At 74.0% G+C, this 57671-nt stretch carries 48 protein-coding genes and 1 riboswitch (1 of these 49 running past the window's edge); of the genes, 24 read left to right on the plus strand and 24 right to left on the minus strand.

Translation table 11 applies throughout. The annotated features are described in order from the left end of the window. The 3 genes from IG74_RS0113935 to IG74_RS0113945 all read left to right on the plus strand — a co-directional run. A partial coding sequence (locus IG74_RS0113935) for an ABC transporter ATP-binding protein (RefSeq protein ID WP_420709889.1) occupies positions 1-691 on the plus strand: 691 nt, incomplete at its 5' end. Continuing rightward, positions 688-1488: a hypothetical protein gene (locus IG74_RS0113940; RefSeq protein WP_030675294.1), complete on the plus strand. Its 801-nt coding sequence runs from the start codon at positions 688-690 to the stop codon at positions 1486-1488. The genes IG74_RS0113935 and IG74_RS0113940, both read left to right, overlap by 4 nt. Beyond that, the gene (locus IG74_RS0113945; protein WP_051854874.1) at positions 1485-1937 is read left to right on the plus strand and encodes an SRPBCC family protein; all 453 of its coding nucleotides are present in this window, start codon (positions 1485-1487) and stop codon (positions 1935-1937) included. Before IG74_RS0113940 ends, IG74_RS0113945 begins: the two co-directional genes overlap by 4 nt. Here IG74_RS0113945 and IG74_RS0113950 read toward each other — a convergent pair. Together IG74_RS0113950 and IG74_RS0113955 are read right to left on the minus strand one after the other, a co-directional pair. Then, the gene (locus IG74_RS0113950; protein ID WP_107058937.1) at positions 1934-2428 is read right to left on the minus strand and encodes a hypothetical protein; all 495 of its coding nucleotides are present in this window, start codon (positions 2426-2428) and stop codon (positions 1934-1936) included. The genes IG74_RS0113945 and IG74_RS0113950 overlap by 4 nt on opposite strands. A gap of 5 nt (positions 2429-2433) precedes the next feature. Continuing rightward, positions 2434-3201, minus strand: coding sequence for a sulfite exporter TauE/SafE family protein (locus IG74_RS0113955; protein ID WP_030675304.1), 768 nt, complete (start codon positions 3199-3201; stop codon positions 2434-2436). A gap of 84 nt (positions 3202-3285) precedes the next feature. Here IG74_RS0113955 and IG74_RS0113960 point away from each other — a divergent pair, with 84 nt between their 5' ends. From IG74_RS0113960 to IG74_RS0113985, 6 genes are all read left to right on the plus strand, one after another. Beyond that, positions 3286-4191, plus strand: coding sequence for a LysR family transcriptional regulator (locus IG74_RS0113960; protein WP_030675306.1), 906 nt, complete (start codon positions 3286-3288; stop codon positions 4189-4191). Positions 4192-4777: 586 nt separating this feature from the next. Then, entirely contained in the window at positions 4778-8638 is a 3861-nt protein-coding gene (locus tag IG74_RS0113965) for a non-ribosomal peptide synthetase (protein ID WP_051854903.1), read from the plus strand. Then, positions 8635-17778 carry a non-ribosomal peptide synthetase gene (locus IG74_RS0113970; protein WP_030675311.1) on the plus strand — a complete coding sequence of 3048 codons (9144 nt, stop codon included), beginning with the start codon at positions 8635-8637 and terminating at the stop codon, positions 17776-17778. Before IG74_RS0113965 ends, IG74_RS0113970 begins: the two co-directional genes overlap by 4 nt. Positions 17779-17808: 30 nt before the next feature. Beyond that, on the plus strand, positions 17809-18864 hold the full coding sequence (locus IG74_RS0113975; protein WP_030675315.1) for a GSCFA domain-containing protein: 1056 nt from the start codon (positions 17809-17811) through the stop codon (positions 18862-18864). After that, the gene (locus IG74_RS0113980; RefSeq protein ID WP_030675318.1) at positions 18830-19534 is read left to right on the plus strand and encodes a hypothetical protein; all 705 of its coding nucleotides are present in this window, start codon (positions 18830-18832) and stop codon (positions 19532-19534) included. The genes IG74_RS0113975 and IG74_RS0113980 overlap by 35 nt, the downstream gene beginning before the upstream one ends. Before the next feature lie 92 nt (positions 19535-19626). Continuing rightward, on the plus strand, positions 19627-20499 hold the full coding sequence (locus IG74_RS0113985) for a TauD/TfdA dioxygenase family protein (RefSeq protein WP_030675322.1): 873 nt from the start codon (positions 19627-19629) through the stop codon (positions 20497-20499). A 77-nt stretch (positions 20500-20576) separates the two neighbouring features. Here IG74_RS0113985 and IG74_RS0113990 read toward each other — a convergent pair whose 3' ends face one another. The 4 genes from IG74_RS0113990 to IG74_RS0114005 all read right to left on the minus strand — a co-directional run bounded on the left by IG74_RS0113990 (position 20577) and on the right by IG74_RS0114005 (position 24603). Beyond that, positions 20577-21395, minus strand: a complete 819-nt coding sequence (locus IG74_RS0113990; RefSeq protein ID WP_051854875.1) for a hypothetical protein — start codon at positions 21393-21395, stop codon at positions 20577-20579. A gap of 117 nt (positions 21396-21512) precedes the next feature. Beyond that, entirely contained in the window at positions 21513-22442 is a 930-nt protein-coding gene (locus tag IG74_RS0113995) for a phosphotransferase (RefSeq protein ID WP_234334333.1), read from the minus strand. 72 nt (positions 22443-22514) lie between these two features. After that, positions 22515-23813, minus strand: coding sequence for an MFS transporter (locus IG74_RS0114000; RefSeq protein ID WP_051854876.1), 1299 nt, complete (start codon positions 23811-23813; stop codon positions 22515-22517). Then, a complete protein-coding gene (locus IG74_RS0114005; protein ID WP_030675334.1) occupies positions 23806-24603 on the minus strand; it encodes an inositol monophosphatase family protein in 798 nt (265 codons plus the stop codon). The genes IG74_RS0114000 and IG74_RS0114005 overlap by 8 nt, the downstream gene beginning before the upstream one ends. Positions 24604-24978: 375 nt before the next feature. Between IG74_RS0114005 and IG74_RS0114010 the strand changes: the two genes are divergently transcribed. From IG74_RS0114010 to IG74_RS47920, 8 genes are all read left to right on the plus strand, one after another. Continuing rightward, on the plus strand, positions 24979-26103 hold the full coding sequence (locus IG74_RS0114010; RefSeq protein ID WP_063761248.1) for a Gfo/Idh/MocA family protein: 1125 nt from the start codon (positions 24979-24981) through the stop codon (positions 26101-26103). Between the two features lie 104 nt (positions 26104-26207). Further along, a complete protein-coding gene (locus tag IG74_RS0114015; RefSeq protein ID WP_051854878.1) occupies positions 26208-27536 on the plus strand; it encodes an aspartate aminotransferase family protein in 1329 nt (442 codons plus the stop codon). Between the two features lie 62 nt (positions 27537-27598). Continuing rightward, complete coding sequence (locus IG74_RS47915; RefSeq protein WP_051854879.1) at positions 27599-28405, plus strand: sugar phosphate isomerase/epimerase family protein; 807 nt, start codon at positions 27599-27601, stop codon at positions 28403-28405. Positions 28406-28415: 10 nt separating this feature from the next. Beyond that, positions 28416-29606 carry an ABC transporter substrate-binding protein gene (locus IG74_RS0114025; protein WP_051854880.1) on the plus strand — a complete coding sequence of 397 codons (1191 nt, stop codon included), beginning with the start codon at positions 28416-28418 and terminating at the stop codon, positions 29604-29606. 65 nt (positions 29607-29671) lie between these two features. Then, the gene (locus IG74_RS0114030; protein WP_030675345.1) at positions 29672-30991 is read left to right on the plus strand and encodes a DegT/DnrJ/EryC1/StrS family aminotransferase; all 1320 of its coding nucleotides are present in this window, start codon (positions 29672-29674) and stop codon (positions 30989-30991) included. After that, complete coding sequence (locus IG74_RS0114035) at positions 30988-31896, plus strand: radical SAM protein (RefSeq protein ID WP_030675348.1); 909 nt, start codon at positions 30988-30990, stop codon at positions 31894-31896. Before IG74_RS0114030 ends, IG74_RS0114035 begins: the two co-directional genes overlap by 4 nt. A 1-nt stretch (position 31897) precedes the next feature. Further along, positions 31898-32725 (plus strand): glycosyltransferase family 2 protein, encoded by an 828-nt coding sequence (locus IG74_RS0114040; protein WP_051854881.1) that lies wholly within the window; start codon positions 31898-31900, stop codon positions 32723-32725. 56 nt (positions 32726-32781) lie between these two features. Next, positions 32782-33585 carry a DNA-methyltransferase gene (locus IG74_RS47920; RefSeq protein ID WP_158857615.1) on the plus strand — a complete coding sequence of 268 codons (804 nt, stop codon included), beginning with the start codon at positions 32782-32784 and terminating at the stop codon, positions 33583-33585. 67 nt (positions 33586-33652) lie between these two features. Here the strand turns inward: IG74_RS47920 and IG74_RS0114050 are convergent, their stop codons facing one another. After that, a complete protein-coding gene (locus IG74_RS0114050) occupies positions 33653-34693 on the minus strand; it encodes a Gfo/Idh/MocA family protein (RefSeq protein WP_030675353.1) in 1041 nt (346 codons plus the stop codon). 221 nt (positions 34694-34914) lie between these two features. Here IG74_RS0114050 and IG74_RS0114055 point away from each other — a divergent pair, with 221 nt between their 5' ends. Further along, entirely contained in the window at positions 34915-35844 is a 930-nt protein-coding gene (locus IG74_RS0114055; protein ID WP_051854883.1) for an NAD-dependent epimerase/dehydratase family protein, read from the plus strand. 29 nt (positions 35845-35873) lie between these two features. On the opposite strand, the gene rfbB is transcribed toward IG74_RS0114055, so the two are convergent. Further along, a complete protein-coding gene (gene rfbB, locus IG74_RS0114060) occupies positions 35874-36866 on the minus strand; it encodes a dTDP-glucose 4,6-dehydratase (protein ID WP_030675357.1) in 993 nt (330 codons plus the stop codon). Positions 36867-36981: 115 nt separating this feature from the next. On the opposite strand from rfbB, the gene rfbA reads away from it, so the two are divergent. Further along, positions 36982-37857: a glucose-1-phosphate thymidylyltransferase RfbA gene (rfbA, locus tag IG74_RS0114065; protein ID WP_030675359.1), complete on the plus strand. Its 876-nt coding sequence runs from the start codon at positions 36982-36984 to the stop codon at positions 37855-37857. Positions 37858-37953: 96 nt separating this feature from the next. Here rfbA and IG74_RS0114070 read toward each other — a convergent pair whose 3' ends face one another. From IG74_RS0114070 to IG74_RS0114100, 6 genes are read right to left on the minus strand one after another with little or no spacing between them, the layout of a single operon-like run. Then, positions 37954-38460 (minus strand): DUF4430 domain-containing protein, encoded by a 507-nt coding sequence (locus tag IG74_RS0114070; protein ID WP_030675361.1) that lies wholly within the window; start codon positions 38458-38460, stop codon positions 37954-37956. A 48-nt stretch (positions 38461-38508) separates the two neighbouring features. Further along, positions 38509-39990, minus strand: coding sequence for a prenyltransferase/squalene oxidase repeat-containing protein (locus IG74_RS47925; RefSeq protein WP_158857617.1), 1482 nt, complete (start codon positions 39988-39990; stop codon positions 38509-38511). Next, positions 39902-40930 carry an ECF transporter S component gene (locus IG74_RS0114085; protein ID WP_420709891.1) on the minus strand — a complete coding sequence of 343 codons (1029 nt, stop codon included), beginning with the start codon at positions 40928-40930 and terminating at the stop codon, positions 39902-39904. The genes IG74_RS47925 and IG74_RS0114085 overlap by 89 nt, the downstream gene beginning before the upstream one ends. Then, positions 40927-42531 (minus strand): ABC transporter ATP-binding protein, encoded by a 1605-nt coding sequence (locus IG74_RS0114090; protein ID WP_030675369.1) that lies wholly within the window; start codon positions 42529-42531, stop codon positions 40927-40929. Before IG74_RS0114090 ends, IG74_RS0114085 begins: the two co-directional genes overlap by 4 nt. After that, positions 42528-43640, minus strand: a complete 1113-nt coding sequence (locus tag IG74_RS0114095) for a CbiQ family ECF transporter T component (RefSeq protein ID WP_030675372.1) — start codon at positions 43638-43640, stop codon at positions 42528-42530. The genes IG74_RS0114090 and IG74_RS0114095 overlap by 4 nt, the downstream gene beginning before the upstream one ends. Further along, on the minus strand, positions 43637-44695 hold the full coding sequence (locus IG74_RS0114100; RefSeq protein ID WP_030675375.1) for a hypothetical protein: 1059 nt from the start codon (positions 44693-44695) through the stop codon (positions 43637-43639). The genes IG74_RS0114095 and IG74_RS0114100 overlap by 4 nt, the downstream gene beginning before the upstream one ends. Before the next feature lie 163 nt (positions 44696-44858). After that, a riboswitch (cobalamin riboswitch) is annotated at positions 44859-45005 on the minus strand. Positions 45006-45296: 291 nt separating this feature from the next. Here IG74_RS0114100 and IG74_RS0114105 point away from each other — a divergent pair. Then, positions 45297-45569 (plus strand): DUF6355 family natural product biosynthesis protein, encoded by a 273-nt coding sequence (locus IG74_RS0114105; protein WP_199818834.1) that lies wholly within the window; start codon positions 45297-45299, stop codon positions 45567-45569. Between the two features lie 58 nt (positions 45570-45627). Here the strand turns inward: IG74_RS0114105 and crcB are convergent, their stop codons facing one another. From crcB to IG74_RS0114120, 3 genes are all read right to left on the minus strand, one after another. Beyond that, positions 45628-46002 (minus strand): fluoride efflux transporter CrcB, encoded by a 375-nt coding sequence (crcB, locus tag IG74_RS0114110; protein WP_030675384.1) that lies wholly within the window; start codon positions 46000-46002, stop codon positions 45628-45630. Continuing rightward, positions 45999-46496, minus strand: coding sequence for a fluoride efflux transporter FluC (locus IG74_RS0114115; RefSeq protein WP_030675387.1), 498 nt, complete (start codon positions 46494-46496; stop codon positions 45999-46001). Before IG74_RS0114115 ends, crcB begins: the two co-directional genes overlap by 4 nt. 221 nt (positions 46497-46717) lie before the next feature. Beyond that, on the minus strand, positions 46718-46981 hold the full coding sequence (locus IG74_RS0114120) for a GlsB/YeaQ/YmgE family stress response membrane protein (protein ID WP_030675390.1): 264 nt from the start codon (positions 46979-46981) through the stop codon (positions 46718-46720). A 367-nt stretch (positions 46982-47348) separates the two neighbouring features. On the opposite strand from IG74_RS0114120, the gene IG74_RS0114125 reads away from it, so the two are divergent. The 4 genes from IG74_RS0114125 (at position 47349) to IG74_RS0114140 (ending at position 49965) form a co-directional block, all read left to right on the plus strand. Continuing rightward, positions 47349-47723 (plus strand): VOC family protein, encoded by a 375-nt coding sequence (locus tag IG74_RS0114125; protein ID WP_030675393.1) that lies wholly within the window; start codon positions 47349-47351, stop codon positions 47721-47723. A 42-nt stretch (positions 47724-47765) separates the two neighbouring features. Next, entirely contained in the window at positions 47766-48161 is a 396-nt protein-coding gene (locus IG74_RS0114130; protein WP_030675395.1) for a DUF6479 family protein, read from the plus strand. A 105-nt stretch (positions 48162-48266) separates the two neighbouring features. Beyond that, positions 48267-48623 carry a DUF779 domain-containing protein gene (locus tag IG74_RS0114135; RefSeq protein ID WP_030675398.1) on the plus strand — a complete coding sequence of 119 codons (357 nt, stop codon included), beginning with the start codon at positions 48267-48269 and terminating at the stop codon, positions 48621-48623. Between the two features lie 82 nt (positions 48624-48705). Continuing rightward, positions 48706-49965 carry a phosphodiester glycosidase family protein gene (locus IG74_RS0114140; protein WP_030675401.1) on the plus strand — a complete coding sequence of 420 codons (1260 nt, stop codon included), beginning with the start codon at positions 48706-48708 and terminating at the stop codon, positions 49963-49965. 33 nt (positions 49966-49998) lie between these two features. Here IG74_RS0114140 and IG74_RS0114145 read toward each other — a convergent pair whose 3' ends face one another. The 7 genes from IG74_RS0114145 to IG74_RS0114175 all read right to left on the minus strand — a co-directional run. Then, positions 49999-51603, minus strand: coding sequence for a hypothetical protein (locus tag IG74_RS0114145; protein ID WP_051854886.1), 1605 nt, complete (start codon positions 51601-51603; stop codon positions 49999-50001). Between the two features lie 95 nt (positions 51604-51698). Then, a complete protein-coding gene (locus IG74_RS0114150; RefSeq protein WP_030675408.1) occupies positions 51699-51893 on the minus strand; it encodes a hypothetical protein in 195 nt (64 codons plus the stop codon). A gap of 131 nt (positions 51894-52024) precedes the next feature. Then, positions 52025-52915: a phosphatidylinositol-specific phospholipase C/glycerophosphodiester phosphodiesterase family protein gene (locus tag IG74_RS0114155; RefSeq protein ID WP_030675410.1), complete on the minus strand. Its 891-nt coding sequence runs from the start codon at positions 52913-52915 to the stop codon at positions 52025-52027. 128 nt (positions 52916-53043) lie between these two features. Continuing rightward, positions 53044-54078: a 2-hydroxyacid dehydrogenase gene (locus tag IG74_RS0114160; RefSeq protein ID WP_030675424.1), complete on the minus strand. Its 1035-nt coding sequence runs from the start codon at positions 54076-54078 to the stop codon at positions 53044-53046. Positions 54079-54115: 37 nt separating this feature from the next. Continuing rightward, positions 54116-54736, minus strand: a complete 621-nt coding sequence (locus tag IG74_RS0114165; RefSeq protein WP_030675427.1) for a histidine phosphatase family protein — start codon at positions 54734-54736, stop codon at positions 54116-54118. Then, positions 54733-56265, minus strand: coding sequence for an FGGY-family carbohydrate kinase (locus tag IG74_RS0114170; protein ID WP_030675429.1), 1533 nt, complete (start codon positions 56263-56265; stop codon positions 54733-54735). Before IG74_RS0114170 ends, IG74_RS0114165 begins: the two co-directional genes overlap by 4 nt. Next, on the minus strand, positions 56258-57671 hold the 3' portion of the coding sequence (locus IG74_RS0114175; protein ID WP_030675431.1) for an FGGY-family carbohydrate kinase. It continues 89 nt past the right edge of the window; 1414 of the gene's 1503 nt are visible here — the last part of the coding sequence; the start codon falls outside the window, past its right edge; its stop codon occupies positions 56258-56260. The genes IG74_RS0114170 and IG74_RS0114175 overlap by 8 nt, the downstream gene beginning before the upstream one ends.

Here is a 57671-nt window from a genome sequence, read left to right on the forward strand (position 1 = left end):
CCGCGCGCCCCCGCCACCCCCGCAGGAGGAGATCGCCGTGCCGACCGCCCCGTACGCCCTGCGCGTGCGCGACGTGCACAAGGCCTACCGCAAGCGCCGCGTCCTGAGAGGGGTCTCGTTCGGCCTCGAACCGGGCACCCTGGCGGGCGTCGTGGGCGAGAACGGCTCGGGCAAGAGCACGCTCCTGCGCATCCTGTGCGGGCAGCTCGCCGCCGACGCGGGCCAGGTGGAGCGCCGCGGCCCGCTCGGGTACTGCCCGCAGGAGGCGGTGCTCAACGAGGCGCTCACCGTCGACCAGCACCTGCGCTGGTTCCGTACGGCCTACCGCATCGACGGGCCGGGCCGCGCCGACGAACTCCTGGACGAGCTGCACTTCGCCGAGTACCGGCACACCCGCGTGGGCCTGCTCAGCGGAGGCACCCGGCAGAAGCTGAACCTGACCCTCGCGCTCCTGCACGACCCGCGGGTGCTGCTGCTCGACGAGCCGTACCAGGGCTTCGACTGGGAGACGTACCTGCGGTTCTGGGACGTGGCGACCCGGCTGCGCGACCGGGGCCGCTGCGTCCTCGTCGTGTCGCACCTGGCCTGGGACGCCGGGCGCCTCGACGTCGTGCACCGGCTGCGCGACGGCGTGGCGACGCCGTGGTCCGGCGAGGGCCGCCCTGCCGACGCCCGCGGGGCGGCGCGGTGAGCCGGGCCTGGGAGGCCTTCCGCACGGGCGCCGGGTTCGCGCTGCTCGAACACGCCCGCAACCGGCTCGCCCTCGTGCTCGTCGTCGGCTACATCCCGCTCTGGCTGACCCTTGAGCACTGGTTCGTCACCCCCGACCGGCTGCGCTTCCTGCTGCGCGCCGCCGGGCGGACCGTGACCGTCGACGGCAACCACCTGACGATGGTGTCGGGAGCCGTCAACACGGTCACGCTCATCGTCGGCTTCATGATGTTCATGACGACCTTCAAGGCGCTCGCCTTCGACCGCAGGCTCGCGCTCGCCGGCTACCCCCGCTCCTGTCTGCTGCTGGGCAAGGTCGTCGCGATGGCGGTCGCCTCCGCGCTCATCGCGGCGTACGCCACCGCGGTGGTGTGCTGGTACTGGGACCCGGTCCGGCCCGCGCTCCTCGCGCTCGGCCTGTTCACGGCCGCCGTGAGCTACGGCGGCATCGGCATCCTGCTCGGCGCCTTCCTGCGCAACGAACTCGCCGGTCTCTTCGTCATCATCATGGCCAGCCTGCTCGACACCATGCTCCAGAACCCCATGAGCAACGCGGGAGCCGACAAGGACGGGCTCCAGCTCCTGCCCGGGTACGGCCCCACCCAGGTCGCGGTCGCCGCGGGCTTCACGCCCGCCGTCACTCCGTACGGTCATCTGCTGCTCGGCCCCGCCTGGTTCCTCGCCATGTGGCTGCTCGGCACGGCCGCGTTCTTCGCCAGGACCCGCGACCACCTGCCCCCGCCCGCCGCCCCGCTGCCGCAAGGGAGTACCACGTGAACCGCCACGACATCCGCCTCACCGGCACCTGGCGCGCGCCGCTCGCGCCGGACGCCGTGTACGCGAGGCTCGCCGACGTGGGGGACTACCCCACGTGGTGGCCCGCCTTCCGCTCCGTGCGGCGGACCGGTGAGCGGGAGTGCGAGATCGTGATCAGGTCGGCGCTCCCCTACGCGCTGCGGGCCACGCTGACGGCGGTGGTGGAGGACCCGGTCGAGCACGTCCTGGAGGCCGCGCTCGACGGCGACATCTCCGGCAGCGTCCGCTGGGTCGTGGCCCCCGACGGGCCGCACGGCTGCGTCGCCACGCTCACCCAGGACGTCACCGTCCGCAAGGCCTCGCTCCGGCGCTGGATGCCGATGGCGCGCCCGGTCTTCCGCGCCAACCACGCGCTGGCCCTGCGGGGCGGTCAGCGGGGCCTCACCGCTCCGGCGCGGCGGTCCGGCTAGGGCAGGCCGCCGGACACCGGCGCGGCGCCCGGGTCCGCTTCGCCGTCGGCGCGGCGCAGCACCCAGTCGTCGAGGTCGTGCGCGGCCTCCCGCGGCACCCGCAGCACATGGGCGCGCCACCAGGGGTCGTCCGCCTCGGGCGCCCCCGCGCGGAACCGCGCCTCGGCCCGCGCGAACCGCTCGCTCGCGGTGTCCGCCGGTACGTCGAGCACGTCGCCGACGAGCTGCCAGGAGGCGCCGCCGACGCGTTCGTACACGACGGCCGCCGCGAGCAACCTCCGTGCGGCCGCGAGCACTTGGGCGGCGTCGGCCAGGGCCGTGCCCGGCGAGCGGGGCGTGCCGTCGCGGCGCAGCTCGTGCCGTCCGACCGGCACGGCGGAGCGGGCGAGTTCGGAGAGTCCGTACGCCTCGTACGCGAGGAGCAGCCGGGCGCGGGCCGCCCGCGGGTACGGTGCGGCGGCTCCAGGGCCGCCGCCGGTCGCCTCGGGCACCGTGATCAGCCCCAGCTGCGGACGAAGTACAGCACGGTCATGGTGACGGCGGTGGTGAGGATGACGCCCCGCAGCACCCGTGCGGACAGGCGGCGGGCGAAGTGGGCGCCCGTGAAGCCGCCCGTCACGGCGCCGGTGAGCATGGCGACGAGGAGCCAGGGGGTGTTCAGGGCGTCCGAGGCGACCAGGAACAGCACGGCCGCGGTGAGGTAGATGGCCGCGATCTGGACGGTCCGCATGGGGTTGCTGACCGCCGTGTCGAGGCCGAGGCCGACGCTCCACAGGGCCATCATCATGATGCCTACGGCTCCGCCGAAGTATCCGCCGTACAGGGCGAGCAGGAACTGCCCTCCGAGCACGGCCGCGGGGCCGATGCCGAACGGGCGCCCCGTGGCGTCGCTCACGGCCCGCGCGAGGCGGCGGCCGAAGGCGAGGACCACCGTGGCGAAGGCGAGCAGCCACGGCACTGCCGCGTCGAAGGAGGCCGCGGGCAGCGCCAGGAGCAGGCCCGCGCCGAGGCCGCCGCCGACCGCGCTGACCGAGGTCAGCGCGGTCGTGGAGGTCTCCCCCACCGGCGTGACGTCGCGGCGGTACACCCAGGCGCTCGCCATGGTGCCGGGGAGGAGGGCGACGGTCGACGAGGCGTTCGCCGTCACGGGCGGCACGCCGACCGCGACGAGCGCGGGCAGCGCCACGAACGTGCCGCCGCCCCCGAGGGCGTTCAGCGTGCCGGCGACGACACCGGCGATGAGGGCCAACAGGATCTCGGACACCTGCCGAGCATCACGCGGCCAGGGGCGGCCCCACAATGCGTAATCGACACACTGTGCCTCAGCCTGTGCCATAGGCTCACGGGGGTGCGTTACGACTTGGACGACCTCCGGCTCTTTCTGCACATCGTGGCGGAGGGGTCCATCACGGCGGGTGCGCGCCGGATGCATCTGAGCCTGCCGTCGGCCAGCGCCCGGGTGCGCTCCCTGGAGCGGCACGCGGGCGTCGCGCTGCTGATCCGGGGGCGGCGCGGGGTGCGGCCGACCCCCGCGGGCACGGCCCTCGCCCGACATGCCCGGGACGTCCTGACGCACACGGCGCGCCTGGAGAGCGCCGTCGCCAGCTACACCCGCTCCCCCGCCGCGCCCCTGACGCTGCTGAGCGGCGGCTCCGCGATGCACGGGCTCGTGCCGCGGGCGCTGGTGTCGTTCCTGCGCGAACACCCGGACACCGACGTCACGGCGTCCGAGAGCCGGACCCCGCGGACGGTGCGGATGCTCGCCGACGGCGAGGCGGACCTCGGAGTCGTCGTCGACGACGAGGCCCACGACAGCGGGCTCGTCCTGGAACCCCTCGGCGACGACTCCCTCGTGGTGATCGGCCAGGAGGGCGGCATCCTCGCCGGGCGCGCGGCCCTCACCTACAGCGAGGTCGCCGAGCATCCGCTCGTGGGCCTCGACGCCGAGTCCTCGCTGCGCCGCTGGATCGAGCAGCACCTCGGCCCGCACGCCCCGGTGGTGCGCTACCGCACGAGCGTCGCCGGGCTGAGCACCCTCGTCTCCCTGGTGGCCGCCGGGGTGGGGCTTGCCGTCGTGCCGCGCCGCGCCCTGGACCCGCACCGGCGGCTCGACGTGTGCGCGCTGCAGGACGCCTGGTCGCGGCGGCGGCTCCTGCTGGCGTGGGGCGTCGGGGACCGGGCCGTCGCGCCCGCGACCGCGGCCCTCGCCGCGCACCTGCGACGGGCGGCGTCAGCCGAGGCACCGCCCGCCTGACCGAAGAGCGGGTTCCGTCAGGGCGGTTGGCGCCCGCCGGTCCGCGGCTGCGGCGGCCGATGGCTGCCCCTAGCACGGACGGGTCGGCCCAATCTGCCCGGAACCGGCCCCTCCAGGCAATACCCGAGCCTACGTCTATGACCTTTCCCATACCGCTCGTTTGCGGCCGGGCAGGACAGGCGCAGCCATATTGACAGACCCTCAAGGGCTGATCGATCATCCCGTTGACGGCTCCCCACCTGTCCGGAGGTATGCAGGCCGCACAGCAGGTCAGACGGCACGTCGGGCCCGCGCGGCAACGAATTCGCTTACGATCAGCGCGCCTTGGATCCAAAGGCCCGACGCATTATGGATCCGATTGCAAATTCGGAACTTCCGAGATACTCGGCCGACCCCGCTGAGTAATAGCTCCGCGCCTTTCCGTCACCACTCCCCTCACCACCGTGAATAACCCACCCGCAGAGTGGAAGAGTCAGCTTTGTCCGCGAACCGCGACATCCCCCTTTCCGTCACCCTCCCGACCGCGGACCGCGCCGCCCCCCTCGTGGCGTCCTCCGCACAGCAACGGCTGTGGTTCCTGTCGCAAATGCCGGGCGCGAGCGAGGCGTACCACCTGCCCACGGCGGTGGAGCTGCGGGGCGCCCTGGACCGGACGGCGCTGAGCCGGGCCCTGGACGCGCTCGTCGCCCGCCACGAGGTGCTGCGCACCCGTCTCGAGGCCGTCGCGGGCGCGGCCGTCCAGCGGATCGACCCGCCCGGCGCCGGCCTGCCCCTCGCGACCGACGACCTGACCGGCCTGCCCGACGCCGAGGCCGAGGCCGAACTCGCGCGCGTGCGGCGGGAGGAGGCCGCGGCCCCGTTCGACCCGGCGCGCGGGCCCCTGCTCCGCGGCCGCCTGGTGGTCCTCGGCGCCGACCGGCACGTCCTGCTGCTCACGGTGCACCACCTCGTGTCCGACGACTGGTCCATGGACGTCCTGACCCGGGAGGTCGGCGCCCTGTACGCGGCCTTCCGCGAGGGCGCGCCCGACCCGCTGCCGCCGCTGCCCGCGCAGTACGCCGACTACGCCGCCTGGCAGCGGCAGTGGCTGGCCGACCCCTCGCCCGACGGGGCCGCGGCCCGGCAGAGCGCCTACTGGCGGCAGGCCCTCGCGGACGCCCCCGCGGTGCTCCAGCTGCCCACCGACCGGCCGCGCCCGGCCGAGCAGGACTACCGCGGCGGGCGCGTCGAGCTCGCCTTCGACGAGGAGCTGACGGCCGCGCTCAAGGACCTCGGCGGGCGCGACGGCGCGTCCTTGTCCACGACGGTCCTCGCCGCGTGGGCCCTGGTGGTCGCGCGCGCCGCGGGCCAGTCCGACGTGGTGATCGGCACGCCCACCGCCAACCGCCGCGGCGCCGAACTGGAAGGGCTCATCGGCTGCTTCGCCAACACCTTGGCGCTGCGGATCGACGTGTCCGACGACCTGACGGTGGCCGGGCTGCTCGACCGCGCCCGCACGGCAACGTTGTCAGCACTGCGTCACCAGGACCTGCCGTTCGAGCAGGTCGTCGACCTCGTCAAGCCGGTCCGCAGCCTCGCGCACACGCCGCTGTTCCAGGTGATGTTCGACTGGAACGGCACCGAGCGGGCCGCGTGGGCGCTGCCGGGCCTGGAGGCGACCCCGCTCGCCCCGCCCCGCCAGGTCGCCGAGTTCGACCTGACCCTGTCCCTGGCGGAGGAGGGCGGCCGGCTCACGGGCGCGCTCGGCTACGCCACCGCCCTGTTCGACGCCGCGACGGCCGAGCGGTACGGCCGCCAGCTGCGGCACGTCCTGGAGCAGCTGGCCGCGGGTCCCGACACGCCGGTCGCCGAGGTGACCCTGCTCGACGACCGCGCCCGCCGTCAGGTGCTCGTGGACTTCAACGACACCGCCCGCGCGGGCTCGCCCGCCGGTCTGGTGGAGCGCTTCGAGGCCCAGGTGCGGGAGCGGCCCGGCCAGACCGCCGTGGTCCACGGGGGCGACGCGCTCGACTACGCCACGCTCGAACGGCGTGCCAACCGGCTCGCCCACGCGCTCATCGCCCGCGGCATCGGGACCGACCGCGTCGTCGGCCTGCACACGCACCTGTCGGTGGACCTGCTCGTGGGCATCCTGGGCGTCCTGAAGGCGGGCGGCGCGTATCTGCCGCTCGACCCCGCGCTGCCCGCGGAGCGCCTTGCGGGCATGGTGGCGGACGCCGACGCCCTGCTGGTCCTGAGCAACGACGCCGCGCCGCCGGACGACGCCTGGCTGCCGCTCACCGCCGTGGAGGCCGAGGGGGCGCGGGACGACGCGCCCGGCCGCGGCTTCCGCCCGGACGACCTGGCGTACGTGATCTACACCTCCGGTTCCACCGGCCGCCCCAAGGGCGTGGCCGCGACGCACCGGGGCATCCTCAACCTCCTGGACTACTGGCTGGGGCAGTTCGACGCGACGCCGGGCCAGGCATCGGCGATGTGGCCGAGCTTCGCCTTCGACGCCTCGGTGCAGGAGCTGCTGCTCCCGCTCACTTCGGGCGGGGTCCTCCAGCTGGTGCCCAAGGAGGTGCGGGACGACCCCGAGGCCCTCCTGGACTGGATGCGCGAGCACCGCATCGTGGAGGCGCTGCTTCCGCCCGCCTACGTGAAGTGGATCTGCGAGGCTCCCGAGGAGCGTCTCGCGGGCCTGTCCCTGCGCTACATCCACACCGGTCTGGAGCCGCTGCCCGAGGACAGCCTGCACCGCATGACCCAGGTCCTGCCGGGGCTGCACATCCTCAACGGCTACGGCCCCACCGAGACCGCCCTGTACTGCACCGCGTACCTCACGCCCCAGCCGCTGGAGCGCCAGGCCCCGATCGGCCCGCCGGTGGCCAACACCCGTACGTACGTGCTCGACGAGCGCCTCAGGCCGGTGCCGGTCGGCGTGGTGGGCGAGCTGTACATCGCCGGGGCCGGTATGGCGCGCGGCTATCTGGGCCGCCCGGATCTGACCGCCGAGCGGTTCGTGGCCGACCCCTTCGTGCCCGGCGCGCGCATGTACCGCAGCGGCGACCTGGTCCGCTGGCTGCCGGACGGCAACCTCCTGTACGCCGGGCGCCGCGACCACCAGGTCAAGGTGCGCGGCTTCCGCATCGAGCTGGGCGAGATCGAGGCGACGCTGCTCGACCAGCCCGGCGTGTCCGAGGCCGCGGTCATCGCCGACCGCGACGGCGCGGGCGAGCCGCAGCTGGTGGCCGCCGTGGGCGTGGGCGACGCGGCGCCGCGCCCGGCTGCCGAGTGGCGCGCGGCCCTGGCCCAGCGCCTCCCGGCCCATATGATCCCGGGCATCTTCGTCGAGGTGCCGCGCCTTCCGCAGACCCAGAACGGCAAGCTCGACCGGGCGGCGCTCCTGGAGCGGGCCCGCGCCGACCGGCCCGCCCAGGTCAACCTGGCGAGCCCGCGCGACCACATCGAGCTGACGCTCTATCAGATATGGCGGAGCCTGCTGCTCCAGCCGGACATCGGCATCCGCGACAGCTTCTTCGACATCGGCGGCACCTCGATCTCCGCCATCAAGCTGGTGCACGCCATCCGCGAGGCCTTCGGCGAGACCCTCCTGGTCCGCGAGGTCATGCTGCACCCGACCATCGAGGAGCTGGGCGGGCGGCTGCGCCGCGGCGCCTCCGGAGCGCCGCCCAGCAACCTCCTGCAGTTCCGCCCGGGCGACGGCGACGCGCACGTCGTCTGCGTCCACCCGGCGGGCGGCACCGCATTCTGCTACCTCTCGCTCGCCAAGGCGCTGCCGGAGAACGTCGGCGTCCACGGCATCCAGTCCCCCGGCGTGAACCCCGGAGAGACCTTCCTGCCCACGGTCGAGGCCATGGCCGAGGCCTATCTGAAGCTCATCGAGCCGCTCTCCGGCGGGCCGCTGATCCTCACCGGACTCTCCTACGGCGGTCTCGTCGTCCACGAGATGGGCCGGCTGCTGGCCGCAGCGGGCCACCGGGACGTCAGCGTGGTCCTGCTCGACGCCCAGGGCGCCGGCAACGCGGAGCAGCGCGCCAACATCACCACCGTCGACATGGCCGAGTTCCGCGACAAGCTGGTGAAGTTCAACGGCATGTACCCGGGCATCGACGACCGGCAGATCGAACAGTACTTCCACATCTACAACCACAACCGCACCACCGCGGTCGCCTACGACCCGCGGCCGACCGCGGCCCGCACCGTCTTCCTCCAGGCGGTCGAGGGCGCGACGGACCAATTCCTCGCGGACGTACGGGACTTCTGGCGGGACCGCGCCGACGGCGACTTCGAGGTGGAGTCGATCGCCTGCGACCACTGGGGCATGCTGGAGTCCGCCGAGATCCTCCGGGTGGCCGCGCGGATCGAGTCGGAACTGGCCCGGTTCGCCGGGTCCGCCAAGCCGCGGCTCGCCGAGTCCGCCCCCGCACGGGAGGCGGAATGACCATCGCCGCACCGGTGCCGTCCTCGGCCCCCACGCTCGCCCGGGCGGTGCTCGACCGGGCCCGCCGCCACCCCGACGCCGTCGCGGTCGTCGAAGGGGAGCGGTCGCGCACCTACGGAGAGCTCGACACCGCGAGCGCCGCCGTCGCCGCCGCCCTGCGCCACCACGGCGTACGCCCGGGCCAGGCGGTCGCGGTCGGTCTGCCGCGCTCCTGGGAGCTGGTCTGCGCCATGCTCGGCGCCCTGCGCGCGGGCGCGGTGGTCGTGCCGCTCGACGCCCAGAGCCCGGCCGACCGGCGCGCCCACATCCTGACCGACTCGGCGAGCGTGGCGGTGATCCACGGTGCCGCGGCGCCCGACGCGCTACCCGACGGCGTGCGGCCGCTGCCGGTGGCCGCGCTGCTCGACGGCGGCCACGGCGCGTCGCACGAGCTCGCGCCCGCCGCGCCGGTCTCGTTCGTCTTCTACACCTCCGGCACCACCGGGCAGCCCAAGGGCGTCGAGGTGCGGGACGCGGGCGTCCTGCGCCTGGCCCGGCCCGGCTACGTCGAGACGCACGAGGGCGCCGGCTTCGCCTGCATGTCCAACCCCGCCTTCGACGCGATCAGCTTCGAGGTGTGGGTGCCGCTGCTCACCGGCGGCCGCTGCGTGCTCCTCGACGACGGGACGGTCCAGGACCCCGAGGTCCTCGCGGCCGCCCTGGAGCGGCTGCGCGTCGACATCGTGTTCATCACGGTGGCGCTGTTCAACGCCGTCGTGGACAAGGTGCCGCACTGCTTCTCCTCCGTCGGCCAGGTCCTCACCGGCGGTGAGCAGCTCAACGCCCGCCTCATCCGCCGCTGGTACCGCGACAACGCCGACAGCGGCACGCGGCTGCACAACGTGTACGGCCCCACCGAGGCCACCACGTTCGCGCTGTGCCACCCCATTCCGCGCGACTTCGACGGCGACGTGGTGCCGATCGGGCGCGCCCTCCCGGGCACCGAGACGCTCCTGGTGGCGGCCGACGGCAGCCGGGCGGCCGCGCCCGGCGAGGTGGCCGAGCTGTATCTGGCGGGCGAGGCGCTCGCCGCGGGCTACCGCAACCTCCCCGAGGAGACCGAGCGCCGCTTCGTCACGCTGCCCTGGCACGAGGACGGCTCCCGGCGCCACTACCGCACCGGCGACCTGGTGCGCCTGGACGCCGCGGGCGACGTGGCGTACGTGGAGCGCGCCGACCGCCAGGTCAAGGTCCGCGGCTTCCGCGTCGAACCGGGCGAGCTGGAGCGGCAGATCGTGGCGCACCCGGCGGTGCGCCAGGCCTACGTGTGCACCCGCCGCGACGCGAGCGGCGTCAACGAACTGCTCGCCTATCTCGTCCTCGGCGCCGACCTCGCGTACGACGACTTCGACGCGCACCTGGCGGCGAGCCTGCCCGCGTACATGCGGCCGCACCGCGCCTATCTCATCGACGCGCTGCCGCTCAACGCGAACGGCAAGGTGGACAGGGCCGCGCTGCTGCGGCGCCCCGACGCGCCCTGGCGACGGGCCGACGAACCCGGTGCGGCCGAGGCCGTCACCGACCGGCAGCGCGAGGTGCTCGATCTGGCGGGCGAGGTGCTCGGCCTCACCGGGCTCCGCCTCGCCGATCGCTGGATCGCCTGCGGCGGCGACTCCCTGAAGGCACTGCGCCTGCGCTTCGAGGCGCGCCGCCGCTGGGGCTGCGAACTGCCCCAGGCCCTGGTCCTGCACGGGGACTTCGCCCAGCTGGCCGCCGCCGTCGAGGCGGGCCGCGACGCGGACGGCACCGGCGGCTCGCCCTACCCGGCGGCGCCCGCCCCGGCCGGTGCGCGCTCCGCCCCCGCGACCTCCGAGCAGCAGCGGCTCTGGCTCCTGCACCAGCGCGACCCCGCGTCACGGGCGTACCACGTGCCGATGGTCTTCCGCGTGGACGGGGACGTGGACACCGGCGCGCTGCGGCGCGCCCTGTCCCGCCTCGTCGAGCGGCACCCGGCGCTGCGCACCGCCTTCGAGGCCACGCCCGAGGGGGTGCGGCAGGTGGTGGCCGAGCCGTACGACCCGTGGACGGAGCCGGACGCGCAGGCGCTGCGCGACGAGGACGGCCGCCGCGCCTTCACCGCGCGGTTCCTCGCCGCCCCCTTCGACCTGGCGCGGCCCCGGCTGTTCCGCGCCTGCTGGCTGCCCAGGACCGGCGGCGGCGAACTGCTGCTGCTCCTGCACCACATCGCGGTCGACGGCTGGTCCCTCAACGTGCTCTTCCGCGAGCTTTCGGCCGACTACGCACACGACGGCGAAGCACCGGAGCAGCAGACGCGGCCCGCGCCGACCCCGCTCGACTACGCCACCTGGCAGAGCGAGTGGTTCTCCCGCGAGGCCTACCGGACGCAGCGCGCCGAACTGCGCGCGCACTACGCCGAGTCGGCCGACGCCGCCCCGGACAGCGCGCCGCTGGAGCCGGTCCGTCCCGACGAACGCGCGGGGCTGCTGCACACCACGCTCGACGCGGACCGCCGCGCCGCGCTCGACCGGCTCTGCGCCGAGCTCGGCCTCACCCGCTTCCAGCTCCTCCTCGGGGTGTACGCCTGGAGCCTGTACGGGGTGACGGGCCGCGCCCGGCCCCGGATCGCGGGCCCCGTCGCCAACCGGCCGGTGCAGGACTTCGAGGCCAGCGTCGGCATGTTCGCCAACACCGTCCTGCTGCCCCTCGACCTGGCGCCGGGCGAGCGGCTCCGCACCCAGCTGCGGCAGCACGGCGCCGCGGCGCGCGCCGTCCTCGACCGGCAGGACGTGGCCCTCGCCGACGCCCTGGCGGACCGGGGAGCGGGCGCGGGCGGCGCCCCGTTCGACTTCCTGTTCGTCCTGGAGAACACCGACTTCGACGCGTTCGCCCTGCCCGGCTGCGCGACCCGCCCCGAGTGGCCGGTCCCGGACCGGGCGAAGTGCCCGCTGACGCTGTCGGTGATCGAGCGCGGCACCGGCTTCGACTGCCTGTGGGAGTACGACGCCGCGCACTTCGACACCGCGCAGCTGGCGGCCCTCGACGCGCTGTTCCGACAGGCCCTGGACCAGCTGGCCGACGGCTCCGACACCACCCTGGCCGAGCTGGTCGCGCCCTACCGGCGCGCCCTGCCCGAGCTCGGCCGCTCCACCGCGGAGCCGCTGCCGTTCACCACCGTCGCCGAGGGCTTCGCCCGGCAGGCGCGGCGCACCCCCGACGCACCGGCGCTCGCCGCCGGGGACCGCACCGTCACGTACGCCGAACTCGACGCGCACGCCGCCGCCCTCGCGGCCGAGCTGAGCGAGCGGCACCCGGTGGTGCCGGGCAGCCCGTGCCACGTCGCGCTGTACTTCCAGCCGTCCGTCGAGCACGTGGTGGCGCTCCTCGCGCTCGCCCGGCTCAACCTGACCGCGGTGCCGCTCGACCCGACGTACCCGCCCGGGCTGCTGCGGCAGATCCTGGAGCAGGTGGAGCCGCTGTGCGTGCTCGTCACGCCCGGCGACGAGGCGGCCCTGGCCGCCCTCGCTCCGGAGGACCTGCCGCGCCACGTGGTCACGGCGGCCGCGGCCGCCGTGGAACCGGTGGAGCAGCTCCCGCCGCACGCCGGGGCGCGGCCGCTCTACACGCTGTTCACCTCGGGCTCCACCGGCACGCCCAAGGGCGTCCAGGTGCCCGACCTGACGATGTGCAACCTGCTCCAGTGGCAGCGCACGTCCGGCGGCCTCACGGCACCCGCCGCCACCCAGCAGTTCTCCATGCTGTCGTTCGACGTCTCCTTCCAGGAGATCTACAGCACGCTGTGCGGCGGCGGCACGCTGCACCTCGTCCGGCCCGGTTGGCGCCAGGACGCGCCCGCGCTCCTCGACCAGCTCGATTCCGCGGGGATCGAACGGCTCTTCCTGCCGTACGTGGCGCTCCAGGTCCTCGCCGAGCACGCGGTGCGGCTCGGCCGCTACCCCGCGCGGCTGCGCGAGGTGATCACGGCGGGCGAGCAGCTGCTGTGCACCGACGCGATCCGCACCTGGTTCGCGGGGCTGCGCGGGGCACGGCTGTTCAACCACTACGGGCCGAGCGAGACGCACGTCGTGAGCGCCCTGTGCCTGGAGGGCGACCCGGCGGGCTGGCCGGAGCGCCCCGCCATCGGCACCGCCGTGACGGGCGCCTGGCTGCGGGTGGTCGACGAGGCCGGCCAGACCGTGCCGCCGGGCTGCCCCGGCCGACTGCTCGTCGGCGGTCCGATGGTGGTGCCCTGCTACCTCAACGCCCCGGCCCTCAACGCGGAGCGCTTCGTCGAGCTGCCGGGGCTCGGCACCTTCTACCGCAGCGGCGACGTGGCCCGCTTCGACCACGACGGCCTCCTGCACTACCTGGGCCGAGACGACCAGCAGATCAAGCTGAGCGGCCACCGGCTCGAACTGGGCCAGGTCGAGGCGGCGCTCCTGCGCCACCCGGACGTCGCCAACGCGGTGGTGGCCCGGGACGAGGACGCCCGGCTCGTGGCGTGCCTGGAGTGCCCCGGCCACGTCCCGTCCCCGGAGGACCTGGCCCGCCATCTGGCGCCGCTCCTTCCCGCGTACGTACGGATCGACCGGTTCCGGCGGCTGGCGCGGCTTCCGCTCACGCCGAGCGGCAAGCTGGACCGCCGCGCGGTGCTGACCGCGCCCGGCGACGAGCTGCGGCCGCGGGGCGGGGCCGCGCCGGCCCTGTCGGCGCGCGAGGCCCGGCTCACCGAGCTGTTCGAAGCCGTGCTCGGCCGTCCCGTCGGGCCCGAGCAGCGCTTCTTCGACGCCGGTGCGACGAGTCTCGACCTGATGCGCTTCCATCTGCGCTGCGGCGCCGAGCCGGGTCTCGACTTCACCATTCCCGACCTGTTCGAGCACGTCACGATCCGCAGTCTGGCCCGCTTCCTGGACCAGGGCTCCGCCGCCGCGGCGACGAGCGCGCCCGGGTCCGCGGCGCCCGGGCCCGAGGGCCTGGCCGACGAGCCGATCGCCGTGATCGGCATGGCCGTGCGGCTGCCCGGCGCCGACGACCTGGCCGCGTTCTGGGACCTGGTGCGGTCCGGGGGCCGCGGCATGGAGCACTTCGACGCCGCCGACGGGCTGGTCGGCGCCCGCAGCCAGATGTCCGGGCTGCTCGGCTTCGACCCGGAGCACTTCGGCATCAGCCGCCAGGAGGCGCGGCTGATGGACCCGCAGCAGCGCCACCTCCTGATGAGTTCCGTCCAGGCCCTGGCGCACGCCGGGATCGCGGACCCCGCGGGGCGGCGCGTCGGCATCGTCGCCGGGTGCGGCGAGAACACGTACCACCAGTCCCTGGTGCGCGAGGCCGACCCCGAGCGGCTGCCCGACAGCTTCCAGATGGCCCTCCACCACGACAAGGACTTCCTCACCACCAAGGTCGCCTACCACCTCGACCTGACGGGCCCCGCCTTCACCGTCCAGGCGGCGTGCGCGAGTTCGCTCGTGGCCGTGCACGTGGCGGCCGGGCTGCTGCGCCAGGGCGACGCCGACGTGATGCTGGCGGGCGGCGTGCTCGTCGACACGCTCCTGACGGACGGCTACCGCTACCGCCCGCAGCACATCTTCTCCAAGGACGGCCACTGCCGGCCGTTCAGCGACGACGCCAGCGGCACCATCGGCGCCAGCGGCGTCGGCGTGGTCGTGCTCAAGCCGCTGCGGCTCGCGCGGCGCGACGGCGACACCGTGTACGCGGTGATCACCGGTTCGGCGCTCAACAACGACGGCTCGGGCAAGCTCAGTTACAGCGCCCCGTCGCTGCCGGGCCAGCGCGAGGTGATCCGCACCGCGCTGCGCCGCAGCGGCCGCACCAGTGCCGACCTCGGCTACGTCGAGGCCCACGGCACCGGCACCCAGCTCGGCGACCCGGTCGAGGTGGGCGCGCTGCGCCAGGCCTTCGACCTGGCCGGGGCCGACCGGTGCGCGCTGACGTCGGTGAAGAGCCAGATCGGCCACCTGGGCGCCGCCGCGGGCGTGGTCGGCCTGGTGCGGGCCGCGCTCGCGGTGCACCACGGGGTGATCCCGCCCAACGTCGACTTCCACCAGCTCAATCCGAAGCTCGGCCCCGACATCGCGCCGTTCTACGTGCCGACGCGGACGCTCCCCTGGCCCGACGCGCGGCCCCGGGTCGCCGCGGTCAGCAGCTTCGGCATCGGCGGCACGAACGCGCACCTGGTGCTCGAAGCCGCCGACGCGCCGGACACGGCCGCCGAACACACCGCCGTGCCCTGCCTGTTGCTCTCCAGCAGCAGCGCGGAGGGCCTGCGGGCCGACGCCGACCGCCTCGCCTCCTACCTGGAGGCGCGGCCCGAGGCGTACGGCGAGGTGCTGCGCCACCTCCAGGCGGGCCGCACGCCGCGCCGCTGGCGGGCCGCGGCCGTGCACGCCGACGTGACCGCGGCGGTCGCGTGGCTGCGCACGGCGTCCGGCGTCGAGGTGACCCCGGACGACGAGCCCTGCCCCGCCGCCGGCCGCACGGCCGCCGAACTCGCCGACGCCTGGCTGTCCGGCAGGACCGTGCACTGGCCCGAGGGCCCCGCCCAGGCGCCGTGGGACTTCCCGCCGCCGGTCTTCCGCCTCGCCACGTACGACTTCGAGCGCGCCGCGGAACCCCGGGCGGCCGCCGCGGGGCCGCAGCGGCTGCCCGAGGCCGACTGGCTGCACCAGCCGCAGTGGACGCGCCTCACCCGCGCCGCCCGTACGGCCGCGAGCGGTACGCTCCGCCTCCTCGTGGTCATGACCGCCGAGCCGCTGCCGCCCGAGGCGATGCGCGTCTTCGGCGCGGCGTACGAGCGGGTGGTGCGGGTCGAAGCGGCCGGTGCCTTCGCCCGCCTCGCCGACGACGTGTACGCGGTGGACCCCGCCGACGCCGACTCGCTGCGGGAGCTGTTCGACGCCCTGGGCGACGCGGCCGGGGCCGGGATCGACTGGCTGCACGCGCTGCCGCTCACCGTTGCGGGACCGGTCGGCGAGACGAGCCTGGAGCGCGCCCGGTGGGCCTGTCTGGACACTCCGGCCGCGCTCGTCCAGGCGGCCGGGTCGCTGAGCCTTCGGCCCTGGTGGCTGTCGTACGGAGCGCAGCCCGTTAACGGGGACGTGCGCCGGCCCGAGCTGGGGCTCCTCGCGGGCGCCGGTGAGGTCGTGCCGCAGGAGTCCGGCGTCGACGGCCGCTGGCTCGACCTGCCCGGTGCCGCGCCCGCCGACTGGGCTGTCGCCGTCGTGGGCCTGCTCCGCGGGGCGGACGCCGCGACGGACCTGCCGCGGCGGCTCGCCCTTCGGCAGGGCTACTGGTGGCGGCAGGCGCTGCTCCCGGTGCCCGCGCCCGCGCTGGCCGCGCCCGCCGCGCTGTCCGTGGCGCCGGGCGGCACCTACGTGATCCTGGGCGGCACGGGCGGCATCGGCTGCGCCCTCGCGGCCTGGCTCCTCACGCACGCCGACTGCCGCGTGGTCCTGCTGTCCCGCAGCGGACGCCTGCCGTCCGACCTGGCGCAGTGGGCGGACCGCGTGGACTTGGTCGAGGCGGACCTGGCCACGGCCGCGGCCGACGACGTCCTGGCCCTGATCGAGCGGCACACCGGCCGGGTCGACGGCGTGGTGCACGCCGCCGGCGCGGCGGGCGGCGGTCTGATCGCCCGGCGCGACGGCGACGCGATGCGCTGGGTGACGGCGGCCAAGCTGGGCGGCGCGCTGCTCGTGGAGCGTCTGATCGAGCGCCACCGGCCCGAGTTCGCCGTGTACTGCTCGTCCATGGCGGCGCTGTTCGGCGGCATCGGCCAGTTCGACTACGCCGCCTCCGGCGGCCTCCTCGACGGCTTCGCCCGGTACCGGTCGGACGCGGACGAGGCCACGCTGCGGATCGGCATCGACTGGGACATCTGGAGCGAGGTCGGCATGGCGCGCGACGCGCTGCGCTCGGACGCCCGGCACCAGGCCCACCTCGCGTTCGGCCTCGCGGTGAAGGAGGGCCAGCGGCTCTTCGAGCGGGCGCTGCACCTCCAGCTGCCGCAGCTCCTCGTCTCCACGACGGACATCGAGCGAGTGCGCGACTTCTACGCGCCCCCGGCCGACCCGGCTGCGGCTCCCGCCGTGGGGCAACCCACGACGGCGGACGCCGGGCCCGCCGCAGCCGACACCGGTGCGCTCGCCGGGTGGCTCCGGGACGCGCTCGGCCTGGACGACCTCGACCCGGACGCCTCGCTGTACGACCACGGTGCCGACTCGCTGACGCTGATCGACCTGATCGCCGAGGTGGACGAGCGCTTCGGCGTCGACATCGAGCTGTCCCGGCTCAGCCACCGGGTGAGCCTCAACGAGGTGCTCACGCACCTCGGCGAGGTCGCGCCCGCCACCACCGCCGAGCCGGTCACCCTGGAGGTCTGGCAGGAGGGCACCGGGCACGAGGTGGTGTGCCTGGTGCACCCGGTCGGGGGTGACATCCAGGCGTACCGCGCGCTGGTGTCGGCCCTCGACGACCGCCTCACCGTCTGTCTGATCGCCGACCCCGCGCTGCGTGCGGCCGAGCCGCCCGTCTGGTCCCTGGCCGAGCGGGCCCGCCGGTACCACGCCGCGCTCCAGGCGCGCTTCCCGCACGGCACGTGGCGGTGGCGGCTCGCGGGCTGGTCGTTCGGCGCCTGGGTGGCGCAGGCCATGGCGGCCGACGCGGAGGCGGCCGGGCGCCCGGCCGCCGGGCTCTATCTGCTCGACCCGCCGCCGCCGGACGCCGGGGCGCACTTCCGGGCGTACGACGACACCCGCCTTGAGGCGGTCTTCGCCCACGAGCTGAACCAGGGCGGCGGCGCGGCGCGGGCGAGCGCGGGGGCGACGGCCTACGCGGAGCGCCTCGCGCGCTGCTGCCGGGCCAACATCGCGGGCATGGCGGAGCACGAGCCGCCCGCGCTCGCGGCCACGCCCACCTGGCTGTGGCTCGCGACGCGGCCGGTGGCCGGGCTGCCCGCGCTCGGCGCGCCCGACCGCCAACAGCGGCTGTGGCAGGAGCGGTTGCCCGCCCTCCAGGAGTGCCACCCGCTCGACACCACGCACTACGACATCGTCCGGGCGCCTCGGGTGCTGACGGTGGCCGACACCGTCAACGCCACGTCGGCGCCGGTCCCCGAGGACCGCTGACACCGCCCGACGCACGATCGAAGGACCCTCATGAACCCCTATCAAGCACTGCCGCCGCGCTCCTTCTGGCGCACCGCCGTGGCCGAGCCCGACCCGCGCGACATCACCGGCCTGTGGACACCCGCGTTCGCCCTCGGGCAGGACGACGTGGTCCTCACCGCGGGGTCGTGCTTCGCCCGGCACATCGGCCGCGCCCTCCTGGAGCGCGGCATGAACTGGCGCGACGCCGAACCGGCCCCGCCGGGGCTGACCCCGGCCGAGCGGGAGGCCCGCCAGTACGGGGCGTTCTCGTTCCGCACCGGCAACATCTACACCGCCGCCACGCTGCGGCAGTGGCTGTCGTGGGCGTTCGGCGAGAGCGCCCCGCCGCAGGAGGTGTGGCAGGACGGGGACCGCTTCTTCGACCCGTACCGCCCGTCCGTCGAGCCCGAGGGGTTCGCCTCGCCGGACGAGGTGGCGAGGGCGCGGGAGCACACCCTGGCGGCGATCCGGGGCGCGGTCACCGAGGCGGACTGCCTCATCTTCACGCTCGGCCTGACGGAGGCGTGGCTGGACCGCGTCGACGGCACGGTCCTCCCGGTCTGCCCGGGCACCGTGCGCGGCACCTACGACGCCGAGCGGCACGCGTTCCACAACTTCACCTTCGCCGAGGTGCACCGGGACCTGGCCGGCGCCGTCGAGCTCGCCCGCGCGGTCAATCCGGGCCTGCGGGTGCTCCTGACCGTGTCGCCGGTCCCGCTGACGGCGACCGCGACGGGCGGCCACGCGCTCACCGCCACCACGTACTCCAAGTCCGTGCTGCGCGCGGTGGCCGGACAGCTGGCGCAGGAGCTCGACCACGTCGACTACTTCCCGTCGTACGAGATCGTCACCGGCGCCCCCTTCAAGGCCGGGTTCTTCGAGCCGAACCTGCGCACGGTCACGCCGGAGGGCGTCGACTTCGTCATGGGCCGGTTCTTCGAGGCGCTCTCCCAGGCCCCGAGCGCGGCGGAGCAGCGGCCGCCCGCCGCCCGGCCCACCACCCCGACCAGCGGAGAGGACTTCTGGTGCGATGACGCCGTACTCGACTACTACAACTCCCACTGACGCCGCCGCGGCCCGGTTCCTGCTCCTCGGCGACTCGCACGCGGGGGTGATCGGCCGCGCGGCCAAGGCGGCCGGGATCCCCTTCAGCGGCGGACCGGTGGGCTCCGGGCGCGACTTCAACGCGGAGTTCTTCGACCGGCGCGGCGACGACGTCGTCTTCCGCAAGGCCGACACCGACGCGCTCTACCGGGGCTTCCTGAAGGAGCTCGGCATCGGCGGGCTCGACGAGCTCACCGTGCCGCTGGTGTGCACGTTCGGCTTCAGCGCGCACTTCGTCGCGACGACGGCGAACTGGGACGTCTACCGCGTCGGCGGCGGCTTCGTGCCGGGCTTCCTGGAGAGCCGCCTCTTCGACGACCTCGTCCGCGCCACGGTCCGCGACGCCCTCGCGTTCTACGGCCACGCCCGTGACCTGGGGCTCCGCGTGGTCTCCGCGATGCCGCCGCAGCGGGTGCCCGGCATGTCCGACCCGGTGGTCTTCATGGCCGCCCAGGACGTCATGCGCCGCGCGCTCCTGGAACTCGGCGTCGAGGTGGTGGACCTGCGCGCCCGCGTCACGGACGCGGCGGGCGTCCAGCGCCCGGAGTTCAGCGAGGCCACCGACGCGATCCACGGCAGTCTCGGCTTCGGCCGGCTGATCCTGGCCGAGCTGCTCGCCCTGGGCCTCTGACCGGCCGTACCCCGAGGCCGCAGACCGGCCGCACCGCGCGGGCCGCCACCACCGGCCCCACCCACTCATCCGATCCGCAGGAGGACACGACCATGGAGCAGTTCGCACTCGACGCCATCGAGGCCATCACCACCCGGCCGCCCGAGGTCTACGACCACATCACGGTCGACGCGCTGACCCCGGTGATCGGCGCCGAGGTGTCCGGACTCGACCTGTCCAAGGAGCTCACGGACGAGCAGGCCGCGGAGGTCAAGCGGGCCTTCCTCCGCCACCACGTGCTCGTCTTCCGCGACCAGGTGATCGACGGCGAGCAGCACAAGCGGTTCGCCCGGCACTTCGGCGAGCTGCACCCGGTGGCGCTCGCCCCCGAGGGCTCCGACCCGCACATCCTGGAGATCAGCGCCGACGCGGAGTCGCGGAACGTCGCGGGGCACGGCTGGCACGCCGACGGCACCGCCGACCTGAAGCCGTCGCTCGGCTCGATGCTGTACGTCACGCGCACCCCGGAGATCGGCAGCGGCGGCGACACCATGTTCTCCAACATGCACCTCGCCTACGAGATGCTGTCGCCCGCCATGAAGGCGCTCCTGGACCCGATGACGGCAGTCCACAACGGCCTGCTCGCCTGGGAGGGCGCCACGCCGCCGCCCGAGTACGACGTGCCGGTGAACGTGCACCCGGTGGTGGCCCGCCACCCCGACACGGGCCGCAAGCTGCTCTTCGTCAACGGCATCTACGTCTCGCACATCGAGCAGCTCTCCAAGGGCGAGAGCCGGGCGATCATCGACATGCTCGTCAAGCACATCACCAACACCGCGCTGCTGAGCTGCCGCGTCCGCTGGACCCCGAACACGCTGGTGTTCTGGGACAACCGCTGTGTGCAGCACCACGCGATCTGGGACTACTTCCCGCACTCGCGGTACGCGCAGCGCGTGGCCATCGCGGGCCACCGGCCCACGGCCTGACGTACGCCTGACGTACGAGGGAGGGGGTGGAGGCCACGACGGCCTCCACCCCCTCCCTCATGCGCGCGAAGGCGGTCTCACGGGGCGACGCGCTCCAAGGCTGCGGCGAGCCCGTCCGCGAGCCGCGCGCACGCCGCCCGGTACCGCTCGTCGCGTCCGGCCGGCTCCGCGCGCTCGGCGTCGGCGAGCGCGTAGACGTGGACGTACGCGAACGGATACGCCTGCGCGAACGCCCGCTCGTCGGCGTCGACGAAGGCCGCGGCCAGCGCGCGCGTGTGCGCCAGGGCGTTGGCGTCGGCGTAGGAGCGGGCGTTGGCGTCGGTGTTGAGCTTCGCGTACATGGCGGCGAACTCGGCGGCCTTCTCCTCGCCGTAGTCATTGTCCATCGCGTACGCGCGCGCGTTGACGGAGGCCGTGGCGTAGGCGTCGGCGTACGCGTAGGCGTGGCCGTAGACCTGGGTGAGCGCGGGGCCGAGGGCCTCGGTCCACTCCGCCTCCGTGGCCCGCTCCCCCGCGAGGGCCCGCTCGTGCAGGCGCCGTACGGCCTCCGGGGCCGCGCCGTCGCCGCCGCGCCGGGCGCTCACCTCGGCCAGGAGCGGCGCCACGGCGTGCGCGTGCCAGTCGTGCACGACGGCGAACGGCACGCCTGCGTCGAGGCGGCCGAGCGCGGTGTGCACGCGCAGGGCCCAGCGCCGCGCCGTCTGCTCGTCCTGGCCGTGGAAGAGGGCCGCGGCCAGCTGTGCCAGCCATGACGGCAGCCCCGGCCCGGGCTCGTCAGGGGCCGCCGGGTGCTCCGGCCCGACCGGGCCGGCCGCGAGCAGGGCGACGAACCGCTCGAACGCCTCCGTCGCCCCCGCCGTCTCCGTCGGTCCCGGGGCGCCCGGTGTGCGACTCATCTGCCTGTCTCCTGTTCCGTCCGTTCCCACGGCCCGGTCACCGGCCGCCCGTACACCTTCTCATTCTCCGTACTTCGTACGAAGCGGGGCCGGGGTGTGCGGACCAGGGCCTTGAGGTCAGGCGTCCGTCCTTCCCGCCAGGTGGTCCAGCGTGCCCGTGAAGCTCTTCCACGCGGACTCGGTGTCCTCGGAGCGCTGGTGCTCGCCGCGGAACCACTCCACGAACTCCGCCACGTCGAGCAGGCTCCACCGCAGCCGGTAGAGCGCGAGGGCGTCCGGGTCCGGGGTGCGTCCGGTCAGCTCGGTGTAGCGGGCGAGGGCCGCCGGATCGGCGGAGATCAGGGAGAGGTCGCGCTCGGGCAGGGCGAGGCCCACCGTGTCCCAGTCCACGAGGAGATAGCCCTCCTCGCCCTGGATGAGGTTGCCCGGATGCGGCTCGCCGTGGGTGACGACGAGGGGCGCGCCCCGGCCCCGCACCCGCGCGACGAGGGCCTCGAACTCGGCGAGGCGCGCGCGGAGCGTCGCCTCGTGCTCGCGCAGCAGCTGCCGCGCGGGCTCGGCGAACGGGCCGCCCGGCCAGGGCCCTTCCGACGCGGCGAGGGCCTCGTGGATGCCGTGCAGACCGGGGGGCTCCGCGGTGGCGGGCGGTGTGGTCTCCGGGGGTGTCCTGCCGTGCAGCTCCGCGAGCAGGGCGAGCACCTGGTCCCGCTCGGCCTCCGACAGGCGCTGCCCGAACTCCCCCGCGCGGCCCGGGACGTGGGGGAACACCGTGAGTGCGTACCGGGCGTCCAGGGGCAGGACCGCACCGCCGTCGGCGGCGGCCACCGGTGCCACGACGAACCGCAGTCCGTCGCGCTCCCGCAGGGTCAGCGCGGTGTCCATGGCCTGCCGGAGCCCCTTGAGCGCGGCCACCGCGCCCTGCCCGCAGTGCTCCTTGTGCTCCAGGTCGGAGACGGTGGCGAACCAGGGCCGGCCGTCCTCGTCGGTCACCGTCCAGTGGTAGTCCCCGAATCCGACCGGGGCGTAGGTGACGCGCGACGGAGACACGCCGAATCCCCTCAAAGCTTCCCATAGGCGTGTTTCATCGAACTTTTCAGGAAGATTCTGCATAGCTCCACGCTAGCAACTGGAGGGCGTAGTGGGGAAGTTGACGTCGAAGTCCCGCGTCCGGCGCAGTGGGGAGCAGAGCAGCAGCGGTGCGACGGCGAGCAGCGCCACGGCGAGCGTCCACAGCGCCGCCCGGACGCCGAGGTGCGCGGCGAGGGCGCCGCCCGCGAGGGCTCCCAGGGGCGCGGCGCCCCACACCGCGAAGCGGAAGATCGCCGACACCCGGCTGAGCATGCCCGCCGGGCACACCCGCTGCCGGTAGGTGACCTGGAGGATGTTGAAGACGGTGACGCCGACGCTGATGGCGATGTGGGCGAAGGCGAAGAGCAGCACCCGCCAGTCGTCCTGGGTCAGCGGCGCGAGCAGCAGGAACGGGGCGGCGACGGGCACCGCGAGCAGCGCGGTGCGGGCGTCGCCGAAGCGGCGGGCCAGGCGCGGCGTCAGCCAGGCCCCGGCGAGCGCGCCCACCGCGCCCGACGCGAGGAGCACGCCGACGAGCCCGGCCGGGACGCCGACGACCTTGCTCAGGAACACCACGTCGAGCGCGAAGGCGGCGGAGAAGACGAGGTTGTTGAGGCCGGCGGAGACCGCGAACATGCGCAGGACCGGCTGGTGGCGCACGAAGCGCAGCCCTTCCCAGGTCTGCCGGGCCAGGCCGTGCGCGAGCGCGGGCGGCTCGGGCTCGGGCACCTTGATCCGCCACAGCAGCACCGCCGAGACGGCCGAGCCCACGGCGTTCGCCGCGAGCGCCCAGTACGCGCCGAGCCACTGCACGGAGAGCCCGCCGAGCCCCGGTCCGCCCAACTCGGCTCCTGATCTGACGAGTTGGAGGGTGCTGTTGCCCTGGACGAGCTGCTCGTGGCGCAGCAGGTGCGGCAGATAGCTGTGGTCGGCGATGTCGCCGAACAGCTGCGCGCAGCCGAGCAGCAGCGCCACCGCGTAGACCAGCGGCAGGGAGAGCCCGTCGGCCGCCCAGGCGAGCGGCAGCGACGCGAGGGCCGCACAGCGGACCACGTCGGCGCCGATCATGACGCGGCGCGGGCGCATCCGCTCGACCAGGGCGCCCGCGGGAAGGCCGAGCACCAAGTAGGCGGAGAAGTAGGCGCTTTCGATCAGGGCGGTCTGCCAGGCCGAGGCGTCAAGGGCGAGGACCGCGGTCAGCGGCAGCACGACGAGGGTCGCCGCCGCCCCGGTCTCGTTGAGCAGGTGGGAGCCGACGAGCAGCCGGAAGCCGCGCCGCACGACCCGCTCGGCACCCGGGTCCGGCGCCGTCGGGGCAGCGGCGGCCGGGGTCTCCACCGGGTCAGGCATGACCTACCAGGGCGCGCAGTTCGGCGGCCACCTTCGGGGCACAGGCGATCGTCAGCGCGTCGCCGGGCGGCCGTCCGGCCGCGCCGCCGCCGACCCAGGCCCCGGCCTCCTCGGCGATCAGCGCCCCGGCCGCGCGGTCCCACAGACGCGTGCCGGTTTCGTAGTAGGCGTCGAGGCGGCCGGCCGCCACCCAGCACAGGTCGAGGGCGGCGGAGCCGCTGCTGCGGATGTCCCGGACGTGGGACACCACGCGGGCGGCGAGGGCCGCCTGGCGGGCGCGGGCCGCCGGATCGCTGCTGAATCCCGTGGAGACCAGGGCCTGTTCGAGCCGCTCGGCGCCGGACGCGGTCAGCGGTCGGCCGTCGCGGGCGGCTCCCCGGCCGCGGATCGCGGTGAACGTCTCCCGGCGGGACGGGTCGTGCACGACCCCCACCTCGGTGCGGCCGTCGCGCTCGGCGGCGACGGACACGACGAACGCCGGATATCCGCTGACGAAGTTCGCGGTGCCGTCCAGGGGGTCGATCACCCAGCGCACGCCGGAGCCGCCCGGGCGCTCGCCGCCCTCCTCCCCCAGGATGCCGTCGTCGGGCCGGGCCGCGGTGAGGACCTCGACGACGAGCGCCTCGCTCCTGCGGTCGAAGGCGGTCACCAGGTCCGTGACCGACGATTTGGTGCGGACCTCGGGCAGTCCCGCCGCGGCCCCTTCGAGCAGCAACTCACCGGCCCGGCGGGCGGCCGTGACGGCGAGCCGGAGTAACGCGGCACCGCCCTCGGCATGTGCCACAGACATGGGCAACCCCCTTGTGGTGTACACGCGATTATGTAAAGGTACCACCAAGTCGTTCCAAGGGTGTGAGCTGTGCCGGGTTTTCTCGGCACGCGGGAACTCGCCTGCCGTGTACGTGCCTTGGGGCCGTTCCGAGCACGGGGGATTTGAGTCAGGTTCAGCAAGCCGAACGATGTCCGGGCACAGAGGAGACCTTTGTGGAATTCCGCCCAGCTGTATCGGTGACGTAGACCCGTCGGCGTCATCGACTGTTTTCCGTCGTGCGCGCAGCGCCGATGAGTTCACCCCTTTCCGGGAAGGCAGGACCGGGCTCCTTGCGCTGCCCTGCTCTCCCTGTTCCGGTCCGCCGCTCCGCTCCTTCCGAGAGAAGTTGGTGCCGTGCAGAAAGAACGTGTCCGCGTGGGCGTCATCGGTTGCGGAACCGTCGCCCAGATCATGCATCTGCCCTATCTGCAGAGCCTCTCCGACCAGTTCGAGATCACCGCGCTCAGCGACCTCTCCCCCGGCCTCCTCGACGCCGTCGGCGATCGGTACGGGGTGCCGCCGGGGCGCCGCTTCACGGACTACCGCGCGCTGCTCGACACCGAGGTGGACGCCGTCCTCGTGCTGAGCGGCGGCAGTCACGCCCCGCAGGTCCTCGCCGCCGCCGAGGCGGGCAAGCACGTCCTGGTGGAGAAGCCGCTGTGCTTCACGCTCCGCGAGGCCGACGAGATCGAAGCGGCCGTCTCCCGGGCCGGAGTACGCCTCATGGTGGCCTACATGAAGCGCTTCGACCCCGGCTTCCTCCATGGGAAACAGCTGGTCAGCGCCATCGATGAGCCCCGATACGCGCAGATCAACACGCTGCACCCCAGCGAGGAGCAGTACATCGCCATGCACGGCGTGCGCCGCTTCGACGACGTGCCGGACCAGGTCGCGCGGGAGCTGCGCCGGGCCCAGGAGGAGCTGCTCGACGAGGCGGTCGGCGCGGTCCCTGACGCCCTGCGCTTCGTCTACCACGACGTGTTCCTGGGCAGCATGGTGCACGACGTCAACGCGCTGCGGGCCCTGCTGGGAGAGCCGGACGGCGTGCTGTTCACGGAGATCTGGCCGCGGGACTCCCGCTTCCCGTCCGTGACGACGGTCCTGTCGCATCCGGGCGGCCTGCGGACCGCCTACACCTGGACCTATCTCGACGACGTCCGCGACTACTTCGAAGAGATCGCGGTGCTTTCCGCCACCCAGCGGGTACGCATTCAGTTCCCCTCGCCTTTCCTCAAACACTGGCCCACCCCGGTCGTCGCCCAGCACATGGAGGACGGCGCCCTGGTGGAACGGCGGATCCAGGTCTCGTACGACGAGGCGTTCCACGAGGAACTGAAGGCTTTCCATTCCTGCGTCGTGGACGGTACACCGCCGCTCACCGACGTACGGGACGCGAGGGAGGACATCGCCGTGCTCCAGCGCGCCTTCGCGAGGAGCGCACCCGAAGGGCTCGGCGGAGAAGCGGGCAAAAGCCGCTGAGGCATTGCCTTCTCCCGCCACACAGAACTTCAAAGGAACGTAAAGAAGGAACACGAGAGGCAATGCGAAGCTGACGCAATCGCGGCAGAAAGGCCTAAGGAAGCATGAGCACCACCGCCATGCCCGCGTCGACCCACCACACCATCGAGCTCGAGCGCAGCCACCGCCTGCCGGGCGGGCAGTCCATGACGGACCTGTCCGGTCTCGTCGTGGACCGCGCGCGCAACGCCGAGGTGTGGGACAAGGACGGCAAGCGGTACATCGACTTCTTCACCGGCGTGGGCGTGTGCAACATCGGGCACGCCCACCCCAGGTTCCTGGCCGAGGTCGGGGAGCAGCTCAGTGCGTGCGCCGTCGGCACGTTCTACACCGACGCGCGCTCGCGCTACTACGAGCTCCTCGCCGCCCAACTCCCCGAGCGCCTGGGCAAGATACACATGTTCTCGACCGGCAGCGAGGCGGTCGAGGCCGCCGTGAAGCTCGCCCGGGCCGCCACCGGCAAGCACGAGGTCGTCAGCTTCTGGGGCGGCTTCCACGGCAAGACCCAGGGCGCCCTGAGCCTGCACGGCGGGCCCCGCAAGCACCGCTCCGGGCCGTTCCCGCCGGGCTCCCACCAGGTGCCGTACGCCTACTGCTACCGCTGCCCGCTCCAGCTGGAGCACAGCAGCTGCGGCCAGGCTTGCGTGGACCTCGCCGAGCAGTCCATCGAGAACGGCTCGGTCGGGGACATCGCCGCGATCATCGTGGAGCCGGTGCAGGGCACGAACGGCAACATCATCCCGCCCGCCGGATATCTGCGGGCCGTGCGCCGCCTCGCGGACCGGCACGGAGCGCTGCTGATCCTGGACGAGGTCATCACCGGCTTCGGCAGGACCGGCTCCCTGTTCGCCTTCGAGCAGGATCCCGAGGTCCGCCCGGACGTCGTCGTGCTCGGCAAGGCGATGGCGTCGGGCGTCCCGGCGAGCGCGATCGTCAGCCGGGCGGAGCTGGTCGAGGGCACCTCCTTCGGCCAGCCGAGCGCGGCCGCCTCCACCTTCGGCGGCAACCCGCTGGCCAGCGCCGCCGCCCTGGCCACCCTGCGGATCCTGCTCGACGAGCGGCTGCCGGAACGGGCCGGAGTGCTCGGCGGGACGGTGGCGCGCCGACTGGCCTCCTGGAAGGAGGAGTTCCCGTTCGTGGGCAACGCCGCGAACGTGGGCCTCATGATCGGCGTGGAGCTCGTCGAGCCCGGCACCCGGCGGCCGCTGCCCAAGGACGTCACCCGCCGGATCTTCCAGGACCTCCTCGCCGAGGGCGTCCTGGCCATGGCGTACGACAGCAGGATCCGGATCTACCCCCCACTGAGCATCCCTGCGGACCACCTCGACGAGGGGCTCGCGGCCTTCGAGTCGGTCTTCCGGTCGATGCGGTCGCTCCGGTCGGCCCAGCCGTAGACGCAGGCGCCAACGCAGACGCCAACGCAAACGCAGACGCAGACGCAGAAATGAGGAGCGCCATGGAACTCGGGTGCGTGGTGCGCAGCGCCCCGGAGGCCGAGCGAGCCGCCCGCCTCCCCCTGGACTACCTGGAGATCAAAGGAGACATGCTGTGTGTCGAACGCGGTGAGTTCGCCGCCCTGTGCGACCGGCTGCACGCGGCGGGCCTGCCCTTCAAGGCCATGACGTCCCCGCTGCCGCGCCGCTTCAAGTGCCGGGTCGTGGGCCCGGACGCCGACCACGCGGCGGCCCTGAAGGTGTTCGGCGACCTGTGCGAGCGGGGCGCCGCGCTCGGCGTGCGCACGGTCGTGCTCGGCAGCGGGCAGGCCCGCGGCATCCCGCCCGGCTACTCGTCCGGCCAGGCGCTGCGGCAGTTCAGGGAGTTCCTGGTGCGGGCGCACCAGGTGTGCGCCCGGCACGGCATGACGCTCGCCCTCGAACCCCTGAACCGTACGGAGACCAACTTCGTGAACTCCTGCGCCGAGGCGCGGGCGGTCGTCGGCGGCCTCACCGAGGTGGACGTGCGGATCACCGCCGACTGCTTCCACATCATGAGCGAGCAGCTGCCGATCGCCGACGAGGTGGCCGCCGCGGGACCGGCCATCGGGCACGCGCACACCTCGTCCGTGCCGCGCGGCAGCGGCGACTTCCAGGAGGGCGCGCAGCGGGAGTTCGTGACGGCCCTGCTCGCCGCGGGGCACCGGGGCGGGCTCACCATCGAGGACGAGTTCGGCGACTTCGGGCCCGAGGCGGCCGCCGCGGTCGACGTCTTCCGCCGCGTCCTCAGCGCCGCGTCCGCCGCCGCCTCCGGTCCTTCCCTGCCCTGAGGAGTCCCACATGCCCCTGAGCTTCCTCACCGACCACACCTCCCCCCTGATGCGCGGCTTCGCGGACGAGGTCGTCGCCCGCTGGAACGAGCGGCGGCCCGGCTCCCCCGTCAGCCTGTCGGTCCTGGACCACGAGGAGCTGCGCGACCGCCTGCACGCCGGGCTGACCGGCGGCAGCCCGCCGGACGTCATGACCTGGTTCGCGGGCAACCGCATGCGCTCCCTGGTGGACCAGGGGCTGATGCTCGACATCTCCGCGATGTGGCGGGCGGAGGGCTTCGCCGACGTGTACCTGCCTCGGTTCCGCGCCATGACCGGCGGCATGGGCCCTTCGTCCTTCCTGCCGACCTCGCACTACTGGTGGGCCGTGTACTACCGCCCCTCGGTCTTCGCCGAGCTCGGCATCCGCACCCCGGTCGAGACGTGGCAGGACCTCACGGAGGCGTGCGCCGTGCTGCGCCGCGCGGGCGTCACCCCGTTCTCCCTCGGCGCCCGCCACCGCTGCCCGGCCGCCGCCTGGTTCGACTACCTCGACATGCGCCTGAACGGGCCCGCGTTCCACCAGGACCTGATGGCGCTGCGCGTGCCGTACACGGACCACCGCGTGACCGAGGTGTTCGCGTTCTGGCAGCGCCTCGTGGAGGACGGCTGGTTCCTCGGCGACCCCGCGGCGTACGACGAGGAGGAGGCGGTCGCGGCGGTGCTGCGCGGCGAGGCGGGCATGACGCTCGTCGGTGCCTACGCGACCGACGAGTACACCCCGCCCGGCGAGCCGGACATCGACTTCTTCCGCTTCCCCCTGATCGACCCGGGGCTGCCCGTCGGCGAGGACACCCCGGTCGACGGCTACTTCGTGGCCGGGACCAGCGAGGCGCCCGACGAGGCCACCGCGTTCCTCGCCCACCTCGGCTCGCGCGAGGTGCAACAGCTGACGATCGAGCGGCTGACCACGCTGCCGACCCGCACCGACGTCGACGTGGCCCGGGGCGGCCGGCACGTCGCCAAGGGCATGGAGATCGTCCGGAACGCCGACCACCTGGGGCAGTTCTACGACCTCGACACCACCTGGGAGCTCTCGGACACCGGCATGGCCGCGTTCGTCACGTTCCTGCGGGAGCCGTCGCGCGCCGTGGAGCTGCTGCACGAGGTGGAGGCGGCCCGCCGGGAGCTCCTCGCGGCCCCGTCCTCGGCGCCGGCCTGATCCACAGGCCCGCCGCCCCGCACCCCTCCCGCACACCCCCGTTCCTGACGACCAAGGGGACAGACATGTCAGCGGTACGCAGTTCACCTCTCGCCCTTCTCGGCGGCACCCCGGTCCACGACGGCACCTGGCCGGCCTGGCCACAGGCGCCCGATTCCACCCTGACCCTGCTCAACGCGGCCGCCACGTCCGGGCGTTGGGCGGTCAGCGGCATCTACACCGGCACCCCGAGCTTCGAGCGGCGCTTCTCCGACGCGTTCGCCGCCTACCACGCGGCGCCCGGTACGACGCCGTACGCGGTGCCGACGACGAACGGCTCGGCCGCGCTCACCATCGCCATGGAGGCCCTCGGCGTCGGCCCCGGCACGGAGGTCATCGTGCCGGGCCTGACCTGGGTGGCCTGCGCCTCCGCCGCGCACGCGCTCGGCGCCACACCGGTGCTCGTGGACGTGGACCCGCACACCCTGAGCATCTCAGCCGACGCCGCGAAGGCCGCGGTCACCGACCGGACCCGGGCGATCCTCGTCGTGCACGCCTACTGCTCGGCCGCCGACGTCGACGCGTTCCAGGAGCTCTCGCAGAGCACCGGCATCCCCGTCATCGAGGACTGCTCACAGGCCCACGGGGCGGAGTGGCGGGGCCGCAAGGTCGGCACGTTCGGCACCATCGGGGTGTTCAGCCTCCAGCAGACCAAGGTGCTCACCTGCGGCGAGGGCGGCGTCGTGCTCACCTCGTCGGCCGAGCTGCACGACCGGCTCCAGCAGTACCGCGCCAACGGCAGGCGCTATACGGCCCGGCCGGTCGCGGGCCAGTTGGAGCTGGAGGACGTCGGCGCGGTCGAGGGCCACAACCACTCCATGTCCGAGTTCCACGCGGCGGTCGCGCTCAGCCAACTGGAGTTCCTGGAGGAGCAGAGCGCGCACCGGGAGCGCAACGCCGCCGTCCTCACGGAGCTGCTCGCCGCCGTCCCCGGCGTGTCGACGCTGCCCGCGCCTGCGGGCCTGACCCGGCGCACCTACTACGACTACGTCATCCGCCTGGACGCGGAGCTGCTCGGCCCGGTGCCCGTCGACCGCGTCGTGGACGCGATGTCCGCCGAGCTGAACATGTTCTTCGAGACCCTCGACACCCCGCTGAACGCCAACCCGCTGTACGTGCCGCTCAAGTCCCCGCGCACGCCCGGCTCGGAGGAGGAGCGGCGGGGCCTGGACCCCGGCCGGTTCGAGCTGCCCGCGGCGACGGCCGCGTATCGCACCTGCTTCGCCTTCCTCCACCAGGCGCTGCTCGGCACCGAGCGGGACGTGACGGCGATCGCGACCGCCGTCGAGAAGGTCGTCGCCCACCTCGACCAGCTCGGGGACGGCGCGGAGAGGGGCCTGGCATGAGCGTCCGCCTGGCCGGAGGCAAGGTGTGGAACCCGGAGGGCATCGAGGTCAACGCCAGCCTCCAGTGCAACATGCGCTGCCGGTCCTGCGCGCACCTCTCGCCGCTGTACCGCCGCGAGAACGCCGACCCCGTGGAGATCCACGACACGCTGAGCGTCCTCGCCGGGAGCTACCACGCCTCGTACGCGAAGATCATGGGCGGTGAGCCGCTGCTGCACCCGGACGTCGTCGGCCTGATCGAGGCGGTGCGGGCCACCGGGATCTCCGACACGGTCCTCGTGGCCACCAACGGCACGCTCCTGCACCGCGCGCCCGAGCGCTTCTGGCAGGCCGTGGACTCCCTGGAGATCTCGGTCTACCCGAGCCGGATGCTCGCCCCCGACGAGGTGGAGCGGTACCGCGCCCTGGCCCGGGACCACGGGGTCTCCCTCCTCGTCAACTACTACGGGCACTTCCGCGCGGTGTACTCGGAGTCGGGCACGGACGCGCCGGGCCTGGTCCGGGACGTCTTCGACACCTGCAAGCTCGCCCACTTCTGGAACTCGCACACGGTGTACGACGGCTGGCTCTACCGCTGCCCGCAGAGCGTGTTCATGCCCCCGCAGTTGCGCGACGGCGGCTGGGACCCGCACGTCGACGGGCTGCGGATCGAGGACGACCCGGCTTTCCTTGAGCGCCTCCACCGCTTCCTCACCGCCGACGATCCGCTGCGCGCCTGCCGCAACTGCCTGGGCAGCGTCGGCAAGCTGCATCCGCACCAGGAGCGGCCGCGCGCGGGCTGGCAGGTGACGGAGCGCCTGGAGGACATGGTCGACTACCCGTTCCTGGAGGTCTGCAAGGACGACATCACCGCCGACGACGGCTGTGTGGACCGGTCGTTGTCCGCGCCGGTGGGGGGTGTCTGACATGGCGTCGAACGAGCGGCCCGCCGCGGCCGGGCCCGTCGAGGGCGTCACCGTGGTCACCCTGACCCGCTACCGGCCGGTCCTCGTGCAGCGGGCCATGCGCAGCGTCCGCGCCCAGGTGACCGACGTGCCGGTGCGCCACCTCGTCCTCATCGACGACAGCCAGGAGACGCTGACCGCGCTGCGCGAGGTGACGGACGCGTTCCCGCACTGCGAGGTGCGGTACGTGCCGCGCGAGCCGCACGAGAAGTCAGGGCCCGGGCGGTCGTCGCGCCTGCGCAACCTCGGGGTGCGCCTTTCCGGCTCCGCGTGGATCGCCTTCCTCGACGACGACAACGAGTGGACGCCCGACCACCTCCAGTCCCTGCTCGACCAGGCCCGCGCCCACTCCGTGCGCGCCGTGTACAGCGAGGTCGGCCTCCTGGACAAGGACGGCGCCCCCTACCTCGAACCGCGGTGGCCGTGGGCGAACAGCGTCGCCGAGGCGGAGCGGACGTACGCGGACTACGTGGCCAAGGGCATCTGCGTGCCGGGCTCGAACGTCATCAAGGACCGCCCCGGGACGTACGAGGTGCCCGTCGACACCAGCGCCTGGCTGCTGGCGCGGGAACTCCTCCTCGACGTGCCCTTCGAGGAGGAGTTCACCGCAGCCGACGCCGACGGCCTGGTCAGCGAGGACGACAAGCTCTACTACCGCCTCGTCCAGGGCCGGGAGCCGATGGTGTGCACGGGGCGCGCGACGCTCCGCTACTACCTGGGCGGCTACTCCAACAGCCGCGAGACCGTCACCCCCGAGGAGCGGGGCGCGATCGCCTGGGCCTCGGAGTGAGGCGGCTCCCCGACACCCGGTGCGGAACGACGACAGAGAAGGGAGAGGGTTCCGTGGTGACCGAGTCGACGGCAGTGGCGGGAGACCGCTGCGCGCTGGGGGCCGAGCACGGCTCCTACTACTGGGGCGACAGCCTCGCGCTGATGGAGGGGGTGCCCGACGGCAGCGTTCGCGCGGTGGTCTGTTCGCCGCCCTTCGAGGGCCCGCGGCTGATCGCCGACGAGGACCGCGCGGGCGCGGTGTTCCTCGACTGGCTCCTGCCGTTCTTCGAGCAGTTCGACCGGGTGCTGCGCCCGGACGGCTGTGTGGCGTTCGAGCTGGGCGGCATCTGGCTGTCGGACGCGCCGGGCAAGGCGGTGCAGCACGCCGGTGCCGTGCACGCCCTGGCGCAGGCGGGCTGGCGGCTCGTGCAGGACTTCTACTACTACAACCCGCAGCTGCTCAACCCGGAGCCGGACGGCGCGCCACGGGCCCCGGACTCCGTCACGCCCATCTGGGTCATGGCGCGCACGCACGACGTGCACTACGACGTCGCGGCACTGCGGCAGCCGGCGCGACGGCCCTTCGTGCGGGGCAACCTGCTGGAGTTCGACACCTCGGGCGTCTATGACCAGGCGTACGAGAAGACCCTGGCGGAAACGTCACTGCACCCCTATGTGGACCGCTGGCCCACGGTGGTCCCGGAGTTGTTCGTGGAGCTGCTCACCCGGCCCGGCGATCTGGTCCTCGATCCGTTCGCGGGCAGCGGGGCGACCTGTTTCGCCGCCGAGCGGCTCGGCCGGCGGTGGCTCGGCTTCGAGCTGGACCGGGGGCTCGAACAGCACGTGCGGGCGATGTTCGCCGCCCGCCGCGCGGGCTAGGAGGCGGGTGGTCCCGTGCCGCGACGCGGGACCACCCACCCTTCCCCGGCGGCGAATTGACGATCCATCAGGCCGGGGTCAGAAGCGCGTCGGGCACCCGGCAGTCGACCCACCGGCCGCCGTCGGCGGCCGATGCGTAGGCGCCGTCGATCACGAACGAGGTGGTCAGCGCCTCGCGGATGAGGTCGCGCCCCCGCTCGGGCTCGGCGACCACCTCGGTGAAGTCGAGCAGCATCCGCTGGAACCACTCCTGGTGGGAGGGGTCGTCGAAGCCGGACTCGATGGACGTGCGGACCACGACGCCGTCCGCCGCGTAGGTGAGGTCGTCACCGTCGACGACCACGGAACCGGAGGTCCCCATGATCGAGTATCCGGTGCTGCGATGACCCGCGGCCCACGACAGGTGCAGCGCGATCTCGACGCCGTCCTCGCACCGCAGCCGCAGCAGCGCGGTGTCCTCGGTGTCGGCGTACGCGCCGCCGTCCCGCAGCCGCCCCGTGAGGCAGGAGACCGACACCGGGGTCAACCCTGTCAGGTTCATGGCAAGGTACACGCTGTGCGGGCCGTGGTCGCGCAGGATGCCGCCGTGCGACGTACCGGGCTCGCGCCGCCAGTGCGGCCGCCAGTCGGGCACGCCCTTGGCGTGTCCGGCGCGCAGGGTGCGGAAGTGGGCGCCGACGACCTTGCCGAAGGCGGGTGCGGCGATGCGCTCCTTCATCGCCGCGAGCACGGGCGCGTACTTGTAGACGTGGCACGGGTAGTAGACGCGGTCGCTGGCGTGGATCCGGCTCAGCTGGCCGGCGTAGCCGTCCGCGGCGGGCAGGAAGACGGGCTTCTCGCACAGGACGTGCAGTTCGTGCGCGAGGGCGAGGGCCGAGTACTCGGCATGGCTGCTCGGGGGCGTACAGATGTCGACGAAGTCGAGGGTCTCGTTCGCGACCAGCTTGGCGAAGTCGCTGTAGGCGGGGAGTCCGAACGATTCCTCCGCATGGCTCCGCCGCTCCTTCGAGACATCGACGACCGCGGCGATGGATAAATCCTCTACCCGCGAATAGCCGACCATGTGCCCCATGGCGATGGTGCCGAATCCAATGATGGCGCCGCGCATGGCGAACCTCCTTCGTCAATACGGCTGCCGGACGCGTGAAGAGCACGCGAGAAAGGGGGATGCGTGCACAATTTTTAAGCGCCGCACGACGCCCTGTCAACCGGCGGCCAGAATTAAAGAGATGCCATTTCCGGCTCCCGATATCAAAGCGGAGCCGTTTATCAGGCGCGCCTGAAAAGGATATCCGGGAACGGTTTTCGAAGGAATGTGGGGGCCACGTCATGAAATCGAGCCCAGCCGGTGCGGCCGGATCACCGGCGGCCGCGCAGGTCGCCGTGGTCGGCGGTTCCGGGTTCATCGGGAGGAACCTGCGCGAGGCGCTCGCCGCCGCCGGCGTGCGGACGTGCGCCTTCACCCGGCAGCGGCCCTTCGCGCAGGGCGGCCGGGTGCACCGCGCCCTGCTGCGGTCGCGCACGGTCTTCTACGTGGCGGGCAGCGTGACGCCCGCGCGGGCGGAGCGCGAACCCCGGCTCGCCGCCCAGGACTACTGGAACCTCCAGCTGCTGCTGTGGGGGCTGCGCGGCGCGGCCCACCGGCCGCTGGTGGTCCTCGCGAGCTCGGGCGGGACCGTGTACGACCCCGACGCGGAGCCGCCGTACCGGGAGGACGCCCCGGCGCGGCCGGTCTCCGCCTACGGCGCGGTGAAGCTCGCCCAGGAGCGGGCCCTGGCCAGCGCGGAGTGGACGACCCCGGTGATCCTCCGCCTCGCCAACGTCTACGGGCCCGGGCAGCGGGCGGGCGCGGGGTTCGGGGTGATCCCGCACTGGGCCGGTGCGGTGCGGGCGGGCGGGGCGCTGACGCTGATCGGCCGCTCCCGGCGGGACTACGTGCACGTCGACGACGTGTGCGCCGCCCTGCTCGCGGTGCACCGCGAGGCCGACCGGCTGCGGGCCGGGCCCGGGCCGACGACGCTGAACATCGGCTCCGGCGTGCCGACCTCGCTCGACGAGCTGCACCGGCACTTCGAGCGGGCGGCGGGCCGCGCCCTCGACGTGCGGCGCGAGCCCGCCCGGAGCTTCGACCGGTCGGACGTGTGGCTGGACGTGGCGGCCGCCCGCGAGGTCCTCGGCTGGACCGCCCGGACGGACCTCGCGGACGGGCTCGCGGGCACGCTGGCCGCTGCCGCGCCGCCCGCCCGGCTGCCGTCGTGAGCGGCCGGGCGGGCGCGTCGGACCTGCGGCTACGCCGGGGCGCGCAGGGCCGCGCGCCGCTGCAACGGCTCCCACCAGGAGCGGTTGTCCGCGTACCAGGCGACGGTGTCGGCGAGGCCCTGCGCGAAGCCGACGAGCGGTGCGTAGCCCAGCTCCGTGGCGGCCTTGGTGCAGTCGAGGGAGTACCGCGCGTCGTGCCCCTTGCGGTCGGGGACGCGCTCGACCTGCTCCCAGCCGCGGCCGGTCGCGGCGAGCAGGTGCCCGGTCAGCCGCTCGTTCGTCAGCTCGGTGCCGCCGCCGATGTGGTAGACCTCGCCGGCCCTGCCGTGGCGCAGCGCGAGTTCGACACCCCGGCAGTGGTCGGAGACGTGCAGCCAGTCGCGGACGTGCTGCCCGTCGCCGTAGAGCGGCACCTTGTCGCCGTCGAGGAGGCGGGTGATGAACAGCGGGATGACCTTCTCGGGGAACTGGTACGGCCCGTAGTTGTTCGAGCAGCGGGTCACCACCACGTCCATGCCGTGCGTGCGGTGGCAGGCGAGCGCGAGCAGTTCGGAGCCCGCCTTGGTGGCCGCGTACGGCGAGTTCGGCGCGAGCGGGCTCTCCTCGGACCAGGAGCCGACCGGGATCGAGCCGTAGACCTCGTCGGTCGACACGTGCACGAACCGGCCGACGCCGTACCGGCGCGCCGCGTCGAGCAGCAGCTGCGTACCGAGGACGTTCGTCGTGACGAACGGGGCGGATCCCGTGATGGACCGGTCCACGTGCGTCTCGGCGGCGAAGTGCACCACCGCGTCGTGCCCCGGCACGACCTGGTCCAGGAAATCGCCGTCACATATGTCCCCGTGCACGAAGGTGTGCCGGGGATGGCCCGCGACCGGGTCGAGGTTCTCCCGCACTCCGGCGTACGTCAGCTTGTCCAGGACGGTGATACGGATGTCGCTCGCCGCGCCAGGAGCCAACAGCATGGACCGGACAAATTCTGACCCGATGAAACCGGCACCGCCCGTCACCATAATCCGCATGGAGAAAAGATACACACGGAAAGGGGTACGGCGGTAGAGACCCCGAGTGGCGGGGACGCCCGACAGGAAGGGAGGAAAGGGCCGGTCCGCGAGAACGGCCGGCCCGCTGTCAGCAATGCGCGGAATCATACTTGCAGGAGGCACAGGTTCCCGTCTGTGGCCGGTCACCCAAGCGGTTTCCAAACAGCTCATGCCGGTCTTCGACAAACCCATGGTCTATTACCCGCTGTCCACCCTGATGCTGGCCGGAATCCGCGAGATCCTCGTCATCACCACGCGCGAGGACGAGGGCGACTTCCGGCGGCTGCTCGGCGACGGCTCGCACCTCGGCCTGCGGCTCACCTACCGGACGCAGGACCGTCCCGGGGGCATCGCGGAGGCCTTCCTCATCGGCGCCGACTTCATCGGCGGCGAGCCCGTGGCGCTGATCCTCGGGGACAACATCTTCCACGGCCGCAGCTTCGGCGTGCAGCTGCGCGAGCACACCGCCCCCGACGGCGGCCGCATCTTCGCCTACCCCGTGGCCGACCCCACGGCGTACGGCGTCGTCGAGATCGGCGCGGACGGCACCGCCCTGTCCATCGAGGAGAAGCCCGCCAAGCCCAAGTCCCGGTACGCCGCCGTCGGTCTGTACTTCTACGACGACCGCGTCGTCGACATCGCCGCGGGGCTGCGCCCGAGCGAGCGCGGCGAGCTGGAGATCACCGGGGTCAACGAGGCGTATCTGCGCCGCGGCGCGCTGTCCGTGACGGTGCTCGACCGGGGCACCGCCTGGCTCGACACCGGGACGTTCACGGCGATGGTGCAGGCGTCGGAGTACGTGCGCGTCATCGAGGAGCGCCAGGGTCTGAAGATCGGCTGCGTGGAGGAGGTCGCGTGGCGCTGCGGCTACATCGACGACGAGCGGCTGCGCGCGCTGAGCGGCCCGTTGCTCAAGAGCGGGTACGGGCGCTATCTGCTGAGCCTGCTCGACGAGGACGCGCTGCTGTGAGGGACGGGCGCGGGCACGGGCCCGGCGCGGTGCGGATGCGCCGGGCCCGTGCGGCGGGAGCGACCGCGGCGGCGGTCGTCGCCCCGCACCGGCGGATCAGGGGTTGATCTTGGTCCAGGTGAAGGCGACCTTGTCGCCCGCCTTGATGTGCAGCTGGCAGCCGCCGACCTGCGTGGCCTCGCCGTTGACGGCGATGTTCCAGTAGTACGCGTTGCCGCCGTTGTGGCCGCCGATGGTGGTGACGAAGTAGTCGTCGAAGGACGGGTACCAGGTGCCGTCCCAGGTGAAGCCCTGCTTCTTGGCGGCGTCGTCGAGGGCGGCCGTCGGGGTGGGGCCCGCCGAGGTGTTGGCCTCGTTGTTGGTGCCGTCGCACTTGTGGGTGCCGCCCGCGGCCGTGGTCACGGAGTGGCCCTTCGTGGTGACACTGCCGTTGAAGACGTTGCCGTTGGGGCCCTTCACGGTGAGGGTGACCTTGACGGCCGTGTTGGCGGTCGCCTTCGCGGGCGCCGCGTCGGCGACCGGGGTGACGGCGAGGGCCAGGCCCAGGGCGCTGACGACGAGGGCGGCTCTTCGGCCGAGCGAGAGCGTGGGGGTCTTGCGCATGGTGTCTCCTTGCGTGAATGGGGAGTTGCTGATGTGGAGGAAGAGGGTTCAGGAGGTGGTGCGGCGGCGCCGCACCACCAGGACGGTCGTCGCGCCCGCGGCGAGCAGGGCGCCCGCGGTGGCCGCGAGCGGCAGCGAAGAGGAGGCGCCGGTGGAGGCGAGGCTGCCGCCGGGGTTGCCCACGGGCTGCACTCCGGAGCCGCCCGCGTCGCCGCTGCCGCCGAAGCCGCCACCGATCTGCGGGGCGGGGGCGTTGCCGCCGCCGGTCGTGTCGTCGTCCGAGCCGCCCGTCGTGGTGTCGCCCTCACCGCCGGTGCCGCCGGTGCCGCCGCCGGAGTCGGTGCCGCCGTCCGAGCCGCCGCCGTTGTCACCACCGGAGCTGTCGCCGTCGCCACCTCCGTCCGTGCCGCCGTCGTCGCCGTTGCCGCCGGAGTCGCCGCCGTTGTCACCGCCGCCGTCGCCGCCCGGGGTACCGCCGCCCGGTACGCAGCTGATCTCCTCCAGGTCCTGGGCGGAGTCGGCCGCGTCGACCTGGGCGAGGGACTTGCCCGCGAGCGCGGGCACGACCTGGGCGGTGGCGCGCAGCGCCATGCCGTCGGCCTTGGGTTCGAGGAAGCCGACCGCGCCCCAGTCCTTCTGCGGGGCGGAGCAGTTCACCTGGCGGGACCTGAGCCAGGCGACGCCCTTGGCGGCGGCCTCCGTGCGCCCGCCGGCCGCGAGCGCCTGGACGGCCAGGGCGGTGCTGTTGGAGTTGCCCTTCGCGCTGCTGCCCGTGAAGCTGTCGGGGAAGCCGCCGTCGGCCAGCTGCTTCTTCTCCAGCCAGTTCAGGGCGGGCTTGGCGGCGGCGGTGCGGCCCGAGCCGAGCAGGGCCTGGACGGCAAGGCCCGTGCTGTCGATGTGGGAGCACTTGTCGGGGGCGGCGTTGAAGTACAGCGGGTAGCCGCCGTCCGCGCAGCGGGACGCGGCGAGGAAGTCGAGGGCCTTCGCGGGCGCACCGCCGAAGCGCTGGAGCGCCAGGACCGCGAGCGACTGGGTGAACTGCTGCGATCCGTCACCCCCGGGGCTCTTGTCGGTGAAGCGGCCGTTCGGCTGCAGGCGTTCGGTGAGGGTCTTCACCAGGTCCTGGCCGCCGAAGTCCTTCGGGTCACGGTGCTCGATGGCGGCGACGAGGGTGAGCTTGGCGAGTCCGCCCGCGAAGACGGTGCCGGGGCCGCCCTGGCTCTCGATGTAGGTCTTGGCGTTGGCCTCCAGCCAGTCCGTGATCTTCTTCTGCACGGCACCTCCGGTGTCCGTCGAGGCCAGGCCCATGACGATGTCGGCGGTCAGCCCCGCATCGCCCCTGAAGTTCGAGCCGTCGGTCAGCTTCGAGGACATCCAGGTGGCGGCGGCGTTCGCCGGGGCCTTGGGGACCAGCGCGGTGCCCGCCGCCGGTCGCGCGGGCTCAGCGTGGGCGGTGACCGGCAGCAACACCGTGGCCAGCGCGGCCACCGACATCGCCACCGCCGTTCTCGACCGTACGGACAGCGACATGGCGAGGCTCCTTGTGTTCGTGGGAGGAGGGGGCGGAGGACGGTGACGGGGTGGCCTCCACCGGCGGCGCGGCGGGTTCGGCGGCGGGCGCCGACACAGTCACCGGCGCCCCGAAGGCGGCGCGGCGTGCGGCGCGGCGCAGCACGGCGAGGACCGCGGGGCCGAGCGTGACGATCGCGACGAGGTTGGTGAGCGCGCGGCCGGTGTCCCAGCCGAAGGTGGAGGTGACGAGCGTGAAGACGGCGAAGCGGTGCAGGTTCTCGCCGATGGACGCGCCCGGCACGAACGACAGGTCGGTGTCGGGGCCCGCCGTGAACGGCCAGAACCACATGTTCAGGAGGAAGCCGAAGAGGTACGCGACGACGACGCCGTAGGCGGCGAGCATCGCGATCTCCGCCCGCCCCGACACCCGCTTGGGCAGCAGCCCCGCGCCGAGCCCGATCCACCCGGAGGCGATCATCTGGAACGGCAGCCAGGGCCCGACGCCCGCGGTGAGCAGCGCCGAGGCGAACAGCGAGGTGCAGCCGAGCACGAACCCGAAGCCGGGCCCGAACACCCGGCCCGCGAGGACCAGCAGGAAGAACACGGTCTCGATGCCCGCCGTGCCCGCGCCGAGCGGCCGGAGCCCGGCGTTGACGGCGGAGAGCACGCCGAGCATGGCCAGGGCCTTGGTGTCGATGCCGCCGGACGACATCTCGGCGAGGACGACGGCGAGCAGCACCGGCATCGTCAGGATGAAGATGAGGGGCGCGTCGGCGGTGTGCGCGACTCCCTCGGGTCCTGGCGCGACGAACAGCGGCCAGAAGAACATGGCGAGCCCCGCGACGCTCGCCAGGGTGAGCACGGTGGCGGTGCGCGCCCCGATCGGCAGGACGGGTACGCGGATCCGCCGGGCGCCGGGCGCGCGACGGCCCGCCGTGGTGGGGCTCTCGGTGCTCACACGGCCTCCAGGGCGGTCCGTACCTGCTCCACCGTCAGCCACTCCTGGGGGCTGAGGACCTTGGCGACCTGCGGTGCGAACGCGGGCGATGAGACGACCACGTCGGCCGTCGGGCCGTCGGCGACGATCTCGCCCTCGGCCATGACGACGACGCGGTCGGCCGCGCCCGCGGTGAACTCCACGTCGTGGGTGGCGACCACGACCGCGCGGCCCTCGGCGGCCAGGCGCCGGATGACGCCGGTGAAGGCTTCCTTGGCGTGGTAGTCGAGGCCGCGCGTCGGTTCGTCGAGGAGGACGACGCCGGGTGCGGCGGCGAGTTGGACGGCGAGGACGAGGGCGAGTTGCTGCCCTTCCGACAGGTCGCGCGGATGCCGTTCGCCGGGGATGCCGGGCGCGAGCGCGTCGAGCAGGGCGCGGCAGGTGCCGTCGGCGGCGTCCGACTCCCGGTCGGCCTGTGCGCACTCGGCGTCCACGGTGTGCAGGTAGAGCAGGTCGCTCGCGGTCTGCGGGACGAGCCCGACGAGCGCGCGGGCCTTGCGGGCGGCGACCTTCCCCGGGTCGGTGCCGCGCACGTCGACCTTCCCCGAGCGGCGCGGGCCCGAGCCCTGGAGCGCCCACAGGAGCGAGGACTTGCCGGAGCCGTTGCGGCCCATGAGGGCGGTGACCTCGCCGCCCGCGAGGTCCAGGTCCAGTTCGCGGACGGCGACGGTCTCCGCGTACGCGACGGTGACCCGCCGCGCGGACAGGGCGGGTTCGCCCCGCGTCGCGGACACGGCGGCCGGGGCGCGGCCGGTGAGCCGGGTGCGCAGCCCGGCGGCCTCGCGGCGGGCGTCGCGCACCGAGAGCGGCAGCGGCTCCCACCCGGCGAGCCGCCCCAGGCGGACGACGGGCGGCGCGACGTCGCTTTCGCGCATCAGCTCGGCCGGCTCGCCCTCGCGGACGCGGCCGTCGCCGGTCAGGTGCACGAGCCGGTCGGCGTACTGGAGCACGCGTTCCACGCGGTGTTCCGCGACCAGGACGGTGGTGCCGAGGTCGTGGACGAGCCGGGTGATGGCGGCGAGCACGTCCTCGGCGGCGGTGGGGTCGAGCGCGGAGGTGGGCTCGTCCAGGACCAGGACCTTGGGGTGCGCGGTGAGGACGGAGCCGATGGCGACGCGCTGCTGCTGACCGCCGGAGAGGGTGCGCAGGGCGCGTCGGCGCAGCTCGGCGATGCCCAGCAGGTCGAGGGTCTCCTCGACGCGCTTGCGCATCACGGCGGCGGGGATCGCCAACTGCTCCATGCCGTACGCGAGTTCCTCCTCGACGGTGTCGGTGACGAAGGACGCGAGGGGGTCCTGGCCGACGACGCCGACGACGTGGGCGAACTCCTGCGGCGGCGCCTCGGCCGTGCTGAGGCCGCCGACGCTGACGCGGCCCTGGAGGTGGCCGCCGGTGAAGTGCGGCACGAGGCCGTTGACGGCGCCGAGCAGGGTCGACTTGCCGACCCCGGTCCGCCCGGTGACCAGGCACAGCTCGCCCTCGCCGACGGTCAGGTCGACATCGCGCAGGGCGGGTTCGGGAGCGTCCGCGTAGGTGAAGGTGACGTGTTCGAAGCGGATCACGCGGCGGCCTCCCGGGGCCGGGGGGCGGCGCGCGGCGGCGCGGGCGCGAGCCAGGCGGGCAGGACCCCGGCCAGGGCGGCGAGCGCGGGCAGGGCGGTCACCTCGGGCCAGGCCAGCGGCGAGAGGGAGGGGTAGAGGGAGGCCGCGTCCGTGCGCGAGACGAGGTACATCAGCACGCCCGCGGCGAGGCCGGACGCGGCCACGGTCCACTCGGCCCCGCGCCACGGGTCGGGCCGGTAGGTGCTGCGCCTGACGCGGCGCCCGCCGAGCACGAACCCGGCCACGGCCAGGGCGAGTCCGGCGAGCAGCAGCGGCGTGCCCAGGTAGGGCGGCGTGCTCGCGCCCATCGCGCCGTACAGGCCGCCGCACACGCCGAGCAGCCCGGCGATGACCAGGGCGCCGGTGAGCAGCCGGGTGCGCGGGGCGGCGCGGCCGGTGCGGCCGTAGCCGTGCGAGGCCATCGCGGCGGCGAGGGCCAGGGAGCGGTTCATGGCGTCTTCCAGGACGGGGATGACGATGCCGCGCAGCGCGCCGATGCCGCGGTAGCCCTTCTTGATGGTGCCGCCGCGCAGCAGCCGGGCCCTGCGCACCCGCTGCACGCTCTCGACCAGCTGCGGCGCCACGGTGAGCGTGACGACGACGGAGGTGCCGATCTCGTAGAGCGCGCCGGGCAGCGCCTTGAGCATCCGCTTCGGGTTGGCGAGGGCGTTGGCCGCGCCGACGCACACCACCATGGTGGCGAGCCGCAGCCCGTCGTACAGGCCGCCGAGGAGCTGCTCGGCGGCCACGGGTCCGAGCAGGCGGATTCCGGCGGCCCACGCGGGCAGCGGGATCTCCGGCAGGGTGAAGAGGACGGTGTCGCCCTGGCCGCCGCCGAAGACGACGCGGAAGACGACGCGCATCACGACGATGAACGCGCCGAGGCTGAGGTACATGCGGAACGCGAGCGCCCAGGGCGCGTCGTCGCGCCGCTGGGCGACCACGAAGCCGACCGCGGCCAGGATCAGGACGAGCAGCACCGGGTTGGCGGTGCGGCTCGCGGCGGCGGCCATGCCAAGGGCCCACAGCCACCAGGCGCCGGGGTGGACCGACCGGGCGAGTCCGGTCACGGCGCACCGCCCGACGCGCGGCCGCGGCGGCGCCAGGCCGTGACTCCCCCGGCGACGGCGAGGGCCACGGCGGCGGCCGCGCCGACGACCGTGGCGGTGGGCACCCCTTCGCCCTTGGCCGCCGACACGGTCCGCTGGTCCTCGCCGCCGGTCCAGTCGGCGGCCTCGCTCGGCGTGGGCGCGGGGCCGGAAGGGGCGGCCGGGGACGGCCCGGCGCTCTTCTTCTTGCCGCCGTCCTTGCTCTTCCCGCTCTCCCCGCTCTTCCCGCTCGTCTCGGGCTTCTTGCCCTTCTCTTCCTTCTTGTCCTTGCCGCCCTTCCCGCCGTCCTTCTTGCTCCGGTGGCCGGGCGGCGGCGCCAGGCCACCGCCGTCGGCGGGCGGCCGGGCCCCGTTGCCGCCGTCACCGGAGCCGCCCCCGGCGGGCGGCGGCACACGGCCGGGCGTGTCGGGCGTGGTCTCGCGGTCCGGTGCGCCGCCGCCCGGCTTGCCGCCGCCCGTGTGCCCGCCGCCCGCTCCGCCGCCGCTGCCGGGAGCCGCGGGCCGCCGGGGCGCCACGCGCGGCGCCGGGGCCTCGCCCTGGTCGCGGTTGAGGGAGAAGGACCAGCCTTCGAAGCTGCCCTTCGGCGGGGTGCGGTACGTCGCCCCGTACTGGCTGTAGGTCCAGCGGCCGCCGGCGGAGGCGTGCCAGTACGACCAGTAGGCCTTGGCGGGCGGGGTGTCGACGCAGGGCTCGCGGTCGACGCCCGGCTTGCCCTCGAGGCGGCAGATGAAGGACTCGCCCCAGCGGTTGGTGCCGGTGACCCGGATGCCCGCGTCCTTGAGCGCGGCCAGACCCGTCCGCTGGGAGCCGACGGCGCACCGCACGAGGGTGGTCCCGCCGAGTTCCCGGAAGTCGACGACGACGGTGACGCCTTCGCCGCTCCTGCAGAAGCCCGCGTGGCCGCGCCCGGTGTCCACCGCGGCGGCGGGCGCGGCCGGGACCGGGCCGACGCCGACTGCGGCCGACACGAGCGACAGCCCGAGCGCGGCGGCGAACGCGCGTATCGCACCGGCCATTTCGAGGTGCCCTTCGGTTGGGGCCGCACCGGGACCCCGCGCCGCGGTCGCCGGTGCCGCACGAAAAACCCCTGACGCGCGTTCCAGTAAGGAAGCGGCAGGGGGCCGTAGGAGCCGGTGACGGGCTCTGGGCTCCACGCTGCAGACCATGACAGTGAGAAGCAGTGCACGTACGGCGGTGGGCAGCCCGACTCGCGGTCACGCCGAAGCGTGCCGCACACGGTTGCAGGTCAGTGCCGGAGTCTCACCGGCTTTCCCCAGTCGCGTACGCATTCAGTTGTCTATGTGTGCCCTCGGCTGCACTTTTCCTTCACAGCCGAAGCACACGCATCGTAGGCCCGCCCCCACGGGCCGCGCCAGGCCGGTGAGTTGTGACGTCGGCCACCGAATGGCCTGATCCTTACGGGCGGTGACGTTCCCTCAACGATCACTCGAACGGCCCAGGAGGAAACGATCCGCCAGGTGAGACGCACCGCGTTCCGCCGTCCGGCGCGGGGCACGGCGGCGATCCTCGGTTCCCGTCGCGCGTTTCGCGTCGTCTTCCTTCGTTTTCCCCCGGCTCTTCTGACCTAGGAGTTCTCTGGTGCGTATCCGTCGCAAGGTGATCGGTGCCCTCGGTTCGGCCGCTCTCGCGCTGACCTCGTTCGGGGTGGTGACCGCCACCGCGAGCCCGGTGGCCGCCGACCCGTGCGGGTTCTTCGAGACCAGTTCCGACGCCTACTACCGGCACTGCACGTCGGACGGCTCCCGCGTGGTGATCCAGGTCAGGGTCGCCCTGGCCCCGGACTACGAGCGGTGCGTCGCCCCCGGCAAGACCTGGCTCGGCTCCGCCGACAAGATCCAGGGCGCCCACTACGTGGGCCGTACCTGCTGACACCGGCCACGGGCGGGGCGGCTCACAGGGGGGCGCCCCGCCCCCGGCGCCGCGGGCGTCAGCCCCAGACCGCCCGCGCGAGCGCCGCGCCGGTGACCGCGGCGCCGAGACCCGCCGCCACGCTCGCCACCGCGTTGGCCGCGGCGAGGAACCGCGCGCCGGTCTCGGCCAGGCGCAGCGTCTCGTACGAGAAGGTGGAGTACGTGGTCAGGGCCCCGCACAGGCCGGTGCCGACGAGCAGTTGGACGGAGTCCGACGCGGCGCCGTAGGTGACGGCTCCGGTGAGGACGCCCAGGACCAGACAGCCGACGACGTTGACCGTGAAGGTGCCCCACGGGAAGACGGAGTCGTGGCGGGCCTGGACGGCCCGGTCCGTCAGATAGCGCAGGGGCGCGCCGACGGCGGCTCCGGTGAGCACGAGCAGCCAGTTCACCGCCGCCTCCGGGAGAGCGCGCGGCGGGTCGTCGACGCCGCCGTCCACACCGCGGCGAGGGCCGCCAGCGGGGTCAGGGCCAGACAGGCGAGCGCGGTGCGGGCGTGGCCGTCCCCGATCAGCCGCTGGATGTCGACGGCGTACGTGGAGAACGTGGTGAAGCCGCCGAGGACGCCCGTGCCGAAGAAGGGCCGCACCAGCCGGTGGGCGTGCCACGCCTCCGTGACGAGCACCATGAACACGCCGATCACCGCGCAGCCGAGCGCGTTCACCGCCAGGGTGGTCCAGGGGAAGGCGGCCGTCGCGGTGGGCCACAGCAGGGCGGCGCCGTAGCGGGCCGCGGCGCCCGCGGCGCCGCCCGCCGCCACCGCGGCGAGCACCGGGCCCTGCGCTTGAGCCGGTCCCGGGCCTCCGGCGGGCGCGGGGACGGCGATGCCCTCGATGTCCGGGTCGATGGGTTCGGGCCCGGCGGCCCGGTCGCGCGGTGCTGTCATTCGGGTGTGCGTCTCCCACTCGTGCGCCGCCCGGGAGTGTGCGGGCGCGTTTCCTCACAAGCAGGGACCGTTGGCGGCGTCGTCACCGCGGTTGGGGTACGGCGGGCCCCACCGCCGTACGGCCGTCACCCGCGTACGGGGCGGCCGCACCGCCCAGGATAGTCGGCGCCGGGCCGACCGGCCGCTCGGCGGTCCGGCGGCCGTGCGTGCGCCGGGGCGGGTCAGCGCCGCAGCTTGACCCGCGAGAGGGCCGCCACGCCCAGCGCGGCGAGCCCGATCTGGATGAGCCACTCCGTCCAGTCGACGCCCTTGGTGTCGGCGACGTCCAGGCCCGCGGCGATGGCGGTGCCGACGAGGGCGGCGACGATGCCGACGACGACGGTCCACAGGATGCCGATGCGCTGCCGCCCGGGGACGACGAGCCGTCCCAGGATCCCGATGACGGCGCCGATCACGATCGCACTGATGAGCCCTGAGATCTCCATAGCTCCGCTTTCCCTCGGCAGAAGTCCTTTCCGCACACCGGGTTCCCGGGAACGCTCCCGGCAGTCGTGACGGCGGGCCGCGGCGGTCGGGCGGTGCCCTGGACGTTTCCACCCCGCTTGTCAGGGCACCCGCGAGCATGCGGGTGCGGCTGTCCGCGGAGTGGGGACAGCCGCGCGGGCCGTACGGCGGACGGCCCCGTGGCGAAGGCCCGCCGGGACCTTGGGCGCGGGCTCGTGCCCCGCGCCCAAGGCTCCTCACTCCCCGTGGCTTCCCAGCCGCGGCTGCGAGTCCCCCGGCGGCCCCTCCGGCAAACCCGGATCCGCCGGTCACCGCCCACCGATCACCCACGGCGAAACGAGGGGCACCATGGCCACGGTCGAAACGGCGATCCTTGTGCTCGACAGCGGCGAGCCCGAGCGACTGGCCGAGTTCTACGCCGCACTCCTGGGCGAGGAGGTGGCGTACAACCCGCAGGCCGACCGGTTCGAGACCACGGGTGCGTCCGGTGCGCGCCTGGGCTTCCGGCGCGACACGGGGTTCGCGCCGCCCAGCTGGCCGCGCCCGGACGACGCCCACCAGACGCATCTGGAACTGCTCGTCGCCGAGGGCGACATGGACGCGGCGGAGCGCGCGGCCGTCACGGGCGGCGCCCGGCCGGTGGACACCCAGCGCAACGGCACCCGTGAGGTGCGGCTCTACTCCGACCCGGCCGGGCACACGTTCGCGCTGCGCACCCGGTGACGGGTCGCGGGTACGCGGTGCGTTCCCGGGTACCCGGCGCGCATGACCACACAGAGCGGACTGAACGCACTGGCCGCGCCGGGCGATGCCCCGCTCGCGGCCTCGGCATCCGCGAGCGCCTTCCTCGCCTTCGGGCTCGGGCTGCTCGTCGTCGCGGCGCTGACGTGGGCCGTCTGGCTCGGCATCCGGGTGCGCAGAAGGGAGCCGGAGCGGCCGCGCCCCGAGGAGCAGCCCCGGCTGCCGGACGACGGGCCGGTCGGCGAGGTCCGGGAGCGGCGGGAACCCGACGAGGTCCCGCGGGACGGCGGGCGGCTGACGCCCCACCAGCTCAAGGGCGGGGGCACGGTCGGCAGCAGGCCCAGTGACGACCAGGAGCCGAGGCGCTGGACGCCGGGCTCCGGCGGCGCCTTCGGCAGCGGCGGCCCGGGCACGGGGTGACGCCGGGCGCCCGGCTGCAACCTCCTCGCAACCTCCCGCGGTGTTGACTGGCCGGGCCGTGCCACCACGGCCCGGCGACCGCGACCCGGAGGAGGCCGACCGGTCATGGCTGACACCCCGCGCGTGGAGCTGACGCCCGCCGCCGCAGACCTGGTGCGGCGGCTGCGGTCGGCCCACGGCCCGCTGATGTTCCATCAGTCCGGCGGCTGCTGCGACGGCAGCGCGCCCATGTGCTACCCGGAGGGGGAGTTCCGCACGGGTGACTCCGACGTGCTCCTCGCGTCGCTCGCCGTGGACGACGTGGCGGAGCCGGTACGGTTCTGGATGTCCAAGAGCCAGTACGAGGTGTGGAGTCACACCCGTCTCATCGTCGACGTCGTCCCGGGGCGCGGCAGCGGCTTCTCGCTGGAGGCCCCCGAGGGCGTCCGGTTCCTCATCCGTTCGCGGCTCGTGGGCACGTAGTCATCCGCTCCGTCACCGCCGTCTGGTGAACTCCCCCCACCGCTGGGACAGTTGGACGGCCCAGCCGACCCGAGGGGGATCCGTGACACGACGCGGGCAAGGCAGCAGACGGTTCAGAGCGGTGCGCGGCGCGCTCGCCGCGCTGACGGCCCTCGGCACCCTGGCCGGTGCCGCCCTCCTCGGGGCGGCACCGGCCAGTGGTGTTCCGGGGGCCGCGCGCGCGGTCACCGAGATCGCGCCGGGCGTGGAGTACCGGGACTACGACATCCCGACGCCGCGCGGCACCGCGCACGCGCACGTCCTTGACGTCGACCTGAGCCATCCGCGGGTGCGCGTGGGGCTGCTGTACCCGGGCGCGGTCGGCGCCCGGCAGGCCGTGTCCGCGATGGCGGACCGGGAGGGCGCCGTCGCCGGGGTCAACGGCGACTTCTTCAACATCACCGAGACCCAGCACCCCGGCGTGGAGGCGACAGGGGCGCCCGTCGGCCCCGCCATCGCCGACGGCGACCCCCTCAAGGCGGCCGTCCCGAACGGCCAGCGCTTCGGCCCGGCCCTGCCGCCCGGCACCACCACCGAGGACGTCATCGGCGTGGGCGCCGACCGCAGGGCGCGCCTGGACCGCATGACCCTCGACGGCAGCGTGCGCACCCGCGAGGCGCGCCTGCCGCTCGGCGGGCTCAACCAGTACGCGCTGCCGGTGGGGTCGGTGGGCGCGTTCACCAGCGACTGGGGCGTCACCTCGCGGGTGCGGTCGACCTGTGGCACCGACACCGACCGGGGCGCGCCGTGCAGCACGGACACCTACGAGGTGACGGTGCGGCACGGGCGCGTCACGGCCGTGGCCGACGCGCCGGGCCGGGGCGCCATCGCCCCGGGGACGACGGTACTCGTGGGCCGGGAGGCGGGCGCGCAGCAGCTGCGCAAGCTGGCGGTCGGCGACCCGGCGCACGTCCGGCACCGGCTCGTCCCTTCGGTGTCGAGCACCCGGTACCGCTTCGTCCTCGGCGGCTATCCGCTGCTTCGCGACGGGGCGCCGCTGCCGGGCCTGGACGGCCGGACGGCCGCCGTGCGCACCGCCGCCGGGATCGACGACGGGGGCCGCCGGCTGCTCCTGCTGGCGCTCGACGGCGCCCCCGAGTACCGGGGCGGCCTGACCATCGCCGAAGTGGCCTCCTCCCTGCGGGAGTTGGGTGCCGAGGACGGCTTCAGCCTGGACGGCGGCGGTTCCAGCACGCTGGCCGCACGGGAGCCGGGCGCTCCCTCCGTGTCGGTGCGCAACCATCCGAGCGGCGGCGCGGAGCGCCCGGTGCCCAACGGCATCGGGGTCTTCTCCCGCCCCTAGCGCCTCCCGCGCCCCCAGCCTCCATCGGCGTCCTCACTCCCCCGCGTCCCGCACGGCCACCAGGCCGTTGAAGACGCCCACGTACGCGGTGCCGTCGGGTCCGAGGGTCACGGGTGCCCAGTTGTTGTCGTAGGCGACGCCGGTCCCGGCGAGCCGCTTGAAGCGGGTCTGTCCGGTGCGGAAGTCGACGGCCGTCAGGTACCAGGCGTCGATGCCCAGGCGGTTCGGTTCCTTGGTGTAGAGGTACAGCAGTCCGTTGCTGGTGGACAGCTTCGGCACGGTGGACGGGGAGCGCTCCTCGCTCCGCCACACCGTGTCGCAGCCGCTGCCGTCGGCGCGGACGTCGACGCGGGTGACGCCGCCGACGACGCTGCGGCCGAAGGTGAGCGACGTGATGTTCTCGTAGCCGTAGTTGTTCTCGACGACGAGGCTGTTGCCGTGGCTGATCAGCGAGTTGTCGGTGGTGGACGCGCCCGGCCCGAAGACCGGGACCTTGCAGACCAGGCGGCGGCTCTCGGGGACGTCGGCGCCGCGCCGGTAGACGAGGACGTTCATGCGGTCGTCGGCGTTGTCGGTGATGGCGACGTACTTCTCGCCGGTGCCGAACAGGTCGGGGGTGGTGCCGGACCCCTGGTTAACGGAGCCGGGTTTGGTGCCCGTGCCCCGGTCGTAGGTCTGCCGCCAGGTGACCTTCGGGGTGCCGTCGGCTGCGGCCTCGAAGCCGTACAGGGCGTGGTCGGAGACGATCGACACCCCGTCGTCGGCGACGGAGAACGAGTTCTGGATCTCCTCGCCGCGCAGCCTCGTGGACCGTACGTCGCCGGTCTTCGGGTCGACGGTGCCGACGCGGCCCTGCCGGGTCACCCACCAGACGCGCCCTTCCCAGTCGGGCATCACGGAGGTGACCGGGTCGCACTCGCCGCTGGGGTAGAGGTTGGTCCAGCTCACGCAGTCGTGCGGGACGTGCGCCGTCAGGTCCCAGTCCTTGTCGACGACGAAGCGCCAGGTGCCGTCGGCGGTGCGCTCGTGCGCGAGCCGCACGACGTGCTGGCGCGAGTCGGCGAGCACGAGGCGGTCCTGGTCGTCGAGGTAGGAGTAGGCGCCGCCTGAGGTGTCCTTGAAGATCCTGGAGAAGTCGAGCCGGGTGATCGCCTCGACGGTGGAGGGGCGCTGCGGCAGCTTGTACTCGGCGAGGGTGCGCAGCGTGCGCGGGTCGAGCAGTTTGACGAGGAAGCCGGAGAAGGTGCCGCACACGGTGACGATCCGGCCGTCGCGGTCGAAGGTGACGGTGGCGCACTCGCCGCCGAGCGCGGCCATCTTCTCGCTGCTGACCTGCGGATCGCGGCCGAGCGGGCCGTTCCACGGGTACGTTCCGCTGCCGGCGGCGTCGGCGTGCATGCCGCTGCGCCCGTTCGGGGCGAGGTACGGGTGCTGGGGCGGCGGGTCCCCGGGGACGGGCCTGGCGGTGGCGGGCTCCCCCGTGTACGGGGCGACGAGCCGGTGCCCCGGCGCCTTGGGGATCTCGTCCGCGTGCGCGGCGGGCAGGGCGAGGGCCGTGGCCCCGAGGGCCAGGGCCAGGACGCGGCCCACGAGCGTACGGGGCAGGAGCGTAGGGGTCGTACGGATCAGACGACGCATGCGCCGAAGCTAGGACCGGCCCCTTGAAGTGTCCATGCGTGTGCGGGAGTTGTTCACGAGGCCGAAACGATCACTCGGCCGGGGCTCCCGCGCGGTCACGGCCGGATGCCGCTGACGATGTCCGCCGTGGCCGTCAGGCCGTCGTGGATGGTCGGCGCCACGCTCGTGCCCGCGAGGTAGAAGCCGAGCAGACCGCAGACCACGGCGTGCGAGACCTTCATGCCCCCACTGCGCAACAGGACCACCGCAATGATCAGGAGCAGCAGCCCCACCGAAATAGACATGGCCATCACGGACCTCCTCCGCCACGCACACACCGCGGCTTCGGCGGCAAGTGTGGCGTAGCGGAGGGTTTGTCCGGGTGCGTGGCGTGTCCGCCGGACGGGTGGTGTGCGCGGAAGGGGCGGCGGTGCGGGGGCCGTTACCTCCGGCGCGCGTCCAGGAACGTCTGGAGGCCCGCGAGGTCATCGGTGTTGAGGTGGTCGACCCCTGCGGCGAGGAGTTCGGTCCAGACGGCGTCGCGGGCCGGGCCCGGCAGGTCGGGCGTGGCCCAGAAGCGGACGCGCTGTCCGCGCTCGTGGGCGGCGGAGACGATGCCGCGCAGCTTGGCGCGCTCGGCGGACGGGATCGGGCCGACGCCGTTCCAGGTGAAGTTCAGGGACCAGTTGTCGCTGATGAGCGGGGCGAACGAGGCGGGCGCCGCGGTGCCGAGGTCGGCGAGGCGGCCGTCGTAGAAGGCGCGGCGCACCAGCTGTGCCTCCATCACCGGGCGGGCCGCGCGGTCGCCGGAGACCACGGCGGTGACCGCGGAGCGGCGGACCTTGCCGTGCGCGTACGTGGTGAACAGGTGCCGGTAGGGCCGCAGCTGACGGTCCAGCTCCCGGTACGTCGACGCGCCCTCGGTCTTGATGTCGATGAGGAGCTGGAACTGGCCGTGCCAGCGGCGGTACACGGAGCCGTGGTGGGCGCGGACGCGGGCCGCGAGCGGCTCCAGGTACAGCGACTCCAGGGTGCGGCTCGGGTCGAGGTCCGCCGGGTCGTGGGCGACGAGGAGTTGGCCGCCGACGAGGAAGATGTCGGCCTCGACGCTGGTGAAGCGGTGGTCGAGGGCGTCGAGGAGAGGCCGGGCGTGCTCGTAGTCGTTGTGCGCGTGGGCCTGCGCGAGGGGGCGCGTACGGGGGTGGCGGCCGTGCGCGAGGGGGCGGGTGCCCGGGGCGGGGGCGGCCGCGTGGGCGAGTCCGGGCGCGGCGACGGTGGCCGCGACGGCCGCGCCGAGGGCGGTCAGGGCTCTGCGACGGGTGACGAGGGCCATGGGGTACCTCCCGAGAAGGGCGGGGTGGAGTGAAAGAGGGGACGGCGAACGGCCGGAGCCTCAGTGAGTATGGCCTCCGGCCGCCCCGGAAAACCCTTCTGGCCTGGGAGTTGGCGTGATCGCCGCCTTCAGTTAACCGCCGGCGGGTTGGCGCGGTGCGCCAGCGGCTCGCCGCGCAGATAGCGGCCCACCTCGGCCGCGACGATCCGGGCGGCCTTGTGGGCCACTTCCTGGCTGCCGCCCGCGATGTGCGGGGTCATGACGATGCCGGGGGTGCGCAGGAGCCGCGAGTCGGCGGGCACCGGCTCCTCGGGGTAGACGTCGAACCCGGCACCGGCGAGTGCGCCGCTGTCCAGGGCGTCGCAGACGGCGTCGTAGTCGAGGAGGGCGCCGCGGGCGCAGTTGACGAGGACGGAGCCGCGGGGCAGCCTCGCGAGCTGCGCGGCGCCGATCATGCCGGTGGTCTCCTCGGTGACGCGCGCGTGCAGCGACACGATGCGCGAGCGGGTCAACAGCTCGTCCAGGCCGACCGGTTCGGCGATGCCCTGGAGCGACTCCGCGGCCACGTAGGGGTCGTGGACCAGGACGTGCGCGCCCATGGCGGCGAGGATGCGTGCGACGCGGCTGCCGATCGCCCCGTACCCGACGAGACCGACGGTGGCGCCCTCGATCTCGATGCCGCAGGTGTCGTAGTCGTAGTAGTCGCCGCGCCACACGCCCCGGCGCAGGTCGGCGTGCGTGTCGCCGACGCCGCGCGCGGCGGCCAGGAGCAGGGTCAGGGTGTGCTCGGCGGTGGCGACGGCGTTGCGGCCCGGCGCGTAGCAGACGGCGACGCCGTGCCGGGTGGCCGCTTCCAGGTTGGCGTTGACGGGACCGCCTCGGCTGACGCACACCAGCTTCAGGTCCGGACAGGCGGCGAGGACCCGCTCGGTGAGCGGCGCCATCTGCGTGACGCACACCTCGACGCCCTGGAGGGCTTCGATCAGCTCGTCCTCGGTGCCGGAGGCCTCGACGACCTCGCCGACGGGGCCGAAGGGGGTGTGCGGCCAGGGCAGGGTGAGCTCGCGCACGTCGACGGCAGCGCCGGTGGCCTTGCGCAGTTCTTCGGTGAGCAGCCGGGGCAGGACGAAGTGGTCGCCCGCGGCGAGGACGGTGGTGCTCATGGGAGGCTTCTTTCGAGGGAGTCGTTCGGGAGGCGGGTCAGACGGCCGGGGCGCCCACCGTCGGGGCGTTGAACCGCAGCAGCGCCGACTGGCCTTCGCTCAGCCGCAGTTCGGTCAGGGCGCCGTTGGCGACATGCGGGAAGACGCGCCGGTACTGGCGCAGCGGGATGCCGAGCAGGTCGCACAGGACCAGGCGCAGGAGCGTGGAGTGCGCCACGATCAGGACGCGCCCTTCGGGGAATTCGGCGGCGATGTCCGTGAGGCAGGCACCGGCGCGCGCGACGGCCGCGACCGGGTCCTCGCCGTCCGGCAGGTGGTGGGCGACGGGGTCGTCGAGGAAGGCGTCGAGCTCGGCGGGGAAGCGCTCGCGCATCTCGGCGCGCGTGAGGCCCTCGCCGCGGCCGAAGTCGACCTCGCGCAGCCGCGCGTCCTCACGCGGGGTGACGCCGAGCGCCTCGGCGGCCGGGGCCGCGGTGAGGCGGGCGCGCGAGAGGGTCGAGCTGTAGACGGCGTCGATGTGTTCGCGCGCCGCCCAGGCGGCGAGTTCGGCGGCCTGGAGCCGGCCGCGCGGCGTGAGGGCCACGTCGGTGCGGCCCGTGTAGCGGTTGCCTTCGTGCCAGACGGTTTCGCCGTGGCGTACGAGAATGACGTCGGTCACTGGTCTTTCCTCATCGGTGGTGCGGGCGGGGCGGTCCTGGCCCGGGCGTGGGCGGCGGCCTCGGGCGGCAGCCAGCCACGCGCGCGCAGTTCGTCGACGAACCGCAGGTAGCCGGGGAGCAGGCGGGCGGTGCGCGCGGGGTCGGGGAGGATCTCCGCGCCGGGCCTGACCATGGCCGCGGCCGCGTCCCGTACGGAGGTGCCGTCGGCCGTCGCCGCGAGCACGGCCATGCCGACGGCGCCCTCAGCCTGCTCGGGCACGCGCACGGGGCGGCCGAGCAGATCGGCCCGCAAGGTGCTCCAGTAGCGGTTGCGCGCGCCGCCGCCGGTGAGCGTGAGCGGCCCGTCGACGGGCGCGCCGAGCAGATCGAGGTAGTCGAGGCAGAGCCGCTCGACACAGGCGACGCCCAGGAGGTAGGCGTGGAAGCGCTCGGCCGCGCCGCGGGGTTCGCCGAGCGTGAAGGGCTCGGCGGCCGCCGCCCGGAACGGGAAGCGTTCGCCGCGCGACAGCAGGGGGTAGGTGACGGCGTCGCCGTCGCACGCGGCCGCCGCCTCGGTGAGCCGGTCCAGGTCCGCGCCGGGGAACTCCCGCGCGAGCACGCCCGCGCCGCTGCTGGAGGCGCCGCCCGGCAGCCAGGTGTCGCCGGGCCCGCGGTGGCAGTAGACGACGCCGCCCGGGTCGCGGACCAGGTGCGGGCTCACGCCCTTGAGGACGAGCGTCGTACCGAGCACGGAGTTCCAGGCGCCGGGGGTGAGCGCGCCCGCGCCGAGCTGTGCGGCGCAGCCGTCGGTCGTTCCGGCGACGATGGCGGTGCCCTCCGGGATGCCGGTGGCCGCGGCCGCCCGCGCGCACACGGCGCCGATGACGGTCCCGGGCCGTACGACGTCCGGCAGCAGCCGCTCGGGCACGTCGAGTTCGGCGAGCACGGACGCGGGCCAGCGCTCCTCCAGGAGGTGGTAGCCGCTCTTCAGGGCGTGGCTGGCGTCGCTCGCGACCTGGTGTCCGGCGAGCCGCCAGGTGACGAGGTCGGCCTGGTGCAGCAGCCGCGCGTCCGCCGGGTACGCCGCGTGGTCCAGGAGCCAGCGCAGCTTGGGCAGGGCCCACGACGGCTGCATGGAGCGGTAGCCGAGCGCGTCCCAGACGGCGGCGCCCGCCGCGTTCACGCGTACGGCCTGGTCGGCGGCGCGGCCGTCGTCGTACATCAGGCCCGGTGTGAGCGGGGTGCCGGACGCGTCGGCGAGCAGGACCGTGCCGGAGGTGGCGTCGAGGGCGAGGCCCCGCACGCGCGCCGGGTCGTCGAGGGCGCCGGTCGCCTCGCGGCAGGCGGCGGCCAGGGCCGACCACCACTGCTCAGGGTCCTGCTCGTGGCGCGGCCCTGCGCGGTGGCTGGTCAGCGGCCGGGACGCGGCGGCGAGGACGGTGCCCGCGGAGTCGACGGCGACGCAGCGGGCGCTCTGGGTGCCGAGGTCGAGGCCCAGCCAGACGGCGTCGGGCGACGGCGTAGCCGCCCGCGGAGCGCGCTCAGACACCGGTGCCTCCTGTGGTGCGGGCCGTGCGCGCCGTCCAGCCGGCGTCCCGGGCGAGCCCGCGCCAGCGCAGGAACTCCTCGTACAGCTCCGCGTAGAACCCGGCGCGCTCCGCGTCCGGCTCCCAACTGGTGTGCATCCGGACGTACTTGGCGGCGGCGCTGTGCATGCTCGACTCGGCTCCGGTCAGGACGAGGCCGGTGAGGAAGGCGCCCTTGGCGCCGAGTTCGGTGTCGCCGGAGCGGGCGGTGGGCACGCCGGTGGCGTCGGCGATGAGCCGGCACCAGGCGTCGCTGTTGGCCCCGCCGCCGCACAGGCGCAGCTCGGTGACCGTCGTGCGCGCGGCCGCGAGCGAGTCGCGCAGGACGAGCGAGAGCCCGTCGAACACCGAGCGGGCCAGGTCGGCGGGGGTGTGCTCCAGGGACAGGCCCCAGAAGGAGCCGCGGGCGCGCGGGTCGAGGAACGGCGCCCGCTCCCCCGCGGGTGACAAATACGGCAGGAACAGCACGCCGTTGGCGCCGGGCGGGGCGCCGAAGGCCGCGTCCGCGAGCTCGGGCGGCCCGTCGAGCCCCAGCGTGCGGGCGGCCCAGCCGAGCACCTCGGCGCCGTTGAGGGTCGGGAAGGCCCGCAGGACCCGCTCGCGGCCCCGGTAGGCGATGGTGATGCCGGACGGTTCGCCGCTGGTGTCGACGTCCTCGCGGACGATCTCCGTGCACAGGGTCGTGCCGAGGATGCTGCACGCCTGGCCGGGGTTGACGACGCCGACGCCGCGTGCCGTGGACGCGATGTCGTACGGGGCCATCACCACGGGCAGCCCCGGCGGCAGGCCCAGTTGGGCCGCGGCGCCGCCCGTTATCTCGGCGATGCGCTCGTCCTCGCCGAGGACCCGGGGCAGCAGCCGCGCGTACGGCGTGAGTCCGAAGAGCTCCACGACGGCCGGGTCGTAGTCGCCGGTGGCGTGGTCGAGGAACGGCGCGGACGCGTCGGACTCGTCGACCGCCGTGACGCCGGTGAGCTTGTGGAACAGCCAGCCCGCGGCGGTAAGGGACGCGCTGGAGCGCTCCAGGCGCTCCGGGTCGTGGGCGGCGAGCCAGCCGAACACGGCGTTCGGCATGCCGCTGCAGGTGAGCGAGCCGTTGCGGCGGAAGGCCTCCGTCAGGACGCCCTCGCGCTGCCAGCGGGTGAGGAGTTCGCCCGCGCGGCCGTCGGACCACAGGATCGCGGGCCCGGTGGGCCGCCCCGCCGCGTCGACGAGCCAGGCGCCGTCGCCCTGGGCCGTGAACGTCACCAGCCAGACGGGGTCCGCGACTTCGGACAGGGCGGTGCGCACGGTGTAGACGACCGCGTTCCACACGGTGTCCATGTCCTGCTCGGCCCAGCCCGGGTGGCGGCGCAGGACCTCGGTCGCG

Source organism: Streptomyces sp. NRRL B-1347, assembly GCF_000720325.1.
Classification (GTDB): Bacteria; Actinomycetota; Actinomycetes; order Streptomycetales; family Streptomycetaceae; genus Streptomyces.

Excerpts from the sequence above, each read along its gene's own strand:
- IG74_RS0113965 (WP_051854903.1), top strand. The coding sequence starts at position 4,778 with ATGCCGGGCGCGAGCGAGGCGTACCACCTGCCCACGGCGGTGGAGCTG.
- IG74_RS0113970 (WP_030675311.1), top strand. The coding sequence starts at position 8,635 with ATGACCATCGCCGCACCGGTGCCGTCCTCGGCCCCCACGCTCGCCCGG.
- IG74_RS0113975 (WP_030675315.1), top strand. The coding sequence starts at position 17,809 with ATGAACCCCTATCAAGCACTGCCGCCGCGCTCCTTCTGGCGCACCGCC.
- IG74_RS0113980 (WP_030675318.1), top strand. The coding sequence starts at position 18,830 with ATGACGCCGTACTCGACTACTACAACTCCCACTGACGCCGCCGCGGCC.
- IG74_RS0113985 (WP_030675322.1), top strand. The coding sequence starts at position 19,627 with ATGGAGCAGTTCGCACTCGACGCCATCGAGGCCATCACCACCCGGCCG.
- IG74_RS0113990 (WP_051854875.1), bottom strand. The coding sequence starts at position 21,395 with ATGAGTCGCACACCGGGCGCCCCGGGACCGACGGAGACGGCGGGGGCG.
- IG74_RS0114000 (WP_051854876.1), bottom strand. The coding sequence starts at position 23,813 with ATGCCTGACCCGGTGGAGACCCCGGCCGCCGCTGCCCCGACGGCGCCG.
- IG74_RS0114005 (WP_030675334.1), bottom strand. The coding sequence starts at position 24,603 with ATGTCTGTGGCACATGCCGAGGGCGGTGCCGCGTTACTCCGGCTCGCC.
- IG74_RS0114015 (WP_051854878.1), top strand. The coding sequence starts at position 26,208 with ATGAGCACCACCGCCATGCCCGCGTCGACCCACCACACCATCGAGCTC.
- IG74_RS47915 (WP_051854879.1), top strand. The coding sequence starts at position 27,599 with ATGGAACTCGGGTGCGTGGTGCGCAGCGCCCCGGAGGCCGAGCGAGCC.
- IG74_RS0114025 (WP_051854880.1), top strand. The coding sequence starts at position 28,416 with ATGCCCCTGAGCTTCCTCACCGACCACACCTCCCCCCTGATGCGCGGC.
- IG74_RS0114030 (WP_030675345.1), top strand. The coding sequence starts at position 29,672 with ATGTCAGCGGTACGCAGTTCACCTCTCGCCCTTCTCGGCGGCACCCCG.
- IG74_RS0114035 (WP_030675348.1), top strand. The coding sequence starts at position 30,988 with ATGAGCGTCCGCCTGGCCGGAGGCAAGGTGTGGAACCCGGAGGGCATC.
- IG74_RS0114040 (WP_051854881.1), top strand. The coding sequence starts at position 31,898 with ATGGCGTCGAACGAGCGGCCCGCCGCGGCCGGGCCCGTCGAGGGCGTC.
- IG74_RS0114050 (WP_030675353.1), bottom strand. The coding sequence starts at position 34,693 with ATGCGCGGCGCCATCATTGGATTCGGCACCATCGCCATGGGGCACATG.
- IG74_RS0114055 (WP_051854883.1), top strand. The coding sequence starts at position 34,915 with ATGAAATCGAGCCCAGCCGGTGCGGCCGGATCACCGGCGGCCGCGCAG.
- rfbB (WP_030675357.1), bottom strand. The coding sequence starts at position 36,866 with ATGCGGATTATGGTGACGGGCGGTGCCGGTTTCATCGGGTCAGAATTT.
- rfbA (WP_030675359.1), top strand. The coding sequence starts at position 36,982 with ATGCGCGGAATCATACTTGCAGGAGGCACAGGTTCCCGTCTGTGGCCG.
- IG74_RS0114070 (WP_030675361.1), bottom strand. The coding sequence starts at position 38,460 with ATGCGCAAGACCCCCACGCTCTCGCTCGGCCGAAGAGCCGCCCTCGTC.
- IG74_RS47925 (WP_158857617.1), bottom strand. The coding sequence starts at position 39,990 with ATGTCGCTGTCCGTACGGTCGAGAACGGCGGTGGCGATGTCGGTGGCC.
- IG74_RS0114100 (WP_030675375.1), bottom strand. The coding sequence starts at position 44,695 with ATGGCCGGTGCGATACGCGCGTTCGCCGCCGCGCTCGGGCTGTCGCTC.
- IG74_RS0114115 (WP_030675387.1), bottom strand. The coding sequence starts at position 46,496 with ATGACAGCACCGCGCGACCGGGCCGCCGGGCCCGAACCCATCGACCCG.
- IG74_RS0114120 (WP_030675390.1), bottom strand. The coding sequence starts at position 46,981 with ATGGAGATCTCAGGGCTCATCAGTGCGATCGTGATCGGCGCCGTCATC.
- IG74_RS0114125 (WP_030675393.1), top strand. The coding sequence starts at position 47,349 with ATGGCCACGGTCGAAACGGCGATCCTTGTGCTCGACAGCGGCGAGCCC.
- IG74_RS0114130 (WP_030675395.1), top strand. The coding sequence starts at position 47,766 with ATGACCACACAGAGCGGACTGAACGCACTGGCCGCGCCGGGCGATGCC.
- IG74_RS0114135 (WP_030675398.1), top strand. The coding sequence starts at position 48,267 with ATGGCTGACACCCCGCGCGTGGAGCTGACGCCCGCCGCCGCAGACCTG.
- IG74_RS0114145 (WP_051854886.1), bottom strand. The coding sequence starts at position 51,603 with ATGCGTCGTCTGATCCGTACGACCCCTACGCTCCTGCCCCGTACGCTC.
- IG74_RS0114150 (WP_030675408.1), bottom strand. The coding sequence starts at position 51,893 with ATGGCCATGTCTATTTCGGTGGGGCTGCTGCTCCTGATCATTGCGGTG.
- IG74_RS0114155 (WP_030675410.1), bottom strand. The coding sequence starts at position 52,915 with ATGGCCCTCGTCACCCGTCGCAGAGCCCTGACCGCCCTCGGCGCGGCC.
- IG74_RS0114160 (WP_030675424.1), bottom strand. The coding sequence starts at position 54,078 with ATGAGCACCACCGTCCTCGCCGCGGGCGACCACTTCGTCCTGCCCCGG.